Raw genomic sequence first — 46,473 nt, 5'->3', positions numbered from 1 at the left:
TTTAAGATATTTAGGGCAGGAGTAATTACTTCAATTTCTTCTCGACCTAAATATCCTGATTCACCTGCATGAGGATTCAGGCCTGCTACTTTTATTCGGGGGTGTTGAATTCCGAAATCGTATTTTAAGGAATGATGCAATTGATTTATGACCTTAACGATCTGAGAAATGCTTATAGCATCTGGTACCATTCGTAATGGAAGGTGCGTTGTAACCAAAGCCACTTTCATTTGGGCACATGCCAACATCATGACAACAGTTTCCACCTTAAAGAAATCTGCAAAAAATTCCGTATGGCCTGTAAATCGGATACCAGCTGCATTAATGTTTGCTTTGTGTACAGGTGCAGTAATTAATGCAGAAAATTCTCCCTTTGCGCATAAATTGGCACCTAAGGTTAAGAGTTCTATTACATAGGCAGCATTGTGAGGGTTTAATTGACCACTAACCACTGGAGCAGCGCAAGAAACGGGCAATACGGTTAAATACCCAGGATTTTTTTTGCAAGGCTTCCCTGGATCATACTCTAAAAATTCTATACAACGATTTAATTCTTTAGCTCTTGTCTTTAATAAAAACGGATCTCCCAAAATTACTATTGGCAAATCAAATTCAGCCAAAGACAAACACAAATCTGGACCAATCCCAGCTGGCTCACCACTACTGATAAGTAGTGGACTCATGCCAAATCCTTATCAACTATGTTGATGTAAGCCTGAGATCGCAAATGTTGTTGCCAATTTTGTACAGCTTCTACAAATTTTCTCTGTTGTAAAAATTGTCTGACTTGTTGTTTTTTAAAAGCTTCTGAGTCATCTTTCTGCCTGCGTCCAACTACTTCAATAAGATGCCATCCATACTGTGTTTTTACGGGTTTACTGACCTTATGCAATGGTAGATTATTCATTGCCTTTTCAAATTCAGGAACTAATTCCCCTGGGTTAACCCAACCTAAATCACCGCCTTTTACAGCGCTTGAGGCATCAAGGGAATACTGTTTAGCCATTAAAGTGAAATCCTTACCTGATTTTATTTGTTGATAAATATTATTGACTTGCTTGATAGCTTCCGATGGTACCATACTGGCATCTGGTTTAAGTAATATATGTCGAACATGGGTTTGAGTGATCATATGGCGTTGATTCTCACCACCAATGGCAATTAGTTTGATTAAGTGAAATCCGTTGCCCGTTCTTATTGGACCAACCACCTGGCCAACTTTCATACTCACTACTTCCTTAGCGAACACCTGAGGCAATTCAGCCAAATGGCGCTCACCTAAATCACCACCTTCAAGTGCAAATTCCCCGCTTGACTCCTCTATTGCCAAGCGACTAAAGTCATCCCCTTTTTTTATTTTATTTAATAAATTATCAGCTTCAATTTTCGCTCTTTTGAGTTGCTCAGTAGTTGGCTCCTCATTTAAAGGGATAACAATATTTTTCAAATGATAGGTTAAGTTAGAATTATCCACTTGGCCAGCCGTTTTTAAATATTGATCCACTTGTTCATTAGTCACAATGACATCTTTGCCTACCGCTTTTTGTTGAATCCTGGTAATTATCATTTCTTTACGAATATTTTGTCTATATTCTTGCCAACTAAGCCCTTGCTTTGTAATTTCTTCACGTAACTGAGATAAACTAAGATGATTTGCAGTTGAAATTTTTTCTATTGCTTCATTAAGTTCAGTATTATCAACGGCAATACCATTTTGTTTCGCCATTTGCATTTCAAGATCTACATCGATTAAATGCTGTAATACTTGTTTACGTAATACCGACTCATCTGGCATTTGCATATTTTGAGCAATAATTTGCTTTTTAGATAACTCTACTTGAGCATTAAGTTCACTCGAAGTAATGACACTGTCATTTACTATCGCAACTACCCTATCCAATAACTGTTTTCCTTCGGCGAAACACATTCCTGAAAACAAAACGCATAAAAATGCTATTCTTTTAAACATGCCTTAATCCTCATTTACATTTTGTCGGGCAATTTATGTTATTCTTTATCAAAATACAAGCAACTTTGTTTAATTTATGCCACCATCCCTCAAAAATAGATCAAAAAACTTTCAACTCTTATCACTCAAAACCCTCAGGCGTTTATACTATGTCATTCACCATTTTTTAATGAGATTCTAACGACGTTGAAAAGGATCGTTGTATCCTGGAATATAGGTGTTCAGTATACCACTTGGGTCACTACTTGCCACCGATCCTAAGCCTTTTAATAATATTTGCAAATAAATATTACTATTATATTGAGGTTCGAATTCGTCATTTAAGTTTTTAAACGTTCGCCCTCCTAAAATACGCATAGCCCAGCAGCAACTATCATATTGCACACCAAGAAATGACATCATGCTGTAGTTTTTACTAATATTATAACTATAGGCACCAACACCGCTCCATTTATCACTAAGTGGCCAAATTGCAGCGAGGATTGCTTGATGTAATGCGTTATCTTCTGCACCATTGTTTCTTACTTGAGTTACATCACCATTGACCAGATAACTATATCCACCGTTGATAATGGCTTTGGGAGATGGCTGATAGTGCAAATTCAAATCAGCGTTGTTCGTAGCATTTGTGGCTGGATCCCAAATATAATCTCCTGTCATTCCCCAGGCTGGATTAAATTTATAGACAGCCCTGGAAGCAATAGGTGAATATCCAAAAGTGGAAGACAATTTCCCAAAAGTATTTGGACTGTCAACACAAAACCCCGTAGGGCTTTGACAAATTTGTACTCTTCTCTCACTAAAATATTTAATTTGGCCGATAGAAAAATTAGCCCTTTCAGCTCCTGTCTCGTCAACTAACCATCTTGTAGTGATGGCATAACTCAACTGATTGGCATCTCCGATTCGATCAAACCCTGAAAATCTATTTGTCCTAAATAATTGATCGACATTAAAAATCATAATCCCAGAGTCATATACAGGAATAACAGTTTGATTATAATAAGGTACCCTTAAATAGAATAACCTGGGTTCTAATGTTTGTATGTATTCTGTACCCTGCAATTTCAAATCACGTTCAAAATACAATCCTCCGTCCAAACTATACCGAGGAATGGTCAGATTATAATTAGCCTTAGGAGAACCCCAAGTATAATTTCTTGAAACATCATAATAATTTTCTACAAACTGCACTGAGGGAGTGACATAACCCCATGGCTGCATCATCGGTATTGATAAAATTGGATTAAAATGGAATCGAGGACCTTGAGGCATATTGTTAAGAGCAATATTCCATGAATCATTGGGCCAGTGAAACTGATCATATTGACCAAGAATATTTAAATTGGCATTGAAAGGTAGATCAGAGTAAAAACCTCGTGCCTTAAGTTGCGGCAAACGTTCATATACTGGAGAAACAGCAATTTCATTAACTGGATGTAATGTTTGATAACTTTGCACCATACCACTTAAAGTCCAGTTTTCAGTTAAGTAGGTTAAATCGGCTTGGCGCAATAACTGTCTCTGGGTTATTGATGCCAAATTAGTACTAAAATCTTGAAAATAATAGTCATCTGAAACCTGCTGCAGATTAACATTCAGTTGGAGATCAGGAATCAGTTGGGTTGAGTCCACAATACCTAATTGCCAACGGTTTGTAGAAAGTCCTCGAAGTTGTGGGAATTCAATTTCATTATTTTGCAAAAATTCCCTAAAGGCTTTATCTTTTGGCAAAAAACTTCCATTCAAAGTTCCAGTGCCATTAGTAGTCAAATATCTAAATTGTCCTCCCATCATAAAACCACGCTTTGTATACAGATGGGGAACCAGGGTCATATCATAATTCGGTGCCATATTCCAATAATAAGGAATACCTAAATCGGCACCTCCTATGTTAGAGTACCCAACTATAGGCATTAGAAAACCTGATTTTCGATCTTTATTGGTAGGAAACGTAAAGTATGGTGTATAAAGGACTGGCCATTCACGAATACGTAATTTGGCATTTCGAGCCACGCCTTTTCCTTTCGCATCGTCAATACTTATGGACTCTGCTTCAATAGCCCAAGCTTTATCTTGAGGGGCGCATGTGGTGTAAGTGGCGTCTTTCAAAAAGTAATCTTTATTTGCAAAACGTTTGATTAAGCTTGCCCTGCCCCATGCTGGAAGCAAAGCGCTGCTTCTATTAGTGTTAAACCGATAAATTACATCCTCTACTTCCCCTGATTTATCTTGTGGATAAACAATTGCCTTTCTAGCAATCATCATTCTATCAGGCTCTAAATAACGGACATGATCCAAAAATTCAATTTTTGTCACTTCATTCGTTTTTGAATCCCTGTAGACGTATGCAGTTTGAGCATTAATTATCCTTTGGCCTTGTTGCATTTCTACATGTCCGGATAGTGTTGATCTTTGGGTTCGATAAAAGGAAACGCTATCAGCCATGATGCGTACTTCTTCCGGATTATCCAGTGGCGTCACAGTAATAGGCTGATAATAACCAAGACAAACAGGCGTATTTTCATCCGCTTGCCATCCCAGACATTGAGCAAATTTATCTCTTATATCGTCTGTTAAATCAACTTCCCGAGCTATCACACAAGCTTGAATGGGCTCATTTATCAATACCGCGGAATAAGCAACGCCATGATAATTAGTTAAGGATAAAATAAGAGCACTCACTCCAGTGATCAATAATCCCCATTTCGCAGAAACCCAAAATTGTGGCCATTTTTTGAGTGGCTGTTTTAAATAACAATAGGATAAGCCTCGCAATAAGGCGATAAATGAAAAAAAACTGTATATAATTAGCTTTTTATAAAACCTCATGTTCACAGCTAACAAAATGCCTTATTATTTGCGCAATAAAATCACTCTTTATCACGAGTATATCAATTGCATTCTAGAAATAAAAACGGGAAGTATACCATGCTTGAGAGAGAAAACGCACTGAAAGAGTGGTTAACTCAAACTATTCAACAAAAAGATTTTATCTTAGCCCCGCTAGCAGGAGACGCAAGTTTTAGAAGATATTTTCGTATTCAATACAATGGATTAACTCAAATAGTGATGGATGCCCCTCCCGAAAAAGAAAATATCGAGCCCTTTTTACATATAGCAGACGTTCTTAGTAAAGCAAAAATACCTGTTCCAAATATTCTTGCAATAAATAAGGCACAGGGTTTTTTATTATTAAGTGATTTAGGTGATCAACTATTATTAAATAAACTGCATAATGAAACAGTTGATTATTACTATCATAATGCTATCAATTTGCTGTTAGAAATTCAAAAATGCTCTATAAACGATCCGAAACTTCCCTCATTTGATAAGGCTTTTATGCTTAAAGAAATGAATTTATGTGCGGAATGGTTCCTCAAAGCCTATCTTTCTCTTAATTTAAATCATGAGGAATTACAACTTTTTCACCATACTATCGAATGGATAGCAAGCGAAGTAGCCAGTCAGCCTCTAGTCTTTATTCATAGAGATTACCATTCAAGAAATCTGATGCTTGTAAAAAATCATAATGACGATTTGGCAACTATTGATTTTCAAGATGCCATGCAAGGCCCTGTTACCTATGATTTGGTTTCTTTACTGAAGGATTGTTATATTTCATGGCCTAGAGAAAAAATTTTAGAATGGGTAACGTATTTTCATGGGAAATGTTCCCTCGCCAGCACTTATTCTCTAACAGATTTTATTCGCGCATTCGACCTATGTGGATTACAAAGGCATTTAAAAGTGTTAGGGGTTTTTTGTCGCTTATATTTGCGCGACAATAAAGCAGGATATCTTCGAGATTTACCCTTAACTTTAAAATATGTGTTTGAATGTACTGAAGTATATGAAGAATTACTCCCATTTTTTAGCTTTCTTCAAAAACGAGTCTGTCTACCATGAATACTGCGATGATTCTTGCTGCGGGACGAGGAGAACGATTACGTCCGCTGACCGATACAATACCTAAAGCACTCTGTAATGTAAAAAACAAACCTTTGATTGAGCATCATGTAATTAACTTGGCTAAAGCAGGGTTTGAAAGATTAATAATTAATCATGCTTACCTTGGGGGACAAATTCGCCAATATCTAGGAAATGGAAAGCGGTGGGGTATCGATATTATCTACTCATCTGAGCCACCTGGAGGGCTTGAAACAGGTGGGGGAATTGTAAAAGCCTTACCTTTATTAGGAGAAAAACCATTTTTAACAGTCAATGCTGACATTTATACTGACTTTGATTTTAACAGCTTTCAAATTCAATCCATTGATACCTTTCATCTTATTTTAGTACCCAATAATCCTTCCCTACGTCATCATGGAGATTTTGGCTTAACTAATGAATCTCGCCTAACCAATACAAACCCAGTTTATACTTTTTCGGGTATAGCCTGTTATAATCCCAAAGTATTTGCTCACAGCAAGCAAGGCCGATATTCTGTTACACCTTTAATCAGAAAGTATGTAGAACAAAATAATGCCACAGGCAGCCTATATTCTGGGACTTGGTATGATATAGGCTCTATGGAAAGACTTAAAGCAGCAAACAATAATGACACTGACTACCAAATTTAAGCACCGGCTGTTGGGGTTGTCGGTGTCTCACTGATTGCCTCAATAGATTGCTGCAATTCTTCTCGCTTGGTTTCCAGCACTTTTGGTTCCCGTTGTGCCACATCTATGCTGACACCCTTCTCTGCAAAATACCTAGCGACACCTTTTTCACTATCATTGATTAAATTCCTGATTTCCTCTGGGTTCGTATTAGTTTGGTTACCCGCGTTATCTATTTTAACAACCGCTCCTCCGGAAATAGCAAGATTATTCTTAGCAAGCCAACCTTCAAATAACCCATCTGAAGTTTTAAGCTGGTCTCCTTCCACCATTTTTCCATTAGAAGAAAATCCGCGTAATATTTTTGCACCGTCTCCGATTTCGATTTCCAATTTTAATCCCTCAGTCATACCTCTCATATGAGTAGCCAAAAATTCAGCTTTATTTTCTTGAGTATTTTGATAATCAGAAGTCGGTCTTTCGTGACCGGACCAAACTTGAGCAGAGGATAACAGTTTAAATCTAACATATTGAGCGTATTCGTTTACTTTATCCAGCATATCTTGGCATTGTGGTAATAGTTTTTCTTTAGTTAAAATCTCTTCGAATCTTGTCGCCATATATTCTGCACCTTGAATGGATGATTCACCAACTTGCATGGCGTGCAATAAGGCTTGTCTCGTGGGTAATGACATTTTTTCCATAACTAGCTCTCGACAATTGTTTTTTAGTTTAAATAGATATGAATTAATTATAGCAAACCAGCCTCATTAGATTGATAGCTGGTTTGTGTATAGATGTTAAAAGTCTGTAAAAATCACATCAATGGAGATTTCATTTTATCGATCACAGAATGAAAAGTCTTTTTCTTCATAGACTCGAAAGTAAATTCATCTACTAAAATAGCATCCCACCGTGCGTCTTCAACGGCAAGCAAATCATTCATTTCTTGTTGGGATAACTGACCATTTGTTACTTTTTCTTTTAATTTGTCTTTCAGTTTACTAAATTTATGTCGTTTCAAATCATTCACTTTCTTAGACAACGCATCCGTTTCGATGATAAGCTGCAACGCACGTTCCATTCGATCCACTGGCTGTTCAGGATCACCGCTGAGAAAGACAGATTTTTTCAAGCGATCACGATATTGATTATTACCAGTCATTAAACGAGCTAGTTGATGATCTAATTTATCTGAGGGATAGCGCATTGTTTGTCCAAATGGAAACGCAGACACACGGGCAATAAAACCTAAAAATTTTGACGGCAAATTTTGACAAAGAGCAATCATAGATTTTTGTGCATGATAAAAACAGTAGGTTACAGCCCATCTGGCATGTAATTGCTCATCAGGATTATCTTGATTTAATTGCGCATTTCGTAAGGCTGCCATAGCCATGTAAAGATAAGACATGCCATCAGCTAATCTGGCAGATAAGCGTTCTCTACGTTTTAAATCGCCTCCCAAATAAATTAAAGACAAATCAGCAAGCCACGAATAAGCATGACTTAAGCGTGCTAATTTTTTATACTCTCTTTTCATTGAATTATCTGGCACAGTAATAAACAAACCACCTGTCCATGCTGAACAGACTGCTTTAGCAAAATTTTGCATAAAATAATTAATATGTTTCCAAATTAACTCTCTAAATGCTTCCTTATTCTCAGTTGAGATCGCGTAGAATTCATCTCTAATGAATGGATGACAAGCCATTGAACCTTGTCCAAAAATCAGCAAATTTCTGGACATAATGTTAGCACCTTCTACCGTAATGGAAATAGGTACGCTTTGATATAAACTGTTCAAGTAATTACGTGGACCCACAACAACAGCGCGGCCTGCATGAACATCCATTGCATCATTCACAACAATACGCGCCAACTCGGTATTAAAATATTTAGTAATTGCCGAAGCCACGGAAGGTTTTTTATGCTCATTAACTGCAGCAACAGTTAATAATCGAGTAGAGTTTATTAAATAATTCAACCCGGCTATTTCTGCAAGTTTTTCCGCTACTCCTTCAAACTGAGCGATTTCCACATTAAATTGACGGCGAATTCTTGCAAAAGCTCCTGTTGTTAAATAAGAAACGGAAGATGTGCCTGCGCCTAATGCCGGAAGTGATATAGAACGTCCAATAGACAAGCATTCAACCAGCATTTGCCATCCAGATCCCGCTCTCTTCTGGCCACCAATTATAGTATCAATAGGTACAAAAATATCTTTGCCACGTAAAGTTCCATTCATAAAGGGCTGATCAGCAGGCAAATGTCTGTTTCCGATCTCAAGATTTTCTGTATCTCTAGGGATAAGCAAACAAGTGATGCCTTCTTCTCCTTCCCCTTTTAAAAGTCCATCCGGATCCTTCAGGTTGACAGCCAAACCTATTAAGGTCGCAATAGGTGCCAAGGTAATCCATCGTTTGTCTAAAGTGATATTTAATCCAAGCACTGATTTCCCTTCCACCTTCTTTTTAACTACTATGGCTTCTGATTGAATAGATGTTGCATCACTTCCTGCGCCTGGCTCAGTCAATGCAAAACAAGGAATCTCTATGCCTTTGGCCAGACGTGGGAGATAATAAGATTTTTGCTCATCAGTTCCATAATAATTTAATAATTCTCCCGGACCCAGAGAATTAGGTACCATCACTGTAACAGCAGCTACTCCTGAGCGAGTGGCAATTTTCATTACAATGTCGGAATGTGCTCTAGCTGAAAAACCTTTGCCACCAAATTCCTTTGGAATAACCAATCCTAAAAAACCACTTTCTTTAATGTAATTCCAAACCTTGGGTGACAAATCATATTCCTGACTGATTTCCCACTCATCTAACATCGTACATAAAGTATGTGTTTCATTATCCAAAAAGGATTGTTCTTCCTCAGTTAGTTCTGTAGAAACGGAAGATAACCTTTGCCAATCTGGTTTCCCTATAAAAATATCTTGTTCTAACCAAGTATCACCAGCATTCAATGCTTCTTCTTCAGTTTTAGATAGTTTAGGAATGGATTTCCCTGCTGTTTTATATAAATAATCACTAATTAAAAGTCGTAATGGTTCAACTTGAATAATCAGAACTGTTGCAATAACAAACAACCAGATCAATATTCCTATTACCCACGGAAAACCAAAATAGAAAGTGGCAAAAATTAGGTAAATAATACTCCCAGTTTCCCAAACCAAGGGATTAATTGCCCTGTACAATACTACTAGAGTAAAAGCCAAATAAATCAAAAAAAACACAATAGCCATAAAAATACCTTCCTTTGCTATTTTATTTAAGATCTCTAGGATAACCAGTCTATTTTGCTTTGGACAAAGGAGCAAGTGTTTATCAACATGAGTTAATGCGAAAATAACTTAGCCGCTTCAAAGTAATTTCAACTGAGCAATAAACCCAAAAACGAGTTGTAAAAAGATCTTCAAATGGGAAAACAGAATATCAGTATATACTCTTTGTACTTTATTTTGCGAGCGATAATCCTTTAAAAATTCTAAGAAACTTCCAGGTTAAACTTGCTAAAATGAGTCAAATCATCTAGCGTAAGCAAAAATAAAAACGAATATATATAATGCAACGATTGGTTTGGAATTTTGAATTTTCCTCTGGACAGACAATCTCATTAACTACTCTTGGTAATTACGTCCAAGACAAACTAAAATGGGAAAAACGTTATTTTTGGTCTGATGATCAAATTATCAGTCTTAATAGCATTGATAATTCATTACTTAACCTCGCTAACTATCAACAAAAACATAAAGAAGATTATTACTACTTACTACCTGATTCGGACCATAACATAAAACGAAGGCGTAATGAGTTACTGTATAAACCCGTCACTAAACAATCTGGATCGGCATTTGGTTTTGGGCCAAAAATAAACCTTGAGGATACACAATGCCTCTCATCTCAAGACAGTATTGCCCCTATGAATTTGCAAGATCTGTTCAAAAAAGTGAAAAAAAAGGGAATTGTAGTTTTTGTTAAAAAAGAAGCCTTTGTCTTCAAATTTCCAACGACACCTACGGTCAAACTTGAACTTGCCCGTCTCGAAGTGAATAATAAAGTATATTTTAGCGCTTGTGTTGAGGGGAGATCGCTGAATTTGGTAGAAGCCATTAGTGAACTTTTGTTTGGAAACCAGGCTTCCATTGAATACGTTACTTTTTTAAAAAGAATTTTAAAACTATGATAAAAACCCTCATCGAAATCATTTATAGCTTCGGAAAAATTGGATTGATATCCTTAGGTGGTGGCAATTCCATGTTAAAATTATTGGAATATGAAGCAGTCACTTACAGGCACTGGATTGGAAAAGAAGAATTTGTAGGTATGCTAGGCTCAAGTTTTTTATTCCCGGGATTAACGGGAATAAAATTAGCAGCGCTAATAGGTTACAAGACTGCAGGAATATCAGGGTTAACCCTTGCCATTATATGCCTCAATTTACCAGGATTAATCATGGCCCTGTTAGGATATCAGTGGCTGACTTCGCACAATGGTCCAATAACACGTAAGATCATGATCTCAGTCCAATATGGCGCTTTGGCATTATTAGCAGCAGCTACATTTTCCGTTGTTCAAGGTGTTGTCGATGTCTACTATTCCATTCCTATCGTTATTTGCTCCATCTTATTCTTCCTTGCCCTAGCTCTTTGGAATCTATCTCCTTTTTATGGTTTTTTAGGATTTATAGCAATATGCTTTTTTCTGGTGCGTTAATCTAACATTGAATCAGTTATCGCTTTTAATAAATTTATTGAATAAAATTGAATAGCCCATTCAAATTGATGAACAAATATTTGACGTTGGAACAATGGCTTGACTTTGCTCTCTACCGAATTTGTGGTGGATTATTTGGCTGGAAAATCCTAATAAGCAAGGGATTAAATCGTATTAATAGCAGAAGAACAAATTAACCTGGAAAAGGAAAACTATGAAAAGGATTTTTATTGTTGTATTTATGCTTTTTTTAGTGGCTGCTTGCAATACAGTAAAAAATAATCCGCTTCCATCTCAGTTGGCAGATAAAGCAGCAGTGCCAGGCTTTAATGATGTGCGAACTGAATTTACCACCCGCGATAACCCAATAATCCAAAAACAATCTCTTGAACGGGTTAAACAATTAGCGAAAGCTTATCCTAATACTATGTTCAATCAAAAAGGTTTTTTTAGCTTGCTGATTATTTCAGGCGGAGGTGATTATGGTGCTTTTGGTGCTGGTCTGTTAAATGGATGGACTAAATCAGGCTCTCGACCAACATTTACAACCGTAACAGGAATAAGCACCGGTGCATTGATAGCACCATTAGCTTTTGCAGGTCCCAAATATGATGCCACATTAAAGGAAGTGTATACCACTATTACAACGAAAGATGTGCTCAGTGATAAACCAGTATTATGGACATTGGCAACAGGAGGAAGCGCTCTAAAGGGAACCAAACCGTTACAGCAACTGATTGCCCGTCATGTGGATGAAAAATTGCTTGATGACATTGCCAAAGGGTATCATCAAGGACGACGTCTTTATGTCGGCACATCCAATCTTTATTCGCGAAAGCTGGTAGTTTGGGATATGACAAAGATTGCTGCAAGCCAAAACCATGAAAGAGTTCAACTATTCAGAAAAATTCTACTTGCTTCCGCCAGTATTCCAGTTGTAATGCCACCTGTTTATTTCGATGTGGTTGCCAATGGGAAACCTTATACTGAAATGCACGTTGATGGAGGTACAACATTTGCTGTTTTTTTAAGTCGTCTTGGTTCAGATCTCAAAACTGCGAAAAAACATTTCAAACTTAAACAAAAGCCAAATGTTAAAATTTATGTGATCCGCAATAACCAGAATCAATTCCATTACAAAGTGATCAAACCTAAATTACTACCCATTGGAAAACGTGCTATAGAAAGTGTGACTGCATCCCAAGGTGCCGCAGATGTTATTTTTGTATATCTTTGTGCCCTTTTAAATAGAGTCGATTTTAATTTAGCCAATGTTCCCAATGAATTTGATTCGAACTCGGAAGAGTTGTTTGACACTCAAAGGATGAATCAGTTATATCAAATTGGTTATTCCAAAGCAGTAAAAAGTTATCCCTGGCAAAAAATTCCTCCAGATGTGAGGGCATTACATGATACATAGCCTGGCCAAAGAAATTAGAATACGACTAAAATTTTAATCTAAAAAATGATTAAATTGATATGACAATATACTCAAACAAACAGTAATATTAGGTTCTGTTTCGCTAACAGAGAAAAAGCCGTGACAAACATAATCGATATTTCAGTGTTGAAAATTCGATAGAGTAACTTTGTTCATGTTTTTTGTAATTGCTTTTCACTGGGTTCGGCACTACTCTGAAATTATTACGTTACATGGAGTTCCTCATGGATACTAACCTGGATAACCCAGATTATTATATCAATAGAGAATTTTCTACCATTGCATTTAATCAGCGGGTTCTTATGCTTGCGAATGATGAGCGCGTACCCCTATTGGAAAGAATGCGATTTCTTAGCATTTGCAGCAGCAATCTTGATGAGTTTTTTGAAATACGAGTCGCTGGACTTAAAGAAAAAATTGCCATGTCTTCTGGCAAACTAACGATAGATGGCCTCAGGCCTGATGAGGCATTCAGTCAAATAAGTCACAGAGCTCACGCTTTAATAGATCAACTTTACAGCATCTTTAATAAGCAATTACTTCCTGCATTGCGTAAAGAAAACATTCATTTTCTCGATACTCATCAATGGACTGATGACATCCATTTATGGGCAAAGCATTATTTTAAACATGAAATTTTACCTGTAATAAGCCCAATAGCGTTGGATTTGGCTCATCCGCTCCCACGGCTTATCAATAAAAGTTTAAACTTTATTATTTCACTGAGTGGAAAAGATGCTTTTGACCGTAATATCAATTACGCCGTTGTACACGCACCCCGTTCCATTCCACGTATGATACATCTGCCTTCTGAATTATGTGGAGATGCTCATTATTTTGTCTATTTATCTTCCATTATTAAAACCCATGTCAATAGTTTATTCCCAGGCATGGAAATCAGCGGCTGTTATTCATTTCGACTGACACGAAATAGTGATTTATTTTTAAGAGAAGAAGAAATTGACGATTTAGCAAAAGCAGTACAAAGAGAAATATTTTCCCGTCACTATGGTCATGTAGTGAGGCTGGAAATTGAAAACAAATGTCCTGAAAAAATTGTCGATTTTCTCCTCCAAAAATATCACTTACGACACGAAGACACTTATTATTGTGATGGGCCGGTTAATTTGCAAAGATATATGAGTGCAATTAACAGTATTGATAGACCCGATCTGAACTATCCTCCTTTTACCCCACAATACCCCAAATTTTCAAAATCACAACGTAATTTGTTTAATATTCTAGATGAACAAGACATATTGTTACATCACCCCTATCAAGCCTTTGATTTAGTCATTGATTTTGTTAGACAGGCAGCCACTGATCCTAATGTACTGGCTATTAATCAAACTCTGTATAGAACTCACTCGGAATCCGTTATGGTAGATGCACTAGTTAATGCAGCTCACTCAGGGAAAGAAGTAACCGCTGTCATTGAGCTAAGGGCTCGTTTCGATGAAGAATCCAACCTGAAATTAGCTAATAAGCTCCATGCCGCGGGTATCCTGGTGCTTTATGGAGTAGTAGGTTATAAAACACATGCCAAGATGACTCTGGTAGTGAGAAGAACGCATGGCAAATTAAAACGGTATGTGCACTTAAGCACAGGTAACTATCATGAGCAGACAGCCAAACGATACACTGACTTAGGGTTATTAACCAGTGAGCCTACTATTACCTCTGATGCCCAGCTTATTTTTCAACAACTAACCGGTCTTGGGAAAGTGGTCAAACTAAAAGCTTTGAGTCACTCACCATTCACTTTACAAAAAACTCTTTTGCAATTTATTGAACAATGCAGTACAGCGGCTGCAGAAGGGACCGATACTGAAATCATGTTTAAAGTCAATGGATTAACAGATAAGGTAACTATTCAAGCGTTATATAAGGCATCACAAGCTGGAGTTAAAATTAATCTTCTCGTACGTGGAGTATGTTGCTTAAAACCAGGATTACCAGGTGTGTCTGAGAACATTAGAGTATTGTCCTTTATTGGCCGATTTCTCGAACATCATAGAGTATATTATTTTCGCATTAATGAAGAGGAACATTACTTTTGCTCTAGCGCCGACTTAATGGAAAGAAATTTATACAATCGCATCGAAATTATGTTCCCAATTTATGATGAAGAATGCCAAAAAAGAATAAAAAACGAAATCATCAAGAATTATCTTAAAGACAATAGCAATACCTGGGAAATGCAAAGTGATGGGACCTATAAACATATCATTCAAGGAGATAGTTGCGCTCAGGAAAAACTAATTGCGCTTTATGAAGAAGAGGATAAATCGATTTGAGCCACTAGAAAAAACAATTATTTCAGTATTTTTTAGCAGAAAAGCGCAGTTTACAATTGAGTAAATGAGCATTTGAAATTCCAAAATATACTCAAAGTTGCAAGAAAGACGAAGTTGCATAACATGAGTTATTTAAATCAGTAGGGTTTTACTGTGTCTTCCGGGTTCTTCCCTCACCAAACGCGGTAATAAATATCCTGGTAAAAGAGACTGTAATTGATGGTAAATTGCTTGTGCCTTCATAAAAGGGATATCGAAATGCGCTGCCCCCTTAACTTTATCAAGGAGATGTAAGTAATAAGGCATTATCCCATAATTAAAAAGAGCTTGGCTTAACATGGATAGAGTAATCGCATCATCATTCACTCCAGCCAATAGGACGGTTTGATTCAGTAAATAACAGCCTGTTTTCTTTAAATCAGAGCATGCCTGGAATACACTTGTGTCTAACTCTTGAGGATGATTACAATGTACAACAATAACTTTTTTAAAACGTGTACTTGCTAATAAATTAAGTAATCTCTGATCAATACGTTCAGGTAGTACTATAGGAATTCGTGTATGAATTCGTAAGGTATGTACGTGGGGAATTTCTTCCAAATGTTGGATCAATTCTGTTAAAACCAAATCGGAAGCGAGTAACGGATCACCACCACTCAAAATAACTTCACTAATACTGGAGTCTTTAGCGATATAAGCACAAACATCTTTCCATCCTCGCCGACCAGGATTATTAGCCTGATAAGGAAAATGCCTTCTAAAGCAATAACGACAATTAACTGCGCAAACACCAGTTAGAGTTAACAAGACCCGTCCATGGTATTTATGCAATAATCCATTCAGAGGAGTAGTATTTTCACTTAGCGGATCGATGACATAACCTTCTGTTTCAAAAAGTTCTTCTTCTTTTGCAAGAACCTGCAACAACAAAGGATCTTGAGGGTTTCCCTTTTGCATTCGCTTGGCAAACCCTAAAGGAATTCGACTTGGAAATTGCTTTTCAGCCAATAAATTTCCCTTTGGCCTTGGTAATTCCAAAAAATTTAATAAATCAGTTGTTGAAGTAAACCCTTGTGCTAAAATTTTTTGCCAACTCAAAGAGGTATCTCGCATTAAAGTTACAGACTTGATAAACTGTGCAAACTTTAACGAAAATACAGAAAAATCTCAACTATGGAGCACAAATGGCAATCTATAGCACCAATGAATTTAAAAACGGCTTAAAAGTAATGGTTGATGATGCTCCGTGCAGCATTCTTGACTGTGAATTTGTAAAACCGGGAAAAGGCCAGGCGTTCACCCGTATAAAAATTCGTAACCTAAAAACAGGACGTGTTGTAGAACGTACGTTTAAATCCGGAGACACTTTACCTTCTGCTGATGTTGCTGATGTGGAGATGCAATATCTATATAATGACGGTGAACATTGGCATTTTATGGTTCCTGATACTTTTGAACAATATGCAGTAAATGAAAGCGTGTTGTCTGATGCGAAACAATGGTTAAAAGAGCAGGATATTTGTGTAGTCACCTTATGGAATAATGAACCGATACAAGTAACACCACCAACCTTCGTTATTTTGGAAATTACAGAAACAGATCCTGGATTAAAAGGAGATACATCTGGCGGTGGTGGGAAACCAGCTACCTTAGAAACAGGTGCAGTAGTTCGAGTGCCTTTGTTTGTCCAAACAGGTGAACTCATTAAGGTGGATACTCGAAAAGGCGAATACGTTTCTCGAGCGAAAGAGTAATTTCAACATTAAAATTAATAGGCCTCCAATAAACTGCTGCTCGCTCTGGAGGCGACCATCCTATCTAGAAATTATAAAAGCTCAGGACTGATAGATAACTTTGGTATTCAGGATTCATTACCATCAGTTTTAGCGCAACCTGAGAGAGCGGACTACTTTTAGGGTCTAATGACGCCGGAACCTAGTAATTATCGTAATCACCACCCCAATACCCATAAGGTCCTATAAAAGAAGGTGAAGAATAGTAGTTGTTACCCCAATAAGGACGATTACTATAATACCCGACAGAATAAACATAGTCGTTGCTATAACCTGAATCATAAGAAACATCATCGATAGCTACCCCATCAACTGCACATCCAGTTAGCAGAATTAATGGTGCACTAACAACAACTGCAACAATGTACTTCTTCATAATCGCTTCCTGGCAATATCATTGTTATTTAATTATAAGATAGGATTTTAATTTGCTCAAATTGGTGTTTTTATATAACAAAAATAACGTTCGTTTAGCGATATAAAAGCCATTTCCATGTCTTTTATATCGAACTCACGTTAAATAGTGTGTGAATAGGAAATTCATGCGATGCAATAAAGAACATAAAACTAATCAGTACAGGTAACGACTTCCCGGTTCCTGAGCCGCAACTGAAATATACTGTGGAGATTTATGTAGAGTTTCAGGTTTCCTACTCATTGCAGGCTTACACACCACTCTCCAAAACGACCCCCTAATCTGATACTACTTACTGGTTCAGCCAGGATAAGTCATCACCTATATGTAAAATAATAGACTAATAGACCCGGTATTGGCAAATTTTTGTACAATTATTAGCTTAATGATCTACCCTTTCTTGACAAATGATTTGCAGAAGCCTGCACAGTCGGCATTATTATCATTTGTTCAATATCGACATGCTGCGGTCTGGTGACGCAATATAATACGGCATCTGCTACATCTTCAGCCATGAGAGGTTGAAAATCATTATAAAAATCTTTTGCCCGTTGTTTATCCTTCCATCGAACCTCACTGAACTCTGTTTCAACAGCTCCGGGTGCAATTTCCGTGACCCGGACTGGGGTTCCTAACATATCCAATCGCATGGATTTCGAGATCGCATGAACGGCATGTTTCGTTGCTGAATAAACATTCCCGTTTGGATAACACTCATGGCCTGCTATGGAACCGATATTGACAACGTGCCCACAGTTCCGTTCCAACATGCCTGGAATGATTAAACGGCTAATATACAGCAACCCTTTTATATTAGTGTCTATCATGGTGTCCCAATGATCTAATACCCCTTGCTGCAATGGTAGGGTATCCAAAGCCAAACCGGCATTATTAATTAATACATCTACTGAATTCCATTGACTGGGTAAAGAATCAATTTGTTGCTTAACCAAGTCTTTATTGCTAACGTCAAGCGAAAGAACATAATGGTCTCTATTATGATGATGCTTTAACTCTTTGGATAATTCATTCAGACGTTCAATTCGGCGTGCCGCCAAGATAAGTCGAGAACCTTGTGCGGCCAACAACCGTGCGCAAGCCTGCCCAATACCACTAGAAGCACCAGTTATTAATACAATTTTGTTATCTAAAAAATTCATATGTAACTTACCCTAAAAATGGCGTCTATAAATAAAAATAACCCTAGTCTGTAAAATAAGTATCCCTAATTAAATGATGAGAAACGAAGAAACATGGAGGATGTCAAATTACTGGAAATTTTTCAATAACCGCTATTAGAACAAATGTCAGTAACTATTAGCAATCTCGACCAGTTTTGTAAAATCAATTAATGTCTGCGTCCCAATTTCTTTTCTGAACGCATGGAAGTGACCGACTCCAATTCCGATGCTCACACAAAGCAAGTGCCTGCAATTTCCAAATGTTCCTCATTCATTGCTTAAGACCCGGATTTAACACAAAATCCAGGCCCAAAGCTCAGAATAGTGAATTATGCCAATTCTAATTGTTGCTCAGCCCCTTCCGTACTATTACCTTCACTATAAGAGTGTGAGCCTACCCCAGCTAAATGGCCATTTTGTACTATTAGATATTCTTCTCTAATTGGCTTATTCCCTAACCAACACTCTAATATTTCCTTGACTCCGGCTGCGTATCGCGCTTGAGCAGACAAAGTTGTTCCAGAAGTATGTGGTGTCATGGCATGATGAGGCATCGTACGCCATAGATGGTTTTTAGAGGGTGGTTGTGGAAACCAAACATCCCCGGCATAACCGGCCAAATGTCCTGATTGCAGAGAATTAGCTACGGCATGCTGGTCACAGATTTTTCCTCTGGCTGTATTAATTAAGTAAGAGCCACGTTTCATTTGTTTTATTAAACTGTCATTAAAAAGGTATTCGGTTTCTGGATGCAATGGACAATGAATTGATACAACATCACATACTTTCACCATAGATTCGACGGAAGTGTGGTAAGTCAAATTCAATTCTTTTTCCAGTTGTACTGGTAATCTATGCCTGTCTGTATAATGTAATTTCACATCAAATGGTTTTAAACGTCTTAATACTGCCAACCCAATACGACCCGCAGCAACACATCCTACTTGCATGCCTTCTAAATCATAAGAACGTTTAACACAATCAGCGATGTTCCATCCGCCATTGACTACTGTATTGTATTGAGGAATAAAATCCCGTACCAAACCTAAAATCATCATCACGGTATGCTCAGCAACGCTGATACTGTTACAATAAGTCACCTCGCACACAGTGAGGTTATGCTCCATCGCTGCTTGCAAATCGACGTGATCTGACCCAATTCCTGCTGTAATAGCAAGTTTAAGTTTAGGTGCGCTTTCTATACGATCGCGGGTCAAGTAAGCTGGCCAAAAAGGTTGGGAAATCACTATATTCGCATCCTTTAATTCCCTTGCAAAAATCGAATTTGGACCGTCTTTATCACTGGTTACTACAAATTGATGCCCTTTTTTTTCAAGAAACTTCCTTAACCCTAGGCCACCACTAACAGAGCCTAACAACTCACCTGGAGTAAAATCAATCGAGTCAGGCGTAGGTAAACGTTGTCCATCAGGATATTGCTTCAATTCAGGAATCGATTCACGAGCATATGGAGGGGGGAAACCTGTTTCGGGATCATCATAAAGCACGCAAACAATTTTCTGTTTATCCTGATTAAACATACCTTACACTCCTTTTTTGTATTTTAAGTAAAAACATCCGGATTTTTTACAACGCTCACTATACTTGATTTAAGTTTCTCAGCTCAACAAAAAACTATTCATTAATAAATTTATGATCTATTTTATTAGAAGTTGTGGATAATCGTTGATTTAGACATTAATTAAAAAATCACCGCCAGACTCCGTGGAGTATATCCAATAGCTACTCAATAACTATCTCAAAGTAAAGGAAGAATCATGTCAGAACGAGAATGGCCGGCAAATGATTATGCCATTGGATCCTATATTCAAGCGACTGTTGCTGAACAATATTTACCAGATCTGGAATTGACCCCTACCGACAGTATATTGGATATAGGCTGTGGTAATGGGTCTTTTACAAAAAAAATTCTTACGAAAGTACCTTATGGCTCTGTATTAGGGATAGACGCTTCAGAGAATATGTTAACTTTAGCTAAAGAGGTGAGTAAGGAATACCACCATTTCTCAGTCAAAAAAGCAGACGTACTCTCCATGGAATTCGACTCATCATTCGATTATGTTGTTTCCTTTTGGTGTTTACAGTGGGCATGTGCCGACATCAAAAAAGCTTTTGCAAATATCATTAATGCAGTAAAACCTGGAGGAAAATTCTTTACCCTTTTTCCAGCTGGAGATGATCCCTTTATCATGAGTTATTATGCTTTAAGAAAATCAGGACAATTTGCTTCTTTGCATGATTTTAACCCTCCAGTAGATTATTCTCTCTTGGATAATCTGGAAAAAAAACTGGAATCATTAACCTGTAAGGATCTTAAGGTTCAGCTATGTCAACAATCCATAACTCTCCCCTCTCTTGAGGTTTTCAGAAAATTTGTGAATGGGATTGCATTTTACCAAGGGCAATTGCCAAATGAGGAGATAAAGAAAATTAACGAAGCCATGGTTCGTCATTACGATAACGAATGTCAAACAAAGTACCATGGCGAATATCAATTTGATTTTACTATCTATTTGGTAAGCGGAGAAAAATAGACATTTGGCGAAAAACACTGGAAAATTGCACAATTAAACACCGAGTTCTATAGTTTTAGTTATGACCAATAGAAGAGTGTCAATATGATCATTTTATTAGTACTCTGTCTCGCCGCTTTACTTTGGGCAATTTATATCTATAACACCCTTGTTCAACAGAAAAATCAGGTTAAAGAAGGTTGGAGTGGGATAGATGTGCAATTGAAACGCCGCTATAATTTAATACCCAACCTGGTTGATACCGTAAAAGCTTATGCAAGTCATGAATCCAATGTATTTCGTGAAGTCACTGAATTAAGAACAAAAACAGAACAAACTAATGATATTCATGATAAAGCGCAGCTTGAGTCGGCTCTGTCTTTAGGTTTGGCCAAGTTAATTGCCATTGCCGAAAATTACCCTAATCTCAAAGCCAATGAAAATTTCATTCAGTTGCAGCAAGAATTAAGTAACATTGAAGATCAAATTCAATTGGCAAGACGCTATTACAACGGCACAGCTCGTGACTACAACACCACCATTGAAAGCTTCCCGCAAATGATCATTGCCAATTTATTCCGCTTTGGACCATTTGATTATTTTGCGGTCGATAATGAAACAGAACGCGAGTTACCTCGTGTCGATTTTACTAAAGAAAAACAAAAATAATTAGGACAAGCCCATGAAAAAGGCATTGTTTATTGTATTTTTTTTGATGCTGAGTGGCATAACAAATGGGCAATCGACCACTATAAATTACTACGATACACACATTAATATCCATACCAATGCGACTCTCCTTGTTACAGAAACCATTAATATCACTACTGACAATCAACAGGTGAAACATGGTATTTATCGAGACTTGCCAACTCGCTATGAAACTAAACAAGGTTATCATTTTGATATAGGGTTCAAATTAATCAAAGTAAGCCGAGACGGTCTTCCTGAACCATTCCATATTAAAAAAATGAGTAATGGGGTTCGCATTTATATTGGCAACCCCAATCTTTTATTACCCCAGGGAACTTACACTTACCAAATAAGCTACTCAATAAACCGAGCCTTGGGTTTTTTTGAAAATCATGATGAGTTGTATTGGAATGTAACAGGTAATGCCTGGATTTTTCCCATATTAAAAGCCTCTGCTCAGGTCGAATTACCTCAACAAGCTCAAGTCATTAGGGCGACCGCTTATACGGGCATTACTGGAGCTCGAGAGAAAGACTTTAACATCAATTATCCAGCCACCAATGAAGTAACAATATCAACAAATACACCTTTGTCTCCATATCAAGGTTTAACGATAGTAGTAGGATGGCCAAAAGGTATTATAAATCAGCCTGATCTGAACCAGGAAATCAGCTCTTTTGTTTCGGATAATTTTTCTTTAGTCTTTGCTCTTGGCGGGTATGTATTTCTAATTTTATTCTATTTTCTTTCCTGGTTTTACCTGGGGCGTGATCCCAAACCGCAAACCATTATTCCGCTTTTTGAACCACCGAAAGGATTTTCACCCCAAGCGCTTCGTTATATAAAAAAAATGGGGTATGACAATAAAATGTTTACCTCTGCTATTATCAATATGGCTGTTAAAAAATTTCTGACCATAGAAGAAAAAACAAGAACAGAGTATATCTTAAGGAAAGTTAGCTCAGATGACTCACTATTAACTCCTCCCGAACAAGCCATTAGTAATGCCCTGTTCCAATACTCACCAAAAGTCGTTCTTGTTCCAGACAATCATGAGAAGATTTCAGAAGCCATCCGCCAATTTAAAAGGGCTTTGGCAAAAGAATTTCATAAAAAATATTTTATCCTCAATACTCCTATAATCTGCTTTAGTATCCTGGTTTCAATTATTAGCTTACTACCACTTGCCCTTGAAAAAATTGATTTATTTATACCAATGACTTTCGTAGGCATTATTGTCTTTGTTATTGTAATATCACTTATTCAACAATTCTCAAGTTTCCGCTTTGAAAGTCTGTCACTGGGCATCATTATTGCTGTCATTAGCTTCATTATTTTTATATTCATTTCGTTTTCGCCTTTTTCACATGACACACTATTTACCAGTGAATGGCTTACCTACTTGACAGTAGGGTTATTCCTGACAACAAACCTTGTTTTTATTTATTTGCTGAAAAAACCAACTCCTTTGGGAACTCAGATTATTAGCCAAACGAAAGGCTTTGAGATGTTTCTAAAAGCAACTGAACAAGACCGTTTGAACTTCCGAAACCCTCCTGAAAAAACACCACAATTGTTCGAACAGTATCTACCCTATGCCTTTGCCCTTGGATTAGAGCAAGCCTGGTCTGCCCAATTTGAAAAGATTTTATTACAAACCAATTACCAACCCACTTGGTATATTGGAAACAACTATTCCTCGTTGTCCACCAACTCATTTACAAATTCCATTGGAAGCTCATTAAACAGTGCTATTGTCTCATCCAGCACAGCCCCAGGATCCAGCTCGGGGTTTGGCGGAGGAGGCTCAAGCGGCGGTGGTGGCGGTGGCGGCGGTGGTGGCGGTTGGTGACCTATACTAAGTACCTCCTTATTACAAAAACTTCCCAAGTCAAAAGGCAATAGGTAGATCACTCCCTAATTTGCTTATTTATTATACAGTCATGGAGATAGACAAATTCTAATCCATTCATATTTTTGAACATATACTATAATTAATCATAAGTTCAATCATAACCACATTAACATAATGAAAATTCAATCATTTCAATATATCCAAAACCAAGGATGGGATATTCATAAATTCCCTGATCTCGATTCTGAAAATACCTTAATTTTAGTTTTTGCTAGTCCAACTTTTAGAACTAACACAAAACCAATTCTGGAACTTGCTCAAGCTTATAAAAAATCAAAAATCATCGGCTGCTCAACGGCAGGAGAAATTTTTGGACCTAATATTTTTGATAATAGTATTTCCGTCGCTGTGGTTCAATTTGAGTCCACAAAGCTTCAGTTGGCCAAAGCAGAAGTCAAAAGCTCTGAAGAATCTTCTGAAGCAGGTGCTCAATTGGCTAAATCATTACACCAAAATCAGAATCCCAAAAGTATATTCGTTTTATCGGATGGGTTAAATGTTAATGGATCTGAATTAATTAAAGGATTAAACAAGCATTCCGCAAAGGAAGTTACTATTACTGGCGGCCTGGCAGGAGATGGTGCTGATTTTAAAAACACCTGGGTTATTTACGATGGAAAAATAATCGACCACTGCATTGGGGCAATAGGATTTTATGGTGATCAAATCCATGTAGGGCATGGATCGCGAGGAGGTTGGGATATTTTTGGTCCGGAAAGAATAATTACCCGTTCCAAGGGAAATGTTCTCTATGAACTAGACAATCAACCTGCCTTGAAACTCTATAAAACTTATCTCGGTGACAGAGCTTCTGAATTACCAGCTACCGGCTTACTTTATCCACTCGCCATTCGTAATCCTGCTGATCCAGATTCTCAGCATATTGTGCGCACTATCTTAGGTATCGATGAAAAATCTCAATCGCTAACTTTTGCTGGTGACTTGCCTCAGGGATACTATGCTCAATTAATGCGGGCTAATTTCGACCGGCTGATTGTCAGTGCGAATGAAGCAGGAGAGGCTGCTAATAATCTACTTTTTGATGATAATACTTTAAACAAGCAACCTGTTTTGGCAATCGATATTAGTTGCGTAGGAAGAAGGCTACTATTAGGTGAACGCACTGAAGAAGAAACAGAAACAACTTTGGAATCCATGCCAAAGGGTTCGACTCAGGTTGGCTTTTACTCTTATGGTGAATTGTCACCACTAGCTGTTGGAGACTGTGAATTACATAACCAAACAATGACCATTACTACTTTATTTGAAAATTGATAAAACCACAAAAGGACCTCATAAAAATATGGAAATGCACCGTCTGTTACAGCGTCAGCTGAGCAAATTTGGTATTAAACCTGATGAGGTACCTCATGATTTGGAAAAATGGATGGAATTTATTTCACACATAAATAAAACTTACTACGAAAACGATCAAGACAGATATTTATTAGAACGTTCTATCGATATTTCCTCAAAAGAAATGAGAGAAACCAATTCCAAACTCGAATATGCTCAAGACATAGCGCAAATGGGTTACTGGCATTATGATGCTGACACAAATACAGCCATGTGGTCAAAAGGACTTTTTAAAATTCTGGGGATACCTCCAAGTAATACAGCCCTTAACTATACTGAATTTTTAGAACTTGTACATCCAAATGATCGACCGGGGTTAAAAATCGTGGTCGAAAAAGCTCTCAGAGAAAAAATTGATTATGATTATGAGTTGAGAGTGCAAAGCAAAGACAATAACTACAAATGGTACAGAACCATAGGAAAAGCAATTCCTGAGAAAAATCAAATATCCGGGGTTTTAATGGATATCACCAAAAGAAAAATAATCGAAGAGCAAATTCATGAACTCAATAATAAACTGGTATCAACAGCTCGTCTTGCAGGTATGTCCGAAGTAGCCACATCGATCCTTCATAACGTGGGCAATATATTGAATAGTGTAAACGTCTCTGCCATTATTCTAAAGAAAAACATCTCCAAGATTCACTATAAAAAACTATCGGCTATCAAAACAATGTTTGACGAAAACATTAATCGCTTAAGTGAATATTTATTGAATGATCCCAAAGGTAAACTAATCCTTCCTTATTTAGACGCTTTGTCAAAATCTCTTCAGGAAGAGTATGAAGAAAATATGAAAGAAGCCAATACCCTTGAAAACAACATTAATAACATCAAGGAAATTATCTCAATGCAGCAATCGCTCAGCGGGATATCCAATTTAACAGAAAAAATTTCAATACCTGATTTGATTAATAACGCTGTCAAATCAGTCATACTGGAAAAGCATCAAATTGATGTTCAAATTGAGATTGCCCCGGAAATTAATGATTTTGTCACAGATAAATCCAAGCTATTTCAAATCTTAACCAATTTACTTACTAATGCTAAAGACTCTGTTTTACTACATGAGTTTAATAATTCCAAAGAAATAGCTATTTCAGTCAACAGAACAAATGAAAACCATATTAATATTAAAGTATTAGATAATGGGATTGGCATTCAAAGAAACAATTTAGATAGAATTTTCTCTTTTGGCTTTACAACTAAAAAAACTGGTCATGGCTTTGGGCTTCATTGTTCTGCAATTTATGCACGAGATCTGGGTGGTACACTAAATGCTGAAAGTAACGGTGCCGGAAAAGGAGCTCAATTTGTACTAGATCTACCCATCAATCAGAAAAATGTAGGCACGAGGTAGAAAATGAATACTTCATCCTTTCGCATTCTTGTAATCGATGACAATCCTGCAATTCATCGAGATTTTATGAAAATATTGAATGTTAGTAAAAACTCTACATTATTAAATAAATTTGATGCGGAGTTATTTGATGATGACACGGAACAACTTGGATTGTCCTTACCCGAATTTGAAATCGAGATGGCTAGTCAAGGTATAGAAGGGATAGAGAAAGTAAAACGTTCATTAGAAGAAGGCAGACCATACCCCCTTGCTTTTGTTGATATAAGGATGCCTCCTGGCATCGATGGTATTGAAACCATTAAACGAATTTGGGCTATTGACCCACAAATACAAATTGTTATTTGCAGTGCCTATTCCGATTACTCCTGGGAAGGAACAGTCAATGCCTTAGGCTTAAGTGATAATTTATTAGTGTTAAAAAAACCATTTGATGTGATTGCTGTACGACAATTAGCCAGCGCTTTAACTCAAAAATGGGTACTGGCAAAGGAAACTCAAAAGCACACCGAATTTTTAAATCAATTAGTGGATGAACGAACCGAATCTTTGCAACAATCGTTCTCGTTATTACGGGCAACCATTGAATCCTCTACTGATGGTATTTTGGTTGTTGATTTACAGGGAAAAATTGTTGATTACAACATGCAATTCCTCAAATTATGGAATATATCTGAATCCAGCCTGAAAAAAATGAATGAGTCTAAATTAATTGAAAACATGTCAACGCTGCTTTTAAATTCAGAACAGCATGCGCTACATGTTAAAGAATTTTCTATCCATATCGATGACTCCAGTATTCAGACTTATCATTTTAAAAACGGCAACGTTGTCGAGTGCTGCTCCAAACCTCATCGTGTCGGCTCTCAAACAGTAGGTCGTGTATGGAGCTTTAGAGACATCACTGAACAAACGAAATTAAAGGAAAAACTGGAATATCAGGCAACTCATGATGCATTAACCAAACTACCAAATCGATTATTATTAATTGACCGCATTGAACATGCCATGAGTAGTTACGTACGTTATAAAAAGAAATTTGCCGTATTATTTTTTGATTTGGATCGGTTTAAAATGATCAATGACAGCTTAAGTCATGAAGCGGGTGATCAGTTACTTTGTGCAGTTGCTGAACGATTAAGATCTTTGGTTCGCAAAGAAGATACTCTGTCCAGGCTGGGCGGAGATGAATTTGTAATGATTTTCCAATCCTTTAATTCTGAAAACCAAATTGTTGGTGTGGCTCAAAAGATCTTTAAATCCTTTTTAAAACCATTTCATATCGCAGATAAAAACATCAATATTTATGTCAGCATCGGTATTAGTGTCTATCCAACAGATGGTAAAACGGTCAACACCTTACTAAGTAATGCGGATATGGCTATGTACCATGCAAAATTCCTTGGCGGCAACCAATTCTCATTTTATACAGATAAACTTAATAAACAAACAAATCTGCAATTTCAACTGGAATTGGACCTGCAAAAAGCAATGGCCAACCATGAATTTTTTCTCCTTTACCAACCCCAGTTTGAGATCAATACCCATCAGGTTCGTTCTATGGAGGCATTAATTAGGTGGAATCACCCTGTAAAGGGAATTATCTTACCTTTGGATTTTATTCCAGCCGCTGAGAGTTCTGGACTTATTATACCTATTGGGGAATGGGTGTTGCGAGAAACTTGTCGACAAATTAGGGAATGGCGCAAAATGGGGCTACCTGAAATTCGCGTCGCATGTAATGTGACAAGTAAACAACTAAGACAACGCAATTTCCCCACAACAGTACAAAGTATTTTACAAGAATACTCCCTGGAACCCCAGTGTTTGGAAATGGAAATTACTGAAAATGTAATTATTGATAGAGAAATACAAAAAACTATTAAAAAGCTTAAATCCATGGGTGTACATATTATCCTGGATGATTTTGGTACAGGAAATTCCAGTTTGAATCTATTAAAACAAGTGGCTGTCGATAGTCTAAAAATAGACCAGTCTTTCATTCAGAATATTTCAAAATCACCTGGAGACGAAGCCATCATTGATGCCATTATAGCAATCGCTCAAAGCATGAACTTTAATATCATTGCAGAAGGAGTAGAAACAGAAAACCAATTCAAATTTCTCAAGAAAAGGCAATGTCATGACATTCAAGGCTTCTTAATGAGCAAACCACTCTCCTCCGAAGAGGTAGGGAAACTTCTGAAGAGGAAGGAAATGAACAATTCTAAAGCATAACTTGCTTTTTTAAGTCACTTTCAGATCAGGTAATCCGACATCCGAACTAACCTTCTATATAAACTGAAATGTAAAATAGATGGGACTTACGAAAAATTCCAAGGTCAAGGTAAAAAAATTTTAATGAGGGAGTTTAGACAAACTAAATGACTGAATTAAAAATTTTTAATAATGAAGAGATTGGAGTTCTTCGTAAGTCTTGATAGATAGTCGGGTCAAGACCCGACTACCACTATATTTACGATGGGATGTGTAATTAAGCCAGAACCATAACGGTTTGATCGCGTAAATCTTTCTCATCATAGTCTATGACATCAACATCCGTAATCTCTATCTCCATTGTTTCCAAATTCACCTTCTCCTCCCCCCTTTTGGCTCTGCTAAAAAATCCGCAATTTACAGGACCTGCGGGGATATGATAAACAACTTTTGGCTTACGATCTTCTATAGCCTGTGTAAGCTCACGCATCAATTTCATACCATTATGATGAAGTTGGTACACATCATCCTTTTGCAGTTCTTCTATAAGTACTGGTTGCGGATTTTCATCCACAATCTCTTCCATGTGTGGAGTATCAAGATTTGCAAAAATTTTGGAGGTATACTCATCAATCGGTTCTGCTTTTACCGAAGCACAGTTCATTATTATCAAGTTATAGGAGATTGCATCAAAGTAGTCAGGACTCATACTCTTTCTTACTCCATTAATCTCTGAGAGCATTTCAACAATTCTTTCATTCTGAAAAGGGGACGGTTTAAGAACAGATTGATTTTCTACTAAGGTGGACTCAACAAGGCTTACTAGATGTTTTGAGTTTTCATCATTATGAAACTGCTTGGCAATGGGGCCGCCATGATCTGATATAAGTTCCTCATATTCCTGTAGAAGTTTGGTATACTCAAATATACTTTGTGGGAGATAAACATTACTCATATAGTCATAATAATCTTTAGACCAGGTTGAATAATCATTTTGTAATCGATTAAGAAACTGATTATTTTCTATATCCAACTTACATAACCCAGCCTGAATTCTTTCATAAACATCCACCCAGCGATTATAGTATTCTTTAGCAGTTTCTCGGGTGTTTAGGATTGATGGCAGCAAAGGAATAAAAGGAATGTTGAATGTTTTCTTGAAATTAATTTGTGTATTATGCATTTTACTTGGCCAGAACAACTTATTAAAACCATCTAAAATCTGGCGGCTTTCGATACTCAATTTCTTCCTATCAATGGATTTCTCAAGAACCTCATTAGTTAGCCCGCAATAAATTGCATAAGCACTAGATAAATCACCTTTAAGATAGCAAAAATTCATTAATTGAATATACATATCATAATAAAAAACCCGCCGAGTAGGATCTTCTTGCTGCGCGACAGAAAAACTAATCAGGTATGACAGATTATCAAAATAATTAATCATCTCATCAATATTTTGAAATTTCTCACGCGACCCATCTGGTTTATAATAAATAATTTCTTCCTTGGGGATATTTGTAAATAATAAGCGAGATTGATCCATAATGGATTCGCTTAAATTATCTAAAAATTGCTGAACTTGTGATGTGATTTCAGTTCGGTCTTTTTTACTATGTTTATAAATTTGATCGAAAAGATTATTGAGTTCGTTTTCCATCTCTTGGTATGCATTACTATCTAAAATTTTTGGCATATTTATTTCTCTATTATTCAAATAATACAATTAATGACAATAAATGACTTTTATTCTTCAAAAAGTAAAATTATTATACTGAAAATCACAGTGAGGTCAATAAGTAGGCAAAAAATTAAATTGGACTAATTTATATATAAGTACTTCAACCTGCGCTGACACTGATTAAGCTTCGATTATTCTGCTCATTGCAGTGAGTATTCACTGTGCTGGATAACAATGACTCTCTTCTTTCTTTAAGCTTAGTATTAAAAAATCTGTGTTGCTCGGACAATATTTCCTCTTTGCCAATACATTCCGTTTTGGCATTACACTCCTTTCTTGGAGAATGCTTCTTTGGAGGAACAATAGTTAAACCTGTTTTTTTCTTGTTTTCTGAAGGTTTCGATTGAGTATTATATTTATTATCGAAGATCTTTCCTGCATCATTTAAATGGCGTAAACAGAGGCTGGGAGATGTTTTTTTAGCATAGGCTCCATTTTGAGATAAATACTCAATCAACTTATCGGCATTACCATCTTCCCAACTGAGACCAGAAGTTAATGGGCCATCTTTATTATCTTCATAATGTAATAATACAATTTTATCCTCCATAATAGGCATGGCCATTTGCTTCATCACACTCAAACCATCTCCACGAATAAGAACACAATCACTCCTCGCCATAAGTGGCGCCATTTCAATATCTGATTGATTATCAAGAAGAATAATTTTATTTCGTAATTTATCGCGCATACGAATGGGATATGTGTTAATAATCTTGTCAATTCGTTTGGAAATAGAATTATTAATTGCAGTGGAAACAAAAATACGATCATAACCTTTGTTCAACAAATGCTTTACATAATCAATTGTTACATTCTCTGCTAGAGACTCTAACATGATGGATGCAACTCTCTCATAAGCTTTGATTGTAATTTTATCTTTGCTGGCTAATCCTGGAAATACACCCTTTTTTTCTTTTTTATACTCTTTGAAATGGAAATCCAATGATTTGGTTTTATCTATGTAATTGACCAAAATGGGGTCTTGAAACCACTCACTAATCATTGGGTTATTATGTGGATCAATATTATGAACAGCTTTGAAACCTTGTTCTTTACCAAAGTGAGCTTCTTTAAAAGGTCCACTGATATTTACGGCATAAACTTCCATGAATTGTTTTTGTTCCGCTGTGAGTTCATCCAAATGATTCATAAAGAGAGAACAACCAAGGGAAGGTAAATCGGTTATGTATTGATCTATGGTAATTGGTTTATAACTCGTACCTCTTTCAACATTAAATACAGGCAAGAATACTGTATTGTAGCATTTAACTGCATCGCAGATAGCACCCAAAGAAAGAGCTTGTGTTGAAATAAGTTTTGTATACGGAGTATTTCGTTTAGCAGCATCGATGAGGCGTTGCAATATATGTTTATATGCTATATTCCTATTACTCTCTTCAACATACCCTTTGAAGCTTATCATGGTTTGAATATCTTCAACATTAGCTGTTAAGTATGTTGCATTGTTGAATGCAACATACTCGTATCCTTCTGGATATATATCCAAAAGCATATCAACATACGGACGCGTTCTACCTGTTTCAATTCCATTTTCTTTTTTGATTTCCTTTTCCTGAATTTTTGACATTTGTTCCCAAAAGACTTGGAAACTGGGTAACATCGGGTATCCTATTAATCTCATGACACCCGTCATAATGTCCTGAAACAAAGGAACAGCGGTAAACCATATACCTATGCGAAGTAGCATCCCTTTAATTGAAAAGGGTTTATTTTTGTATTGCTTTGCATGATGTGGGGTAATTATAACATCCCTATTTTGATTCTTAAGGGCATTAATTATCCCATACGTGGCCGAGATATTACCAATTCCCTCACTACTCCCAATAATTAAAGGGCGCTCCTTAGTTTTGGATTGTTCCGAATTAGAATGCATAGAATTTATTTCTCTATCAACCGAAGCACCGGCCTGTGCATTGTGTACCAAGACAAATTTTTCTCTTAATCTATCAAGAAAATAATCGTGGTTGGTGTATTCTTCACAATGACCAAGTTCTGCCACCAAATCCCGACGAGAAATGAAATGTGGGCCCTTGTATTTTGGATTTTTGAGAATACCCTCACTCGGTTTGAAATAGTGGGAAAACTGCTCTCCAAAAAGAATTTGTTTTTCTTCTCCAGTTAGTGGCTGGTCAGTAGAAAGCTTGTACAAAATGGCTTCGATTTGAGAGTCAACTAATGCCGCAATGGAACTGAACTGATCATTAACAATTCCATCGTAGACCTTATTCTCTCTATCACGTACAACAGAATATATTTTATCTTGGGCAGGAATCCTGTTCCATGCTTTCTCTGCATCAACATGCCAGCCTGCCAGCCAAATCAAAGGCGTGAATACAATATAAACGATACCTGCCAGCATAAAGCGACCGTAGGTCAAAGGGCTCCACCAGTTGGCTTTTTGTAGCTCAGGAGCAATAAAACCAAATACTAAGCGTGGAATGGAAGTAAATGAACGTTCATTATTCAACTTTACTTTCATCCCTTTATCATGAAGCTTTGCTGCGGCAATTGTTGCTATGGCCCCGCCTAGACACATTCCATCAAGACAAATATTCTGAGGGTCAGCTCCTAGATTTATTAAACGTTCAACCTGGGCAAGGACATCAGCAATCAGATTACTATTTGTCCATACAAGGCCTCGACTGTAATCAACACCTCTGTAATTAAAACCTATTGCAGTAGCACCCAAATTTTTTGCGGTATAGTTTAAGTCCTTTATCCAATTGATGAAATTTTGATCTCGTGCAATACAAGTGATAATAAATTTGCGCTCATTCATAGGTTTTGTTTCTTCATCTTCACCTATGACCTGAGCAGAATCCAATTCCGATCCATCAGGAGTTTTTAATGTGAAAAACTCAATGTTGGGTTTTCGTTTTGTTTCATAGGAAACGGCACCATATTTTTCGTGCAGCTGTTCATAAACATATCCCCTCATTATGGGATCAAGAAACTCTAAACCCTTTAGATGAATTTGCGACCAATCGAATATTCTACCTTCACAGTATTTTTGTTTTGATGTGCCTTTAATGAGCGCGTCGATTTCCGCAAATAAGCGATTAACCTTGCTTATATCGCTCTCATCGTTATGATGAAGTCTGGTGCGTAATTTTGGAGTTATAAATGGAAGAGCTGCTATTGTATTCGCTATTTTAATTAAAGCGTCATTAAACCACTTATAAGAAGGCCTTTTTTTAAAGTTAATAACAACAATATCATCTTCTGAGTCATCGCTTGTTTTAGTAAGATGTACTAAACGCTGTTGAGGGATATTGCTTGGATTCAATGCCACATGAGTAATATTTCGCGCAAGGAAAAAAGAAACAATCCAGCCAGGCAGTTTAAAAGGAGCTTTCAGAATATCTAATACATACTTCCAGAATGTTTTTTTTTCTTTTTCAAGACTGTAGTAATTGTATTTTTTATCCATACTAACTTCTAGGGGCTAAATGAAATTAAAATAAAACTGAATTTTGCTCAAACTGTTACAACCAAATGATTTTAATTGCAATAACTTGGAAATAAGCAACCAAGTAGTTAAAATTGTGTGCAATGCTATCATGTTTTATGACACTCATACAATCAGAAAAATTATAAATTTCGATAAATTCACATTTTGAGTTGAACCTTATTTATTAATAAATTGCCAGAAACATCTATTCTAATCTTTTACCAAAAATTGGTTTTCTAAACTCATTAGATACATAATATATAAGATTTTTTGGTGTGATTATCCTTGAAATATCCGACACGCCACATCTTATAATATTAAACCAATGCTTTAAGGAAAAGGCAGTACCTGGGGCTGCTTAAATATTAACATCGTTGACAATAGAGTTTATTCCTTCCAGGGTTTTGCTGTAGTTTGAAAAGGATTAAGACCACTCTGCTTTTCAGCATGAGGGGCTTCAGTAGAGGATAATGATGGGCTCTCCTGTTCTCTTTGAGCTATTTTTACCTCAAATTCCTTCAACCCGGCCACTTCTTGATTCTGCTTTGGACTTCCAAATGAGTCTTTATATATATCTTCCTTTAGTTGTCCTTTAACTGTTGTTGCACTCCCTTCGTAGAATTTACCAGTGCCAACAGAAAGTAAATAATTATCTTGTGGTTTAAGACTCACCTCACCCAACTCCGAAGTTACAGCTACCCCGCCACAACAGAATTGCTGACAATTCTTAGCTTCTTCTTCATAAAATTTGTCTTTCTGTTTCTTCCCGGTAAAACTGAGTACAGGAGGAGATTCATTCAGTAGCTTTCGTCTAAATTGATCAACCTCATCCTCTTCATTTTGGCCTGGATCCAAACATTTGTCTTTGAATCGATCAATGAAAGGTGACTGTTGCAAACCCGGTAACATATTCTGAAAAAACAACATCTCTTTTGCCGCTTTTTCAATTTCACTTTTAACTTCATTTTCTTGCTTAGCTGTAGTCATGGTTTGCCTCATCACAGTTTATTATCTCGAATATTCAAGTTGTCATTATTCAACTTTCTAAAAAAATTTCTCATTGATTACTCCGGCTTGTTGTTCTTTAATTATAGGATTTATACATGAGTATATGTTGTATTAAACAAAAAATGTGAGATTGCTTCTGCAAAAAATAGCTTTAAATTTATACTTAAATTATGTCGGTTGATCTAAAAAAGTTTTGAACCAGGGTGTGTTTATTTGATCGGTTGTATAGCATCTCCTAACGCTCTTTCATCGTGACATTTTAGGTGTCAGTAAGTATCCAAAAATTGAGATAAAAGCTCTATACTGTTTTTATTGTCTAAGGAAGTATTTTAAAAAATATAATGATAATCAATAAATATAAAGGATTAATCTACTTAATCGCATACGCTCTTATTGTTAGTGCAACCAGTCCTTTTTTAGTAAACCTTGTTGAGCATGGTAATGTTCATCTTGTAAACAACCATAATCCAGTCTCTTTTTGCAACATACTTTTTGTCGGAGACTTAATTGCATTGATAGTTCTTTGCCTGATTTTTAAGAAAGAACTAAATCAGTTTGAATTAAAACAACTAAATAAAAAAAACTGGATCACTATCTTGGTAAGTGCTTTTATTTCCGGTAGCCTGGTTCCCATGCTTTACTTTCTTGGATTAATCTTTTCCAACATTTTTAATGTAATTCTTCTATCAACACTACAAATACCTTTACGACTATTTGTAGGTTGGTTTTATTTCAAAGAGCATCCAAACAAGGCATTAATTCTAGGAGCAACTTTGACTCTTGCAGGTGTTCTGCTTACTATTATTCTTCAAAATATCTTCTCATTTTCAAGTCAAGTAGAACCTCAATACATCAGTAACAGACCGCTATATAATTTTTTAAGGTCATGGCCTTATCTAGGGGAAATATTCATCCTATCTGCTGTAGTTTTTAAAACCTTCAACATAAAACTTGAGATAGAAGGAATTAGAACCATACCTATTGGTATATACAATATCTTAAGCATGGCATTAGGAATTTTATATTTCGGGCTTATTGTTGTACTCACTATAGGACTGTCCCATTTCAGCGAAATTTTTTCCCCTTTTCTTTGGGGATGGATGGTTATATATGGGGCTGTTATTGTCGCATTGGGAATCTATTTTAAATTTATGGGATTAAAGCAAAGTAATCTAGCAGAAATAGTAATCTCATTCTCTACAATTCCACTATTTTCCATATTTTTCACACAATTGATACTAGATCAATCTCCAAGTCAAACTCAATGGATAGGTACATTTTTTGTTCTTTCTGGTATTGCCCTTGCGATATATGGTAGATTACATATGCCAGAAAAAAAGACTACCCTGGAAACACCCCCTGCCTTTACAGGGACATAGGCCAAACTTATTATGTATCTGATTAAAAATAAGGATGAATGTTAATACTTAACTGATTAAAAAGGATTTCATTAATGTTGAAATTAAAAAACTCAATATTTTCTGTACTTGCTTTTGGATGCTGTAACAGCTTGCTCGCTGGAACTATGGGAACAGCCTGCACACCCGATGTTGTCACTGTTTCGTGTAAAAGCAAAGCATGGGATTTAAGTATTAAGGCCTTATATTTACAACCTATCTATGACGCCGATTGGGGATATTATGGCTCAACCACAGTACCCAATGGAAGTAGACTACTCCACGATCTGGATTCTGATTGGGGTTGGGGATTTCAACTGGTAGGATCATACCATTTCAATACTGGTAACGACATCAACATCAATTGGTATCATTTTGACAATAGCACTTATCATAATATTGGCCTTGTTTCGATAGGTGGAATCCAACGTCAAGAAGATTTCAACATTCATCAGAAATGGGATGCTGTGAATATGGAGCTAGGACAATCCACCAGCTTTGGCAGTAAGAAGAAAATTCGCTTCCATGGAGGCGCACAACTAGCGAGGATTGAACATGATGTCGGAAGTCATGCAGGAGGCTCTCCTCATGAGCATTCACAGACTAAATTTTCTGGGATTGGTCCCAGAACTGGTCTTGATATGACCTATAATTGGGATAACGGATTTGGCATACATGCCAATGCAGAAACTGCTCTATTAATCGGCACTGGCAAGTTCAATTATGACCATATTAGAATACTCGAAAATGGATTTGAATCCTTTAACGGTTCTAAAAATGCCATAGTGCCAGAAGTTGGTGCTAAACTAGGGGCCAAATATGTCTTCAATACCAATTCAGGCCATTTAATTCTGGATGCTGGTTATATGTGGTTGAATTATTTTAATGCTCAACATGGGATTTTTGGTGTGCCCACTGCTGAATCAAGCTATGCATTACATGGACCTTATGCCGACTTAAGATGGATTGTTTGACTATAACATGCTGCTCCGAGTCATTAGACCTCTTTCGTAAGTCGCTGCCATGAGAGAAGTACGGGGAGAAACAAGTGCAGCAGTGTGTCAGTAAATGAGGATTCAAACACTGTTTCGACGAAGCAATTCTCCACGCGGCAGCAGAGTTTCAAAGAAGTCTGTTATGATAATCAAATGACCCCGTGATTGGTTGCTGCGATCAACCATGGGTTAAATTATGACTTCTAATAATGCCAATACCCTGTCTTAAGAAGTCTTTTTTGATTTTTATAAAATCATCCTGCACAAGTGCCCGAGTTGCGTCTTCCAGTAAACAGCAAGTGAAACCTTCATTAAAGGCATCCATAATTGTAAAATAAACGCAGATATCAGCACACAAACCACAAAAATAAAGCTCTTTTGCACCTTTTTCACGCAGGTAACCAGCTAGCCCTGTTGTTTTTTGATGTAGATTGTCATAAAAACCACTGTAACTGTCTATATTAGGATCAGTCCCTTTGCGAAAAATTGCCTCAATAGGATTAGTGTTTAATTGAGAATGGAATTGGGCTCCAACACTACCCTGAACACAATGATCAGGCCATAAAGTTTGCTCGAAACTACCCAAGCCGATTTTTTCAAAAGGTTTCTTACCGGGATGATTAGAAGCGAAACTGATGTGATTTGGCGGATGCCAATCTTGTGCAGCTACAATAAGATCAAAATGACGCAAAACATCGTTAATGACAGTAACAATAGTGTCTCCCTCAGGTACTGCCAAGGCACCACCTGGCATAAAATCATTTTGAACATCAAGTATGATTAACGTCTTCATATGGTTACCTTTTATGGACAGCTATTAGCTGCTCCCTCTTCATTTTAAGTTCTGTACTTAAACCCACCTTATAAATATGCGGATTAATAAAGCGTTTATATTCGTAAGGTAATTTATCAAAACATTGTTGACTAAATTTAGCGATTTCAACCAACGATTTTCTAGGTAATAAACGCTCGCCATTCTCCATCACTTTATGAAGTAAAGGCTCTTTTTTATACTGTTTTATAGAAAGTGATTTTAAATTTTCAAAAGGATGATGCATCATATCAATTTCTTTTTCTGACCTAAGCGCTATGGCATCAGCCCCCTGATAAGTGCCATCTTCCTCAAGCACTCTATGCACTTGCTTTTGATAGGGAATGGTGATTTTTGCTGGGGTGTCTGATAACTTAATTCGTGGTTTATCATGAGAAAAGGCTAATTTATACACCCCATCCAAAGCGGAGTCTGGTGCACCAATAGCCAGATTGGTACCCACTCCAAAAGCATCAATAGGCGCCTCTTGTTCTAACAAATTTTTGATGACGTATTCATCCAGTTGATTTGAGGCAGTGATAGCTACATAGTTTAAACCAGCTTCGTTAAGCATGTGACGGGCTTTCTTGGCTAGCCAGGCCAAATCTCCACTATCCAGACGAATACCTTTGAGCCTATGCCCCTTCTTTTCCATCTCCTTAGCAATTTTGATTGCATTAGGTACACCACTTTGCAAAGTATTATAAGTATCTACTAACAAGACACAATTATCTGGCCATGCTTCAGCATAATCAGAGAACGCTTTTAATTCGCTATCATAACTTTGGATAAAAGAATGGGCCATAGTTCCAGACACAGGAATTGAATAATCCCGACCAGCTCGAACGTTGCTTGTAGAATCAAAACCTCCAACTATGGCGGCACGACTTGCAAAATATCCCCCGGCCCCTTGAGCTCTCCTTAATCCAAAGTCAATTAAAATACGCTCCCCAGCTACGCATCTGATGCGTCTGGCTTTAGTCGCAATAAGAGTTTGAAAATTAAGGATATTTAACAATAATGTTTCGATGATTTGCGCTTCAATTAATCCAGCTTCGATACTAACCACAGGACAAGCAGGAAATACCAAATCTCCTTCAAGTGACGCATACACCCTTCCATTGAACTTAAACTTTTTCAAATAGTTAATAAAATCAGGATGCATTTTCTGATCTTGTAGAAATTCAATGTCCTGATGGTCAAATCGAAGTTGTTCCAGAACATCCAATAAATCATCCAGTCCTGCAAAAACAGCATAGCCACCTTTAAAAGGAAGAGCGCGAAAAAAATAATCAAATACCGCAGTATGATTATGATGTCCCTTCAAAAAATAAACCTGCGCCATCGCTAACTGATATTGATCTGTGTAAGTTCCTGTGACATTTATCATGAATATCCTTGCATTCTGAATCACCTTAATTTGGCTATCTATTGTATGATTATTTAAAAAAAAATCACATAAGATAATTATTTCATATAATTAATTTTAGAGCGTGTCGCCATGAGAATAGACATTTAAATCTAATTCAGTCTCAAATGCAGGATGTCAAGATATGGATAAATACCAATGGGAATTTTGGATTGATCAAGGTGGAACATTCACTGATTTGGTTACCCGTAACTCCGAAGGACAGTTGATTAGTTATAAATTATTATCTGATAATCCTGATTGCTATCAAGACGCAGTGATCCATGGCATTCGCCATATTCTGAATCTTCCCTCCTCATCCTCTATTCCATCCGACTCCATAAAAATAATCAAATTAGGCACAACTAAAGTAACTAATGCCTTGCTGGAACGCAAAGGCGATAAGGTTCTTTTAGCTATTACGGAGGGTTTTGTAGACGCATTACGAATTGCTTATCAAAACCGTCCGGAACTATTTGCTCTAAAAATCGTTTTACCTGCTTTACTTTATGAAGACGTGATTGAAATTAAAGAGCGTATTGATGCAAAAGGCAATATCATTCAGCCATTAGATGAATTAAAAGCTCGGGAATCTTTAAAAAAGGCTTACGCTAGAGGTTATCGCACTTTAGCTATTGTCTTAATGCACAGCTATCGATACAACCAACATGAAAACAGATTACAAGCAATCGCTCAGGAATTAGGCTTTAAGCAAATTTCAGTAAGTCATGTGGTAGCGCCAATTATGAAATTAGTTATCCGTGGAGAAACTGCTGTTGTTGATGCCTACCTGGCCAGCGTCTTACAAAATTATATCCAGCACTTAAGTGATCAACTGGGTAAAATTCCACTGTATTTCATGCAATCAAATGGAGGTCTCGCTTCTGCTACTACATTTCGAGGCAAAGACAGCATTTTTTCTGGTCCAGCCGGAGGCGTTGTTGGAATGGTTAAAACCAGTCATCTGGCAGGTTTTGATCGGGTCATTGGATTTGATATGGGAGGAACATCTACTGATGTTTCTCATTATGCAGGGGGATATGAACAAATATATACTTCCGTCATCAGTGGTATCCGGCTTCATACTCCAATGTTGCTCATTCATACCATTGCTGCGGGAGGGGGCTCTATTTTAAGGTTTGATGGACAACGTTTTATAGTTGGGCCTGATTCCGCTGGCGCAAATCCTGGCCCAACTTGCTATCGTCGAGGTGGTCCGCTCACCATTACTGATTGCAACGTCATGGTTGGTAAAATACAAGCCGAATTTTTTCCAAGTGTATTTGGAAAAAAAGGTAATGAAACGCTTGATAGCAAATTGGTGCAACGACGATTCAAAGAGTTAGCGTATAAGATTAATCAAGCGACTGAACTTAACTATTCCTCAGAGCAAGTGGCAGAAGGATTTCTCAATGTTGCAGTAGAAAACATGGCCAATGCAATTAAAAAAATCTCTGTACAACGTGGCTACGATGTAACCCAATATGTGTTAAATTGCTTTGGAGGCGCATCCGGTCAACATGCCTGTCTGGTAGCAGATACCTTAGGTATTCAAAAAATACTTATCCATCCATTGGCAGGAGTCTTATCCGCTTATGGAATAGGAATTGCCAACATTAATGCATTTCGAGAACAAACCATCGAAAAGCCACTTCGTAGAGACATAAAATCCTCTTTATTTTTGATATATGAAAATCTGGAAAAAGACGCAATTAAAGAATTAATCGCTCAGGGTGGCGACATTGATAAAATCAATAAGCGGCGGCGCATTCATCTTCGCTATCCCAGCTCAGACACCACCTTAATTGTAGATTTCGCAGGAATCGAGACTATGCGTCATTCCTTTAACGAGCTTCATTGGCAACAATTTGGTTTTGCATCAGGAAAAAGCACTTTGATTGTAGCAAGTATTTCCATTGAGTGTGAGGTGGCTGGCTTAGAGATTAAAGAAGAGGATCAACTCATATCCAAATCCCGTTTATCCAAGGATATTCCTTCAATCATGGCAGTTCATTTGTTTACTCATAATGCGTGGCATCAGGCACCTGTTTATGAACGAACACAATTGCTTCCTGGAGATTGCATCAAAGGGTGTGCGATTATTTGTGAAACTAATGCAACCACCGTTGTTGAACCAGGATGGCAGGCAGAAGTCACTGCAAAACAACATTTGCTATTAACTCGTCATGAAACTTTACCTCAAAAAATAGGTTTAAGCACTCAAGTCAATCCAGTCATGCTGGAGGTATTTAATAACCGTTTTATGAACATAGCAGAACAAATGGGCGAAGTCTTACGTAATACAGCCAGCTCAGTGAACATCAAGGAGCGTCTTGATTTCTCCTGCGCTATCTTTGACGCAGAAGGTGAACTGGTTGCCAATGCTCCACACATTCCAGTTCATTTGGGTTCAATGAGTGAAAGTGTTAAAAGCATTTTAAAAAATAATCGCAACTCGATGCAATCTGGAGATGTCTATATTTTAAATGATCCCTATCAAGGAGGCACCCATTTACCGGATATTACAATCATCACACCCATTTTTGCTCAATCGGGAAAAGAACTTCTGTTTTTAGCAGGATCAAGAGGGCATCATGCTGACATCGGTGGAAAAACACCAGGTTCAATGCCTGCAATAAGCAATTCAATTCATGAAGAAGGCATACTCATCCGTCCGGTTAAATTGATTGAAGGGGGGCATCTATTAGATCGCTCTATTTTGAATCTTTTAACTAAAGCGAATTATCCTGCACGCAATCCCAAACAAAATTTAGAGGATTTCAAAGCACAAATTGCAGCGAATGCTTGTGGGGTAAAAGGTTTAATGAATTTGGTAGTTCAATTTGGACTAGAGGTTGTGCAGGCTTATATGAAACATGTTCGAGATAATGCCACCGCTGCCGTACAAAAAATATTATCTCAATTAAACGATGGCCAATTTAGTTATTTTCTTGATGATGGTCATTTCATTAAAGTGGCTATTACAATAGACAGGTTAAAACAACGAGCTACTATAGACTTTAGTGGTACTTCTCCAACGCACACTGGTAACTTTAATGCACCAACTGCAGTTTGCAAAGCGGCCGTTTTGTATGTATTGCGTTGTCTCGTTGCTGAAAACATTCCCTTAAACAATGGCTGTTTTGCACCTATTGAACTCATTATTCCTCCCCATTCATTATTAAATCCAGATTATCCAGCTGCCGTTGTTGCCGGAAATGTTGAAACATCCCAATGTATTGTTGATACTCTATTTGGTGCATTGAAAGTGATGTCCGCATCCCAAGGAACTTGCAATAATTTCACTTTTGGTAATGAAAAATATCAATATTACGAAACCCTATGTGGTGGTTCCGGGGCAGGTCCTGGATTTGATGGAACATCAGCAGTACATACCCATATGACGAACACTCGTCTGACTGATCCCGAAGTATTGGAATGGCGTTTTCCAGTTCTATTAGAACAGTTCATCATTCGTCAACACAGTGGGGGGAAAGGGAAATTCCGAGGAGGTGATGGTGTTGTGCGTCGCATTCGCTTTTTGGAAGCAATGGAAGTTAACATCATATCAAGTCGTAGATCAATTCCTCCTTTTGGATTAGAAGGCGGATCACCAGGGCAAACCGGGCGCAATTATGTTCAGAGAGCAAATGGTCAAATTGAGGAAATCGGAGGGTGTGCGCGGGTTAACATGCAAGCCGGTGATGTTTTTATTATTGAAACCCCGGGAGGTGGGGGGTATGGTCCCACCTTTGAATGAGAAACCAACATTAAATTGACGTGAGTTCGACATAAAAAGCTATGCCGTTTATGTCGCTAAAAACGTTATCCCGTAAAAAAGCAACGTTTTTGTACGGGAGCTAGTCAGAATAAAACAAGTTTATCGAAGCAAACAGATTTTATTGCTTCGATCGAGCTCACGTTAAATTAAAAAAGAAAGGCCGAAAAACAAGGAATCTTCAATACTGTCTTGATTAAGTTGACGTCTAATTGCTTTCAAAGTGCCAAAATACTGTTCTCGCTCTAACTCTATAAACGCAACGATTCCCGGTGCAAGTCGATAATTTGGTTGTAAAGAATAAATCATTTCATTTAAACCATTTCCAATTTGATCCTTTCTTACCGTTTTAGTCGCGGCAATCGCTCGAATTTCCGCATTTAAAAATAAATTATTGGTCAATTGAGTATTTCGAGTAAATTCGATATCCATCTTTAAACTGCCTTGGTGATAATAAAATCGGGAACTATTCGCAATAAAATAGGGAAACAGCCCTTCTATCCCTATCCCAGGCTGCCAATAGGGCGTTTGAGAAGGGCGATAAAAATAATTCGCACCACCTTTGATGGCCCAAAATTGACTGATTTGATGCCAGTAAAATACATCTATGTCTGCATTTGAAATGCTTCCTTGATCCATTTCCGCGTCATTGATAAATAATTGAAGTTTATTAAAATCAGGACCATATAAGCCATAGTAAGTCAGAGTTTGTCGATTATGTGCAAAATCACCACCTACCTCAATTGAGGAAGCCGCATAAGGCATATTCTTATGGGCAATTGGTTTTTTTACTAAAGACAAAGGAATGGGACGCAATTCATCGACACGTACGATAGGTCTGTTGTAATAGGGTGTATGACCAACAAAATATTCCGGTTTTTTCTCTCCTTTGGCTACTTCAATAATGGATGTGTATTGAAAAGTTCTTGCTAACCCTGAAATCATATGATTCAACATATGACAATGAAAAAACCATTGTCCGCTAGCATCAGTATCAAGATCTGCCGTCACGATACTTCCTGGAGGAACATCAATAGTATGCAACAAGGGATCATAACTGCCATGACCATTACGCAAAATCATCCAATGACCATGCAAGTGCATAGGATGATGCATCATAGAGTTATTAGTGAACACAAGACGGTAACGTTTGTCAGGCAATAACTCAATCGGCTTAGCATTATATGCTGGAACACCATCGACAAACCAAATGAAACGATCCATATAACCAGATAATTCCAGCTTAATGATTTTGTATACTGGTTTACTGGAATCATTTGTTTTTACTCTAGCCTTTAAATTTTGATATTTAGTGCCAATAGTTTGTATTTCTCCACTCTTTTTATTCGGTTTATGTACCATGGACATATTTTCATGATGAGTAGAGGACATACCATTGTGCATCATTCCACTATGATTTCTAGTCTTTGGATTCGCTTGATTTTGCATGCCCATCTGTTTCATGGGATCCAATCCCCTTTTACTTTCATTGCTCATTTTTTCACGTGTAACAGGCAAAGGTTCAGGAAAAGGTTTTACCTTATGATAAGGAACGTATTGATTAGGATTTGTAACAAGAGCTCCCATAACAGCACCGACAGTATCCGTTGATTCGGCATAAATTATATATGGTTCATCTTTTTCGATTTTGATAAGAACATCATTAGTCTCGCCCGGCCCCATTCGAAAATCCGTAACCGGATAAGGCACTACGTCATTTCCTTGTACATGCACCATTTGCATTTGGGCTTTGGGCATTTTTATGTGGAAAAAAGTATTCGCACCAGCATCAATGAAACGCAATCTTACGATATCACCAACTTTTACCGGCGCTACCCATGGATTTAGTTTTGAATGCCCATTCAGCAAAAAAGCATCATAAGCAATGTCGCTGATATCGTAAATGCCCATTCGCATATGTTGCATCATCTTATAATCCATCAACCATTGTTTTTTTTCCTCAGGTGAAGCTTTTCTATAACTTTGGATAAAATGCAAAAGAGATGCTTGTAAAGGGAACAAGGGAGAATAATAATCCCCATCTTTTTTGAGATTGGCTTGGATATGATTGGCTAGAGTATTTTTCCAATCAGACAAAACTACGACATAGTCTTTAGTATATTGAAACGGAGGTGATGACTTGGGTTCAATAATAAAAGCACCGTACAACCCTTCCTGCTCTTGAAGACCAGCATGTGCATGATACCAATAAGTGCCTGATTGACGAAGTTTATACGTATAATGAAAGCTCTCACCAGGAGGAATACCTCTTTGGGTGATGTGCATTACGCCATCCATTTGCCATGGTAAAATAATGCCATGCCAGTGCACAGCAGTTTCCTTATCTAACTTATTATGCACTGTTATATGTACGGTATCTCCTTCCTTAAATCGTAGAACTGGGGCTGGGATTTGATTATTGACTGTTATAGCTCGACTCGGTTTCCCATTAAAATTCACTGTATTATAAGAAATAACTAAATTAATCTCTTGTTTCGCTGCCCAAATTTGGGTGGACAAAATACCGATTAAAAAAATAATAACCTTATTTCTCATAACATCCTTATTGTTAGTCTATATATTTTATTTTAAAGTAATAATTTTCTATTCTGACATTCAATTAATGCCCAGCGGACATCATCCATTAATTCAGGATGGTGAAGTGCTTCATTCACATCAGTAAAATATTGAGCCTCACATTCATAACAACCGGTGATAGTCTCTTTTTTATCATGCCAATAATAGAGATAGACTAAATCTTTATACTTTGTAATCTCTTCTGCGATTGCTCCAAGCACGATCAGTTCATCACTTTTGACCTGTGCACCAAGCTCTTCCCGCAACTCTCGGATTAGTGCTTCGGATGGAGTTTCTTTCTCTTCCACATGTCCTCCAAAAGTCGCTATCTTCCCGGGAAAAGTTCGCCAGTGTGGAGGACGACTTTGTAAAAGAATTTGCTTATCACTCGTGAGCACAATACAACCAACGTAGCGTTGTTTGAAAGAACTCTCGTCAATTGTTGATAAGTTTATCTCTTTAATTCTTGTAAGATACTCCATTCAGTTCCTTTTAATCTTAAACAAAGACAATATAGCTCGGGTGAGTTCCCTAAAAATTTGGCGTACAACCTGTCTGAATAAAGTATTCTTACTTAAGTCATTTAACACGGAAGAATCATTTTCTTTTTGACTCGTGGGGCTACTCTGTGGTCTTTCGTGACTTATTGTTATTTGTTCAGTCAATTTCTCTTTTGCTGATGGCATATCAATAACTTGAGAATACTTGGCAAAAAGGGGAGAACGATTGACTAAAGTCTTTAATTCCTCATTGCTTAGAATGCCCATGCGCGATTCTGGCGCTCGAACCATGGCTTCGATTAAAGGGGTTGGTTGACCATTGG

33 protein-coding genes (2 of these 33 only partly in view) are annotated in these 46,473 nt (G+C 37.2%); 16 read left to right on the top strand and 17 right to left on the bottom strand.

What is annotated here, in order from left to right:
* The 3 genes from pdxA to ACZ5EK_RS01600 form a co-directional block, all read right to left on the bottom strand.
* Nucleotides 1-683 carry the 5' portion of a 4-hydroxythreonine-4-phosphate dehydrogenase PdxA gene (pdxA, locus tag ACZ5EK_RS01610; RefSeq protein WP_464431067.1) on the bottom strand. It extends 292 nt beyond the left edge of the window, so only the first 683 of its 975 coding nucleotides appear in the window; it begins with the start codon at nt 681-683; the stop codon falls past the left edge of the window.
* Entirely contained in the window at nt 680-1,969 is a 1,290-nt protein-coding gene (locus ACZ5EK_RS01605) for a peptidylprolyl isomerase (protein WP_464431066.1), read from the bottom strand. Before ACZ5EK_RS01605 ends, pdxA begins: the two co-directional genes overlap by 4 nt.
* A 177-nt stretch (nt 1,970-2,146) precedes the next feature.
* Complete coding sequence (locus tag ACZ5EK_RS01600) at nt 2,147-4,801, bottom strand: LPS-assembly protein LptD (protein ID WP_464431065.1); 2,655 nt, start codon at nt 4,799-4,801, stop codon at nt 2,147-2,149.
* A gap of 99 nt (nt 4,802-4,900) precedes the next feature.
* Between ACZ5EK_RS01600 and ACZ5EK_RS01595 the strand changes: the two genes are divergently transcribed.
* Together ACZ5EK_RS01595 and murU are read left to right on the top strand one after the other, a co-directional pair.
* Nucleotides 4,901-5,878, top strand: coding sequence for an aminoglycoside phosphotransferase family protein (locus tag ACZ5EK_RS01595; RefSeq protein WP_464431063.1), 978 nt, complete (start codon nt 4,901-4,903; stop codon nt 5,876-5,878).
* Complete coding sequence (murU, locus tag ACZ5EK_RS01590; RefSeq protein WP_464431061.1) at nt 5,875-6,552, top strand: N-acetylmuramate alpha-1-phosphate uridylyltransferase MurU; 678 nt, start codon at nt 5,875-5,877, stop codon at nt 6,550-6,552. Before ACZ5EK_RS01595 ends, murU begins: the two co-directional genes overlap by 4 nt.
* Here murU and ACZ5EK_RS01585 read toward each other — a convergent pair.
* The gene (locus ACZ5EK_RS01585; protein WP_464431060.1) at nt 6,549-7,235 is read right to left on the bottom strand and encodes a lpg0294 family Dot/Icm T4SS effector; all 687 of its coding nucleotides are present in this window, start codon (nt 7,233-7,235) and stop codon (nt 6,549-6,551) included. The genes murU and ACZ5EK_RS01585 overlap by 4 nt on opposite strands.
* A gap of 113 nt (nt 7,236-7,348) precedes the next feature.
* A complete protein-coding gene (locus tag ACZ5EK_RS01580) occupies nt 7,349-9,787 on the bottom strand; it encodes an acyl-CoA dehydrogenase (protein WP_464431059.1) in 2,439 nt (812 codons plus the stop codon).
* A gap of 320 nt (nt 9,788-10,107) precedes the next feature.
* On the opposite strand from ACZ5EK_RS01580, the gene ACZ5EK_RS01575 reads away from it, so the two are divergent.
* The 4 genes from ACZ5EK_RS01575 (at nt 10,108) to ppk1 (ending at nt 14,996) form a co-directional block, all read left to right on the top strand.
* Nucleotides 10,108-10,728 carry a hypothetical protein gene (locus tag ACZ5EK_RS01575; RefSeq protein ID WP_464431058.1) on the top strand — a complete coding sequence of 207 codons (621 nt, stop codon included), beginning with the start codon at nt 10,108-10,110 and terminating at the stop codon, nt 10,726-10,728.
* Nucleotides 10,725-11,258, top strand: coding sequence for a chromate transporter (locus ACZ5EK_RS01570; protein WP_464431056.1), 534 nt, complete (start codon nt 10,725-10,727; stop codon nt 11,256-11,258). Before ACZ5EK_RS01575 ends, ACZ5EK_RS01570 begins: the two co-directional genes overlap by 4 nt.
* 214 nt (nt 11,259-11,472) lie before the next feature.
* Entirely contained in the window at nt 11,473-12,678 is a 1,206-nt protein-coding gene (locus ACZ5EK_RS01565) for a patatin-like phospholipase family protein (protein ID WP_464431055.1), read from the top strand.
* Between the two features lie 245 nt (nt 12,679-12,923).
* Nucleotides 12,924-14,996 carry a polyphosphate kinase 1 gene (gene ppk1 / locus ACZ5EK_RS01560; RefSeq protein ID WP_464431053.1) on the top strand — a complete coding sequence of 691 codons (2,073 nt, stop codon included), beginning with the start codon at nt 12,924-12,926 and terminating at the stop codon, nt 14,994-14,996.
* 132 nt (nt 14,997-15,128) lie between these two features.
* On the opposite strand, the gene epmB is transcribed toward ppk1, so the two are convergent.
* Nucleotides 15,129-16,109, bottom strand: a complete 981-nt coding sequence (epmB, locus tag ACZ5EK_RS01555; protein WP_464431051.1) for an EF-P beta-lysylation protein EpmB — start codon at nt 16,107-16,109, stop codon at nt 15,129-15,131.
* Nucleotides 16,110-16,180: 71 nt separating this feature from the next.
* Between epmB and efp the strand changes: the two genes are divergently transcribed.
* A complete protein-coding gene (gene efp / locus ACZ5EK_RS01550; protein ID WP_464426197.1) occupies nt 16,181-16,750 on the top strand; it encodes an elongation factor P in 570 nt (189 codons plus the stop codon).
* Nucleotides 16,751-16,931: 181 nt separating this feature from the next.
* Here efp and ACZ5EK_RS01545 read toward each other — a convergent pair whose 3' ends face one another.
* From ACZ5EK_RS01545 to ACZ5EK_RS01535, 3 genes are all read right to left on the bottom strand, one after another.
* Nucleotides 16,932-17,165: a hypothetical protein gene (locus ACZ5EK_RS01545; RefSeq protein WP_464426196.1), complete on the bottom strand. Its 234-nt coding sequence runs from the start codon at nt 17,163-17,165 to the stop codon at nt 16,932-16,934.
* A gap of 416 nt (nt 17,166-17,581) precedes the next feature.
* Complete coding sequence (locus ACZ5EK_RS01540) at nt 17,582-18,364, bottom strand: SDR family NAD(P)-dependent oxidoreductase (RefSeq protein ID WP_464431049.1); 783 nt, start codon at nt 18,362-18,364, stop codon at nt 17,582-17,584.
* Nucleotides 18,365-18,714: 350 nt separating this feature from the next.
* Entirely contained in the window at nt 18,715-19,926 is a 1,212-nt protein-coding gene (locus ACZ5EK_RS01535; protein WP_464431048.1) for an NAD-dependent formate dehydrogenase, read from the bottom strand.
* A 237-nt stretch (nt 19,927-20,163) separates the two neighbouring features.
* Here ACZ5EK_RS01535 and ACZ5EK_RS01530 point away from each other — a divergent pair, with 237 nt between their 5' ends.
* From ACZ5EK_RS01530 to ACZ5EK_RS01505, 6 genes are all read left to right on the top strand, one after another.
* Nucleotides 20,164-20,940 (top strand): methyltransferase domain-containing protein, encoded by a 777-nt coding sequence (locus ACZ5EK_RS01530; protein WP_464431046.1) that lies wholly within the window; start codon nt 20,164-20,166, stop codon nt 20,938-20,940.
* Nucleotides 20,941-21,024: 84 nt separating this feature from the next.
* Nucleotides 21,025-21,588 (top strand): LemA family protein, encoded by a 564-nt coding sequence (locus tag ACZ5EK_RS01525; protein WP_464431045.1) that lies wholly within the window; start codon nt 21,025-21,027, stop codon nt 21,586-21,588.
* 13 nt (nt 21,589-21,601) lie between these two features.
* Nucleotides 21,602-23,464 (top strand): DUF2207 domain-containing protein, encoded by a 1,863-nt coding sequence (locus ACZ5EK_RS01520; protein ID WP_464431044.1) that lies wholly within the window; start codon nt 21,602-21,604, stop codon nt 23,462-23,464.
* A 177-nt stretch (nt 23,465-23,641) separates the two neighbouring features.
* A complete protein-coding gene (locus tag ACZ5EK_RS01515; protein WP_464431043.1) occupies nt 23,642-24,802 on the top strand; it encodes an FIST signal transduction protein in 1,161 nt (386 codons plus the stop codon).
* A 28-nt stretch (nt 24,803-24,830) separates the two neighbouring features.
* Nucleotides 24,831-26,243 carry an ATP-binding protein gene (locus ACZ5EK_RS01510; protein ID WP_464431042.1) on the top strand — a complete coding sequence of 471 codons (1,413 nt, stop codon included), beginning with the start codon at nt 24,831-24,833 and terminating at the stop codon, nt 26,241-26,243.
* 3 nt (nt 26,244-26,246) lie between these two features.
* Nucleotides 26,247-28,481, top strand: coding sequence for a GGDEF/EAL-containing response regulator (locus tag ACZ5EK_RS01505; RefSeq protein ID WP_464431040.1), 2,235 nt, complete (start codon nt 26,247-26,249; stop codon nt 28,479-28,481).
* 256 nt (nt 28,482-28,737) lie between these two features.
* Here the strand turns inward: ACZ5EK_RS01505 and ACZ5EK_RS01500 are convergent, their stop codons facing one another.
* The 3 genes from ACZ5EK_RS01500 to ACZ5EK_RS01490 form a co-directional block, all read right to left on the bottom strand.
* Entirely contained in the window at nt 28,738-30,156 is a 1,419-nt protein-coding gene (locus ACZ5EK_RS01500; protein WP_464431039.1) for a RasGEF domain-containing protein, read from the bottom strand.
* Between the two features lie 145 nt (nt 30,157-30,301).
* Nucleotides 30,302-33,655 (bottom strand): Dot/Icm T4SS effector SdbA, encoded by a 3,354-nt coding sequence (locus ACZ5EK_RS01495; protein ID WP_464431038.1) that lies wholly within the window; start codon nt 33,653-33,655, stop codon nt 30,302-30,304.
* A 408-nt stretch (nt 33,656-34,063) separates the two neighbouring features.
* Nucleotides 34,064-34,663 (bottom strand): hypothetical protein, encoded by a 600-nt coding sequence (locus tag ACZ5EK_RS01490; protein WP_464431036.1) that lies wholly within the window; start codon nt 34,661-34,663, stop codon nt 34,064-34,066.
* Between the two features lie 362 nt (nt 34,664-35,025).
* Between ACZ5EK_RS01490 and ACZ5EK_RS01485 the strand changes: the two genes are divergently transcribed.
* Nucleotides 35,026-36,063: a DMT family transporter gene (locus ACZ5EK_RS01485; protein ID WP_464431035.1), complete on the top strand. Its 1,038-nt coding sequence runs from the start codon at nt 35,026-35,028 to the stop codon at nt 36,061-36,063.
* 74 nt (nt 36,064-36,137) lie between these two features.
* Nucleotides 36,138-37,055 carry an Lpg1974 family pore-forming outer membrane protein gene (locus ACZ5EK_RS01480; RefSeq protein WP_464431033.1) on the top strand — a complete coding sequence of 306 codons (918 nt, stop codon included), beginning with the start codon at nt 36,138-36,140 and terminating at the stop codon, nt 37,053-37,055.
* Nucleotides 37,056-37,254: 199 nt separating this feature from the next.
* Here the strand turns inward: ACZ5EK_RS01480 and pncA are convergent, their stop codons facing one another.
* Nucleotides 37,255-37,869 (bottom strand): bifunctional nicotinamidase/pyrazinamidase, encoded by a 615-nt coding sequence (pncA, locus tag ACZ5EK_RS01475; RefSeq protein WP_464431032.1) that lies wholly within the window; start codon nt 37,867-37,869, stop codon nt 37,255-37,257.
* Nucleotides 37,870-37,873: 4 nt separating this feature from the next.
* On the bottom strand, nt 37,874-39,277 hold the full coding sequence (locus ACZ5EK_RS01470) for a nicotinate phosphoribosyltransferase (RefSeq protein WP_464431030.1): 1,404 nt from the start codon (nt 39,275-39,277) through the stop codon (nt 37,874-37,876).
* Between the two features lie 163 nt (nt 39,278-39,440).
* Here ACZ5EK_RS01470 and ACZ5EK_RS01465 point away from each other — a divergent pair, with 163 nt between their 5' ends.
* Nucleotides 39,441-43,055 carry a hydantoinase B/oxoprolinase family protein gene (locus ACZ5EK_RS01465; RefSeq protein WP_464431029.1) on the top strand — a complete coding sequence of 1,205 codons (3,615 nt, stop codon included), beginning with the start codon at nt 39,441-39,443 and terminating at the stop codon, nt 43,053-43,055.
* Nucleotides 43,056-43,217: 162 nt separating this feature from the next.
* Here the strand turns inward: ACZ5EK_RS01465 and ACZ5EK_RS01460 are convergent, their stop codons facing one another.
* The 3 genes in view from ACZ5EK_RS01460 to ACZ5EK_RS01450 are tightly spaced (at most 32 nt apart) and all read right to left on the bottom strand, a layout consistent with a single transcriptional unit that may run on beyond the window.
* Nucleotides 43,218-45,629 carry a multicopper oxidase domain-containing protein gene (locus ACZ5EK_RS01460; RefSeq protein ID WP_464431028.1) on the bottom strand — a complete coding sequence of 804 codons (2,412 nt, stop codon included), beginning with the start codon at nt 45,627-45,629 and terminating at the stop codon, nt 43,218-43,220.
* Between the two features lie 32 nt (nt 45,630-45,661).
* Nucleotides 45,662-46,132, bottom strand: a complete 471-nt coding sequence (locus tag ACZ5EK_RS01455) for an NUDIX domain-containing protein (protein WP_464431027.1) — start codon at nt 46,130-46,132, stop codon at nt 45,662-45,664.
* On the bottom strand, nt 46,133-46,473 hold the 3' end of the coding sequence (locus ACZ5EK_RS01450; RefSeq protein ID WP_464431026.1) for a helicase HerA-like domain-containing protein. It continues 1,165 nt past the right edge of the window; the window shows 341 of its 1,506 coding nt (coding positions 1,166-1,506); its start codon lies beyond the right edge, outside the window; it ends in the stop codon at nt 46,133-46,135.

The sequence above is a fragment of the Legionella sp. JM-2024 genome (assembly GCF_055389095.1).
Note: the sequence above shows the minus strand (reverse complement) of the source record. Positions and strands in the feature narration are given on the sequence as shown.

Coding starts and splice junctions, on each gene's coding strand:
- ACZ5EK_RS01605 (WP_464431066.1), bottom strand. CDS start 1,969: ATGTTTAAAAGAATAGCATTTTTATGCGTTTTGTTTTCAGGAATGTGT.
- ACZ5EK_RS01600 (WP_464431065.1), bottom strand. CDS start 4,801: ATGAGGTTTTATAAAAAGCTAATTATATACAGTTTTTTTTCATTTATC.
- ACZ5EK_RS01595 (WP_464431063.1), top strand. CDS start 4,901: ATGCTTGAGAGAGAAAACGCACTGAAAGAGTGGTTAACTCAAACTATT.
- murU (WP_464431061.1), top strand. CDS start 5,875: ATGAATACTGCGATGATTCTTGCTGCGGGACGAGGAGAACGATTACGT.
- ACZ5EK_RS01585 (WP_464431060.1), bottom strand. CDS start 7,235: ATGGAAAAAATGTCATTACCCACGAGACAAGCCTTATTGCACGCCATG.
- ACZ5EK_RS01580 (WP_464431059.1), bottom strand. CDS start 9,787: ATGGCTATTGTGTTTTTTTTGATTTATTTGGCTTTTACTCTAGTAGTA.
- ACZ5EK_RS01575 (WP_464431058.1), top strand. CDS start 10,108: ATGCAACGATTGGTTTGGAATTTTGAATTTTCCTCTGGACAGACAATC.
- ACZ5EK_RS01570 (WP_464431056.1), top strand. CDS start 10,725: ATGATAAAAACCCTCATCGAAATCATTTATAGCTTCGGAAAAATTGGA.
- ACZ5EK_RS01565 (WP_464431055.1), top strand. CDS start 11,473: ATGAAAAGGATTTTTATTGTTGTATTTATGCTTTTTTTAGTGGCTGCT.
- ppk1 (WP_464431053.1), top strand. CDS start 12,924: ATGGATACTAACCTGGATAACCCAGATTATTATATCAATAGAGAATTT.
- epmB (WP_464431051.1), bottom strand. CDS start 16,109: ATGCGAGATACCTCTTTGAGTTGGCAAAAAATTTTAGCACAAGGGTTT.
- efp (WP_464426197.1), top strand. CDS start 16,181: ATGGCAATCTATAGCACCAATGAATTTAAAAACGGCTTAAAAGTAATG.
- ACZ5EK_RS01545 (WP_464426196.1), bottom strand. CDS start 17,165: ATGAAGAAGTACATTGTTGCAGTTGTTGTTAGTGCACCATTAATTCTG.
- ACZ5EK_RS01540 (WP_464431049.1), bottom strand. CDS start 18,364: ATGAATTTTTTAGATAACAAAATTGTATTAATAACTGGTGCTTCTAGT.
- ACZ5EK_RS01535 (WP_464431048.1), bottom strand. CDS start 19,926: ATGTTTAATCAGGATAAACAGAAAATTGTTTGCGTGCTTTATGATGAT.
- ACZ5EK_RS01530 (WP_464431046.1), top strand. CDS start 20,164: ATGTCAGAACGAGAATGGCCGGCAAATGATTATGCCATTGGATCCTAT.
- ACZ5EK_RS01525 (WP_464431045.1), top strand. CDS start 21,025: ATGATCATTTTATTAGTACTCTGTCTCGCCGCTTTACTTTGGGCAATT.
- ACZ5EK_RS01520 (WP_464431044.1), top strand. CDS start 21,602: ATGAAAAAGGCATTGTTTATTGTATTTTTTTTGATGCTGAGTGGCATA.
- ACZ5EK_RS01515 (WP_464431043.1), top strand. CDS start 23,642: ATGAAAATTCAATCATTTCAATATATCCAAAACCAAGGATGGGATATT.
- ACZ5EK_RS01510 (WP_464431042.1), top strand. CDS start 24,831: ATGGAAATGCACCGTCTGTTACAGCGTCAGCTGAGCAAATTTGGTATT.
- ACZ5EK_RS01505 (WP_464431040.1), top strand. CDS start 26,247: ATGAATACTTCATCCTTTCGCATTCTTGTAATCGATGACAATCCTGCA.
- ACZ5EK_RS01500 (WP_464431039.1), bottom strand. CDS start 30,156: ATGCCAAAAATTTTAGATAGTAATGCATACCAAGAGATGGAAAACGAA.
- ACZ5EK_RS01495 (WP_464431038.1), bottom strand. CDS start 33,655: ATGGATAAAAAATACAATTACTACAGTCTTGAAAAAGAAAAAAAAACA.
- ACZ5EK_RS01490 (WP_464431036.1), bottom strand. CDS start 34,663: ATGACTACAGCTAAGCAAGAAAATGAAGTTAAAAGTGAAATTGAAAAA.
- ACZ5EK_RS01485 (WP_464431035.1), top strand. CDS start 35,026: ATGATAATCAATAAATATAAAGGATTAATCTACTTAATCGCATACGCT.
- ACZ5EK_RS01480 (WP_464431033.1), top strand. CDS start 36,138: ATGTTGAAATTAAAAAACTCAATATTTTCTGTACTTGCTTTTGGATGC.
- pncA (WP_464431032.1), bottom strand. CDS start 37,869: ATGAAGACGTTAATCATACTTGATGTTCAAAATGATTTTATGCCAGGT.
- ACZ5EK_RS01470 (WP_464431030.1), bottom strand. CDS start 39,277: ATGATAAATGTCACAGGAACTTACACAGATCAATATCAGTTAGCGATG.
- ACZ5EK_RS01465 (WP_464431029.1), top strand. CDS start 39,441: ATGGATAAATACCAATGGGAATTTTGGATTGATCAAGGTGGAACATTC.
- ACZ5EK_RS01460 (WP_464431028.1), bottom strand. CDS start 45,629: ATGAGAAATAAGGTTATTATTTTTTTAATCGGTATTTTGTCCACCCAA.
- ACZ5EK_RS01455 (WP_464431027.1), bottom strand. CDS start 46,132: ATGGAGTATCTTACAAGAATTAAAGAGATAAACTTATCAACAATTGAC.